Origin of the sequence: Microbacterium sp. B35-30 (genome assembly GCF_010634855.1) — a bacterium.
Taxonomy (GTDB): domain Bacteria; phylum Actinomycetota; class Actinomycetes; order Actinomycetales; family Microbacteriaceae; genus Microbacterium.
The window spans coordinates 1-57088 of the sequence record NZ_MWLQ01000018.1 but is presented as its reverse complement, the minus strand read 5'-3'; the positions used below and the strand labels follow the sequence as shown (position 1 = coordinate 57088).

The window sequence follows — 57088 nt, the reverse complement described above, 5'->3', positions numbered from 1 at the left end:
GGATTCGTCCTCGTCTCGGAGCCGCTGCCCCCGACCGTCCGTCACAAGGTCTACTCGGCGGAGTACGTCGAGAACGTGGCGAGCTCGGACGCCGGACTCCAGGTGTCGTCGGTCGTCGAGGGCACGCCGAGCGGCACGATCCTCATGGGCGCCAGCCGCGAGCGGGTGGGGTTCGACACCACGTTCTCGTCCGAGGCGGTCGGCCGCATCGCGCGCGCCGGGATCGAACTGTTCCCCGTGCTCGCCGGCGTCCAGATCATGCGCACCTATTCCGGGTTCCGCCCGTACTGCCCGGACCATCTCCCCGTCATCGGGGAGGACGGAAGGATGCCGGGGCTCTGGCACGCCGCCGGCCACGAGGGCGCGGGCATCGGCTTGTCGGTCGGCACCGCGAAGCTCCTCGTGCAATCCCTGCGGGGCGAGCCCACCGACCTCTCCCTGGAGCCGTTCCGGCCGCATCGGTTCGACGAAAGGCCTGCCGCATGAACGCTCCGAAGCCGGACCGCACCGGCGAGCTCACGTTCGACGGGCGGAGCATCGCCTTCCGCGAGGGTCAGACGATCGGCGCCGCGCTCGCGGCGGCGGGGGTCTCCGCGTGGCGCACGACCCGCGTGACCGGCGAGCCGCGCGGGCTGTTCTGCGGCATCGGCGTCTGCTATGACTGCATCCTCACCGTCGACGGCGCCCGGGCGCGGCGGGCCTGTGTCACACCCGCACGCGACGGGCAGGTCGTGCGCAGCGACGACCCGCACGAGGCGCTGCCGATGGCGGGAGGGCACGGTGGTTGAGGCATCCGTCTACGAGCTCGCAGTGATCGGTGCGGGGCCTGCGGGCCTGTCTGCCGCCGTCGCGGCGGCCGAACGCGGCCTGGCGGTCGCGCTCGTCGACGCCGGGCAGCAGAGCGGCGGCCAGTACTGGCGGCACCCCGACGAACAGCACCTCGACGCATTCGAACGCCACGAATCGACCGGGCACCACCACTGGTCTCAGTACCGCGATCTTCGCGCCCGGCTGCGGCGTGCGGTCGAGGGCGGGCGGCTCGTCCACGTCGCGGGGCGGCACGTGTGGCGCATCGACCGCGATGAGACGCTGCTGGTCCTGCGCACGACGTTCACATCCGACGAGGACGCGACGGATGCCGGCGAGCCGGCCGTCCGAGCCGAGCGGGTGGTGCTCGCCACGGGCGCGTACGACCGCCAGCTCCCCCTTCCCGGGTGGACGACCCCAGGAGTGATGGCCGCGGGCGGCGTGCAGGCGCTCCTCAAGGCGAACCAGGTGGCGGCGGGACGGCGCGCCGTCGTCGCCGGCACCGGGCCGTTCCTCCTCTCGGTCGCCGCGGGGCTGGCCGACGCCGGCGTCGAGGTGGTCGCCGTGTGCGATGCGAACGCGCTGTCGCGCTGGGCCGCCACGCCGCTGCGGGCGATCCAGGAGCCCGGCAAGCTGCTCGAGGGCATCGGCTATGCCGCCGCGTTCTTGAAGCACCGCATCGCGCTGCGCACCCGCACCATCGTCGCGGCGGTCTCGGGCGAGGGGCGCGTCTCACGCGTGACGCTGGCCGGCGTCGACGCCCGCGGCCGGATCCAGCCCGGCACCGAGCGCACCGTCGAGGCCGACCTGGTCGCGCTCGGCTGGGGCTTCACGCCGCAGCTCGAGCTCGCGATCGGCGTGGGCGCGAAGACGCGCGTCGACGTCGACGACTCTCTCGTCGCAGTCGCCGACGCCGACCAGCGCGCGAGCGTCCACGGGGTCTACCTCGCCGGCGAAGTGACCGGCATCGGCGGCGCGGTGCAGTCGTGTGCCGAAGGCGAGCTCGCCGCGCTCACCGCCGCGGTCGACGCCGGCCGCGCCGACGACCCGCGCCGGCGCGCGCGGCTGCGTCGCCGCATCGCCCGGGGCCGCCGGTTCGCGGTCGGCATGCACCAGGCCTCTCCCGTGCCCGCCGAATGGACGACATGGCTCGCGGCGGACACGACGGTCTGCCGATGCGAAGAGGTCGACGCGGGTGCGGTGGCCGTCACCGTTCACGGGCTCGGCGCCGACGACCCGCGCGACGTCCGGGTCACGGCGCGCCCGGGCATGGGCCTGTGCCAGGGCCGCGTCTGCGGGTTCGCGCTCTCGTGCCTGGTGTCGGCCCAGACCGGGCGGCCGGCCGGCCCCGCAGACCTCGAGCCGCTCGCAAAACGGCCACTGGCGACCCCGGTGAAGGTCGCCGACCTCGCAGCGCTCGCCGACGGAAAGGACTGACCGATGACCATCCCCGCATCCACGCCCGAGGACGTCTCCGCGATCGTGCGACGCGCGGCCGCGGCATCCGCGATCTGGCGGCGCAGCACGATCGGCGAACGCGTCCGTGCGCTCGGCGCCGTCGCGGACGCGCTCGACGCCCACGCCGACGAGCTCATCGCCGAAGCCCGGCGCGAGACGCATCTCGCCGAGGCGCGCCTGCGCGGCGAGGTGCGCCGCACCAGCTTCCAGCTGCGGCTGTTCGGCGACGTGCTCGAGGAGGGCACCTGGCTCGACGCCCGCATCGACCGGGCGGACGGCGAGTGGCCGATGGGCGCGCCCCGCCCCGACCTGCGCCGCCAGCTCGAGCCGATCGGACCCGTGCTCGTGTTCTCCGCGAGCAACTTTCCGTTCGCCTTCTCGGTGGCGGGCGGCGACTCCGCGAGCGCGCTGGCCGCGGGCAACGCGGTCGTCGTGAAGGCCCACCGCGGGCACCCGCAGCTCTCCGCGCTGACGACGCAGGTGGTGCGCGACGCGCTGGCCGCAGTCGGGGCACCACGCGGTCTGTTCGACACCGTGTACGGCACGCAGGCCGGGGTGCAGGCGCTCAAGGACCCGCTGATGCAGGCGGCCGCGTTCACCGGATCGATCGCCGGCGGCCGCGCGCTCTTCGACATCGCCTCGTCCCGGCCCCAGCCCATCCCCTTCTACGGCGAGCTCGGCAGCGTGAACCCGGCGTTCGTCACGCGGTCGGCCGCGGCCGAGCGGGGCGATGAGATCGTGCAGGGCTTCGTCGCCTCGGTCACCGGCAGCTCCGGCCAGCTGTGCACGAAGCCGGGCGTCCTGCTCGTCCCCGCCGACTCGGGCCTGGATGCGATGCTCGCGTTGGCGTCGCTGCCCGCACCGGCGCCGCTGCTCAACGACGGGATCGCCGAGGGCTTCCGCGGTGCGGTCGAGGCGACGGCATGCCACCACGCCGTCGAGGTGCTTTCGGGCTCACGGCATGCGGACGGCGATCCGGCGCCGGTTCTGTTGAAAACCACCGCAGCAGCCCTGCGCGCCGACCACGAGTCGCTCATCTCCGAGATGTTCGGCCCGGCGGCTCTCGTCGCCACCTACGAGGACGAGTCCGAGATAGTCGCCGTCGCGGAGGTCCTCGATGGCCAGCTGACCGCGACGGTCTTCGGGTCCGAGGGCGACGCGGTCGCCGCCGAGCTCGTGCCGGTGCTGTCGACCAAAGCGGGACGGGTGCTGTGGAACCAATGGCCCACCGGCGTCTCGGTGACCTGGGCGCAGCAGCACGGCGGACCCTACCCCGCGACGACGGCCGTAGGCACCACGTCAGTAGGCAGTGCGGCGATCACGCGATTCCTGCGCCCGGTGACCTATCAGAATATGCCCGATGCCCTACTGCCGCCGGCTCTGCAGGCATCCAACCCCCTCGGGATCCCCCGGCGGATCGACGGCGTGCTGATCGCAGCATGACAGCACGCGCATGACGATGCGGCCCCTGGGGGAACCCCGGGGGCCGCATTGTTTCCGGTCGCATGAATCCCTGGTGTCATTTCACATATCACCAGTACCATTGCACTACTACCGGGCGGAATCAGTCCGGACAGTACGAGATGCGACGACGCTCCACCCCGCGGTTCCGGCCGTGCCGGAGCATCGTCGCCCGGCTGAGATCAACGGAGTAGCAGATGAAACGCAGGAGAACACTCGTCGGCGGCCTGACCGTCGGCGGCCTCGTCGTCGCCTCGGCGGTGTCATGGACCGGCCCCGCCGCCGTCGCCGCCGACGGCGATGTGCCCGTGGCCGGCGATGGCACAGTGCAGCTCGACACGGGCTACGACGGGCCCCAGGTCACCGAGGTGCGGGTGGTCAACGAGGCGAAGTACCTCGAGATCTACTGGGACCGCTACGTCGACGAGAACGCGGCGGTGAGCCCGGACAACATCACGCTGCGCAACGGCGAGCGCACCATCGCCCTGAAGGCGAAGCCGGCGCAGGGCGGCACCGACACCATCTTCTTCGACAGGGACAACAAGCAGATCGCCGCGACGGCCGCCAACAGCATGGCGCGGCTGCCCGAGGACCTCCACCTGTCGAGCATCGCCTACACCGGCCCGATCGACCCGAACCTGCCCCTCACCCTCGAGATCGACGGCGCCGCCATCGCCGATTCCGCCGGCAAGCCGGCCAAGACGGCGACCTACACGGGTGTGCCGAAGCTCGACTACTACACGCAATCGCTGATGACAGGTGCAGGCATCGAGGTCAAGGCGGGGGGCCGCGTCGCGGCCGCCACCCTCACCAAGGCCGCCGCTCAGGTCGACGCCCAGCTCGCGCAAACCGGCACGGGCATCGCGGCCACCATGGCCGCGAACGGGTGTTCCCTGGCGGTCTACGGCTCGCGCGAGAACGCATACCTCGTTCCCGAGCACCGGGGCGGGTACAACCCGACCATGTACGACGTTGAGGGCTACGGCGGGAATATGTGGAACGACTGCGTGTCGTCGATCTCGGAGCGTAACGTGCTGCGCACGCGTGGCGACGCCAACGCGTTCCTGAACACGGCGTACCCGAACGAGAACATCCTCGTGCACGAATTCGGTCACGCGGTGCTCTCGGTCGGCATCGAGGAGCAGGCGGACCCGACCCTCTCCGACGCCTTCTTCGCCGCGTACGAGAACGCTTACACGACCGGTCGCTGGCCGAACACCTACGCGATGTCCAACCGCGACGAGTTCTTCGCGACGCTTTCGGCGATCTGGTTCGACAACATGGCCGAGAAGCCCGACTGGAACGATGGCGTGCGCAGTCCCATCAACACGCGCGGGGAGCTGAAGGAATACGACCCGATGTCGTACGCCTTCTTCGCGTCGATCTACCCGGACGACGTCACAATGCCCTCGCCATGGGACGTGGCGGGGCCCGACATCTACCACGGCGACTTCCGCCGAGAGCCCGCGCAGCCGGCCCGCGTGGAGGCGACGGACGTCGACTACGGCCAGGACATCTTCCGGATCGTCACCGCCAGCCTGGGTTCGGAGTATCAGATCGATCGCTACGCCGGCGATCCCGACCACCCGTCGCGCGACATGGTGATCTGGTTCCGGTGGGGCGGCGGCGTCTGGAAGCTCGCGTACGAGGGCGGCGGCTTCGTCATCAGCGCGTCGGACGGCAGCGGCGTGCTGGCCGCCGTCTCCGACACGGAGGTCGCGTATCGCGGCATCGAGCGCGACGCATCCGACCCGCGCCAGACGTGGACGTTCGCGGCCGACGTCACGACCGCTGCGAACGCCTACGACGGGCATCTCGTGAACCGGGCCAACGGCCGTTCGCTCGTCCTGGACGGGCGGCCCGGCTCGGGGGTGTCGATGACGCTGACGGATGCGGCGGCGGCAACGCGCTGGATGCTCGAGGACACGGACCGCACGGCGGCGCAGGGTACGTCGGCCTACATCCTGCCGGTGCGGGTGACGCTTGTCTCGGGTGATGAGTTGGCGACCATCGACGCCCCCGCGCAGGGCTTCGGCCTGCCCTCCGTCACGGACGTCGCCGGCGAAGACTGGTCGCGCAGCGGCGAGCGCTTCGCCGGATGGGCACTGGCAGGCTCGAGCGATCCGCTGCCTGCGGGATGGACGATTCCCGCGGGCGCGACATCCGTCGACCTCGTCGCGCTGTGGGCGCCCGACACCGCCGCTCCTGAAGCCGTCCTGGTCTCCCCGGCGGCCGCCGGACCTCTCGCCGCGCTGTCGATCCAGGTCGACGCGACCGACGACGTCGGACTCGCGAAGATCGTCGCCGATGTCTACAAGGGCGGCAAGCTCATCAAGAGCACCCGCACGGCGCTGGACGGAGACACCGCGGCATCCCACACCGCGACGGTCGGTGGCCTCGCCGACGGCGCGTACACCGTGAGGTACTACGCGAAGGACGAAGCGGGCAACGTCTCGGCCACGACCTCGTTCGCGCTGTCGATCGACGCCACCGCGCCGACCGTCAAGGTCAAGAGCGGCGCAGCCTTCACGAGCGGCGGCGACGGCACGTACACCGCGGTGAGCTTCAAGATCCGCGATAACGACCGCGTGGCATCGGTGACGCTCAACGGAGTGGTGCAGGAGACGTCCGGAACGAAGAGTGACATCGATCGCATCCAGCCCGGGCAGCCTGGCGCACAGCTCGGCGAGAACGTGCTCGTGGTCGCCGACGTCGCCGGCAACACCACCGAGGTGAGATTCACCCTCGAGGGGTAAGGGACGTGCCGGGGGATCGGCTCCTTCCGATCCCCTGCGCCCCTCGGCCGGGCGGGACGCCGATCGCGTCCTGTCCGGCCGCCGTCATTCAGGGGTTCGGGTTCGTCGCCTTGCCGTCGAGCCAGAGGGTGTTCGACGGGTCGGAGTGGGCGGTGCCGGTGCCGACGTGCTTGTCGCTGATCTGCGGGCCTTTGGTGATGACGTGGACGAGCGCCATCGCGTGCCCGCGGCCGAGGCCGTAGTCGGCGGCGAGCCATTCGACGATCGGGGTCGCTTTCGTGCTTTCGCCGAAGCCCTTCTCGTGCGCGATATCGAGGAACTGCCGCGGCGTGAGGCCGGTCTTGGCCTCGATGTTGTCGAGATATGCCTGGAATGTCATGAACCGGATCCAATCAGTCGCTGGTGGGGATGTCGAGCACGCCGGGTTCGTCCTGCCACTCCTGGATGATGCGGTCCGACGCGTGGATGCACAGCATGCGCAGGCGGCCGCTGCCCGAGTTCTTGAATTGGTGCCAGGCGCCCGCAGGGGCCGTGGCCGTGTCGCCGGCGACGGCGTCCAATGTCTCACCGTCGATCGTGATGCGGGCCTCGCCCTCGAGCAGCACCCAGGTCTCGGCGTAGGGGTGGCGATGGATGTCGGGACCCAGCCCGGGCTCGGTGTCGACGAAGAAGTACGACACGGCGGCGCCGTGCTCGGCGCCGATGAATCGGCGGAGGCGACCCGTGCCGACGACCAGGTCGGCGGCGGAGACGATCGCCGGGATGGTGGTATTCATGAGGTGCTCTGTCCTTTCTGCGGGGTGTGGCACCAGCCTCCTCGCCGCCCTGCGAGCGCCCTATAGTTTCGATGTGGATCGAAAGTTCGTCGACTTCCAGCTCGCACCGGGCGACCTGACCGCGATCCGGTTCGGCGTCTCGCCGGGTCACGAGCTGTGCCACGCCGTGCGCACGCTGCTCCGACCCGACGAGTACCCGCTGCAGTGGGGATGGATGCGGACGGCCCGCAGCACGATCCCGCGCGACGACTTCGAGGTGCTCGCGCTGCTGATCCGCGACGAGGGGTATTTCCCCGACTTCTTCACGACAACGCCGACGTGGGAGCTCACGCCGGAGGCCGAGGCCGAGCGGCTGCGCGACATCGACGACGAGCGCTTCCGCGTCGACATGACCAAGGTGCTGGTACGCACCGAGGGTGCCCGCCAGGCCGCCGTGCAGAGCATGCTGGATCACCCCGACCGCGCCCGCGCGATGATCGCCGAGGCATGGCTGTCGGTGTGGAACACGGGCATCGCTCCGGTCTGGACCCAGCTCGAGCGGCTGCTGCGGGCAGACATCGCCGTGCGCTCCCGCCGCATCGCCGAGAGCGGCATCGGCGCCATGATCCAGACGCTGCACGACCGCGTGGAATGGCACGACGGCGCGGTGCGCGTCGCGATGCGGATCTGGAGCGAGGTCGTCGACTGCCGGGGAAGCGGGCTGGTGCTCGTGCCGTCGGTCATGGGCGCGACCGGATGCTTCGTGCTCACCGAGCCGCCGGCGCAGCCGACGCTGTTCTACCCGGCGCAGGGGGTCACCGCGAGCTGGGCGCGCGACCCCGCCGACGTGACGTCGGCGCTCGGCGCGCTGCTGGGACCCGCGCGCGCCCGCATCCTGCTCGACGCCCACGAGCCGCGGACCACCTCCCAGGTGGCGCGGGACACCGCGCTCGCGATCTCGACCGCGTCGCACCACCTCACCGTGCTGCGCGACGCGGGCCTGCTCGCAAGCACGCGGGACGGCGCCCGCGTGCTGCACCGCCGCACCCCGCTCGGCGAGGCGATGGTCGGCGCCGTGCTCTGACACCGCAGCCAGGCCCCGTTCAGGTGGTCCCCGGTAGACTGACGGGGCCATCCTCGATGTGCATCTACCTGCCTGCGGCCTTCTCTCGCTGCGGACAAGGCGGCACGCAATGCCGCCGTTGCGGCCGGAAAGCCCCGAACCACGATGCACACGACCCTCACCCACGCGCGACCGCGCCCTGCTGACACCGCCCGACGCCCCAGCCTCATCCGCGAAGCCGGCTACGCGTACTTCCCCGTCGCACTGATCGCACGCCTGCCGTTCGCGATGATGGTGGTCGGCATCCTCACGCTCGTCGTGTCGGCGCGTGGATCGCTCGCTCTGGGCGGCGTGACCAGTGCGATGACCGGTCTCGGCACGGCCCTCGTCGGCCCGCTCCTGGGCGCTGCCGCCGACCGCTTCGGCCAGCGCCGGGTGCTGCTGATCGCCGGCGTGGTCAACAGCGTTCTGCTGGGCGCGTTCGCGTGGCTCGCTTTCGCACCGGTCGGAGATGTCGCCCTCCTGGCGGTCGCGTTCTTCATCGGCGCCTCGATGCCCCAGGTCGCGCCGCTCTCGCGGAGCCGCCTCGTCGGCCTCATCGCACGGGCGTACCCGGCGGAGCGCCGCACGTCGACGGTCAACGGCGCGATGGCGTACGAATCCGCGGCGGACGAGATCGTCTTCGTCTTCGGCCCGGTCATCGTCGGCCTGCTGGCGACCACGCTCAACCCCGCGGCACCCGTGATCGGCGCCGCCGTACTCGGCCTGGTCTTCGTGACCGCGTTCGCCTTGCACCCGACCGCCGCGAAGGCCGCGGCATCCGTCGACGGCGTCCGTCCCCAGCAGGCGCCGCTGCGCGAGCTCTTCCGCGCGCGTGTGCTCGCACCCGTCGTCGGCGCGCTGGGCATGGGGCTCTTCTTCGGCGCGATGCTGACCTCGCTCACCGCGTTCATGGCCGAGCGCGGCGTGCCGGAGCAGGCGGGACTCGTCTACGGCGCGATGGGCATCGGATCCGCCGCGCTCGCCCTCGGCGTCGCGCTGTTCCCGGCCGGCTTCACGCTGCGGGCTCGATGGCTGACGTTCGCCGGCATCCTCGTCGCGGGCGCGGTCTCGCTGCCCTTCGTCGGCACGGTCGGCGCGATGGCGATCTGCCTGCTCGTCATCGGCGTGGGCATCGGCCCGACGCTCGTGACCCAGTACAGCCTGGCGGCCGCCTTCAGCCCCCGTGGTCGCTCAGCGACCGTCATGACGATGCTCGGCTCGGCGGTCGTCGTCGGCCAGTCCGGGGCATCCGCCGTCACCGGCCTCGTCGCCGACGCCGCGGGGGCGGGGACCGCCCTCGGCGCACCGCTGCTCGCCGCCACCGTCGTACTCGGTGCGGGTGTGTGGAACGCGGTCGCCTCGCGTCACTGAGCGCGAGGCATCCCGGCGGACAGCAGTGTCCGCGGTCCGCCGTGTTGTGAACGCGCTCATCCGCTCGGGTGACCATGACGGCTTCGATGACGGACGGGCCACTGCTATGTGATCCCTCACTTTCGGCCGCGATTCGCGGATTCTCGCGGTTCGGCAACCCTGGCTTCTGCCCGCGTTACGCAAATGTTACCGCTCACATCTTGCGCGAACCCGGAATGTGAAGGCTAACATTCAGGCGGACGGGCGGCACGAGTGCGGCCCGCGGCACAGTGATACCGGCGTCGATGCCGGACCCGAACGAGGAGGTTTTGGGAATGAAGAACAGGATTCTCGCCGGTGCAGCGCTTCTGGGAGCGTTGGCACTGGTGGCCACAGGCTGCGCGAGCTCGGGCAACGGCGCAGGGGGCGACGGCGGCGACGAACTCGTGACGGTCGGCTTCGCGCAGACCGGTTCCGAGTCGGGCTGGCGGAGCGCCAACACCGAGTCGATGAAGGAGGCGTTCTCCGAGGACAACGGCTTCGAGCTCATCTTCAACGCCGCCGACAACGACCCGGCGGCGCAGATCGCGGCGGTCCGCGACTTCATCAGCCGGGGCGTCGACGCGATCGTCATCGCCCCGATCGTGGAGGACGGGTGGGACGACGTGCTCCAGGAGGCGTCGGATGCCGGCATCCCGGTCGTGCTGGAAGACCGCACGGTCACCTCATCCGACGATCTGTACGCGAGCTGGGTCGGGCTCGACTTCAAGAAGGAGGGCGTGACCGCCGGCGAGTGGGCGGCCGAGAACTTCGGCGATACCCCGACGAAGATGGTCGTGCTCGAGGGCACCACGGGCTCCGCGCCCGCGAACGACCGTGCCGAGGGCTTCGACGAGGGGATCGAGGGCACGGCGATCGAGACGATCGACTCGCAGACCGGCGACTTCACGCGCGACGGCGGCAAGACGGTCATGGAGGGCTTCCTCCAGAAGTACGGCGTGGACGGCATCGACCTGCTCTATGCGCACAACGACGACATGGCGCTCGGCGCGATCGAGGCGATCGAGGCAGCCGGCGGCGTTCCCGGAGAGGACATCAAGATCGTCTCGATCGACGCGGTGCATGACGGCATGCAGGCCCTCGTCGACGGCAAGATCAACTTCATCGTGGAGTGCAACCCGCTGCTCGGCGAGCTCGCCGCCGGCCTCGTGACCGACGTGCTCGACGGCAACGACGTCGAGAAGGAGAACTACCTCGAGGACCAGTCCTTCACGCAGGAGCAGGCCGCCGAGGTCATCGACTCCCGCGCGTACTGATCCCCGTCCCCGCGTTCGTCGGGGATCGACTGAAGCCGATCCCCGACGGACGTCGGACTCGACACGAAAGCACGGATCGCATGACCGTCAACGAAGACACCCCCGCCGTCGCGATGCGGGGCATCACCATCAGCTTCCCCGGCGTCCTCGCCCTCGACCACGTCGACTTCACGCTCCGCCGCGGTGAGGTCCACTCCCTCATGGGGGAGAACGGCGCCGGCAAGTCGACTCTCATCAAGGCGCTGACCGGCGTGTACAAGATCGACCGCGGCACCATCGAGGTCGACGGTGAGGAGCGGATCTTCGCCGCCACCGCCGACGCGCAGGCGGCCGGGATCTCCACCGTCTACCAGGAGGTCAACCTGTGCTCCAACCTCTCGGTCGGCGAGAACGTGATGCTCGGGCACGAGCCGCGCGGCCGGGCGGGCATCGACTGGAAGGCGGTCCACCGGCTCGCCGCCGAGCACCTTGCAGGCCTCGGCCTCTCCATCGACACGCGCTCTATCCTCTCCAGCCACTCGATCGCGATCCAGCAGCTCGTGGCCATCAGCCGTGCCATGGTGCTGGACGCGAAGGTGCTCATCCTCGACGAGCCGACCTCCAGCCTCGACCGCGGTGAGGTCGAACGCCTGTTCGCGGTGATCCGGGAGCTCCGCGACCAGGGCGTCGCGATCCTGTTCGTCAGCCATTTCCTCGAGCAGGTCTACGAGATCTCCGACCGCATCACCGTGCTGCGCAACGGCCGGCTCGTCGGCGAGCACCTCGCCGTCGATCTGCCGCGCGACAGCCTCGTGAGCCAGATGATCGGGCGCGAGCTCGACGAGCTCGCGGCCATCTCGCGCACGGCCGATCGCGTCATCGACCGGACCGCGGCGCCGGTGCTGCGCGCCACCGGCGTCGGACGGCGAGGGATGCTGGAGCCCGCCGACCTGGACATCTACGAGGGCGAGGTCGTCGGCCTCGCCGGACTCCTCGGCTCTGGCCGCACCGAACTGGTGCGACTGCTGTACGGCGCCGACAAGGCCGACTCGGGAACGGTCGAGATCGGCGGTCGGCCGGCACGGCTCACGTCGCCCCGACACGCGATCGACCACCGCATCGCGTTCTCCTCCGAGGACCGCCGCGCCGAGGGGATCATCGCCGACCTGACGGTCGCCGAGAACATCGTGCTCGGCATCCAGGCGAAGCGGGGATGGATGCGGCCCGTGCGCCGTGCGGAACGCGACCAGGTGGTCTCGGAGTACATCTCGGCACTCGGTGTGCGACCGGCTGACCCGGACATGCTGGTGCGCAATCTGTCGGGCGGCAACCAGCAGAAGGTGCTTCTCGCCCGCTGGCTGGCGACCGCGCCGCAGCTGATCATCCTCGACGAGCCCACCCGCGGCATCGACGTCGGGGCGAAGGCCGACATCCAGCGCAAGGTCGCCGAGCTCTCGGCGCAGGGCCTGTCTGTCGTATTCATCTCATCGGAGCTCGAAGAAGTGCTTCGATTGGCACAGCGAGTCGTCGTCATGCGCGATCGACGCCGCATCGGCGAGCTCGACTCCAGCACCGTCGACCTCGACCTGCTCATCGACTACATCGCCAATGAGGGCGAGGGGAGCGCAGCGTGAAGAAGCTCGTCACACACCGGCTGTTCTGGCCGGTCATGGCCCTGCTCGCACTGATCGTGGTCAACACGATCGCGCGACCGCAGTTCATCAGCATCACCGTGCGCGACGGCCAGCTGTACGGCGCGCTGATCGACATCCTCCGCAACAGCGCTCCGCTCATGCTGGTGGCCCTCGGGATGACGATCGTCATCGCCACCCGGGGCATCGACCTCTCGGTCGGAGCCATCATGGCCGTCTCGGGGGCAGTCGCACTGACGATCATCGATACCTCCGGCGATCCCGGCAGCGGCGCCACCGTGGCGGTCGCGCTCCTGGTCGGCATCCTCGTGGCCCTCGTCCTGGGCGTCTGGAACGGCTTCCTCATCGCCGTGCTGGGCATCCAGCCGATCATCGCGACCCTCGTGCTCATGCTCGCCGGCCGCGGCGTGGCGCTGCTCATCACCGACGGTTTCATCACCACGGTCACCAGCGCGCCCTACAAGTTCATCGCGACCGGGTACGTCATCGGGCTCCCGTTCGCGCTGTTCATCTCGGTGGCGGCGATCGTCGTGATCTCACTGCTGGAGCGGCGCACCGCGCTCGGCGTGCTGACGGAGTCCGTCGGCATCAACCCCGAGGCGAGCCGTCTGGCGGGCGTCCGCGCTCGCGGCATCGTCTTCGGCGCCTACGCCGCGAGCGGCGTGCTGGCCGGCATGGCGGGCGTCCTCTACAGCTCGAACATCATGGCGGCCGACGCCAATGCCGCGGGGCTGTACATCGAGCTCTATGCGATCCTCGCCGTCGTGCTCGGCGGCACGTCGTTGATGGGCGGCAAGTTCACGATCGCCGGAACGGTCGTCGGCGTCCTGACGATCCAGACGCTCGAATCCACCATCCTGTTCCTCGGCGTGCCTTCTGCGCAGGCACCCGTGTTCTTCGCGGCGGTCGTGGTCGTGGTCGTCCTCGTCCAGTCGCCGCGGCTTCACCGACTCGCCCGCGGGCTGTTCGCCTCACGCCGCCCGGACGGCGGCGGTCCGAGCACGCCCGCACCCACACCCCCGACAACGACGGAGCCGACGAAGGCGGAGGCGGTCCGATGACCACGACGACTCAGACCGAGGCGGGGCGTCCGACGCTCGCCGACCGCTACGCGACCTTCATGAGCCGCCATTCGTCGCTCATGCCGACGTTCGCGGCCATCGTGATCCTGATCGTGCTCCTGGTGGGCGCGCAGTTCGCCTTCGGCAACTTCATCACGCCGCGCAACATGTCGGCGCTGCTGCTGAACAACGCCTACCTGCTCATCCTCGCCGTCGGTCTCACGTTCGTCATCCTGACGGGCGGCATCGATCTTTCGGTCGGCTCGGTCATGGCGTTCACCGGCATCCTCTGCGCGAAGCTGCTGGCGGACGGCCTTCCGGCGATCGTGGCCATACCGCTCATGCTGCTCGGCGGCGCAGCCATCGGCCTGCTGATCGGCGTGCTCGTGCATTACTTCGATGTGCAGCCGTTCATCGCATCGCTGGCGGGCCTGTTCCTGGCACGCGGCCTCGCCTTCGTCGTCAGCCTCTCGTCCATCCGCGTCGAAGACCCCGCGGTGCTCTGGCTGCAGCGCACCCGGCTCACGGTGGGCGACTGGTACCTGACGCCCACCGGCATCCTGGCCCTCCTCATCGTGGCGATCGGCGTCTTCGTGACGCAGTGGACGCGATTCGGACGCACGATCTACGCCATCGGCGGCAACGAGCAGTCGGCGCGGCTGATGGGCCTGCCGGTCGCTCGGACGAAGATCCTCGTCTACGTCATCAGCGGCGTGTGCGGCGGTCTCGCCGGCCTCGTCCTCACGGCCTACTCCGGCGCAGGATATCCCCTCAACGGCGTCGGCACCGAGCTGGACGCGATCGCGGCGGTCGTGATCGGCGGCACGCTCCTGACGGGCGGGTCCGGCTACGTGATCGGCTCGATGATCGGCGTGCTCGTGTACGGCGTGATCAAGACCATCATCGCGTTCATGGGTGCGGAGCAGTCGTGGACCCGCATCATCATCGGCGGGCTGCTGCTGGTCTTCATCGTCGTGCAGCGCTTCATCGTCACCCGGTCGGACCGTCGCAGATGACCCGAGTGCCATGAGCGGACCCGTTCGCGTCTCGCGACATAATGGCGGGATGGACGAGCGGCGTCCGCTCATGGAACTCACCGGGGCGACGGTAAGGTTCGGCGCGGAGACCGCGCTCGACGACGTGCGCTTCCGCGTGTTCCCGGGCGAGGTGCACTCCCTCATGGGAGAGAACGGCGCCGGCAAGTCGACGCTCATCAAAGCCCTCACCGGGGCGCTGCACCTGGATGCCGGGCGCATCGAACTCGATGGGGATGCCGTCCGCTTCGCCACGCCGGCCGATGCGCTGCGGGCGGGGGTCAGCACGGTCTACCAGGAGATCGACCTGCTGCCGAATCTCACGGTGGCCGAGAACATCTGCCTCGGTCGCGAACCGCGCCGGTTCGGCACCATCCACTGGTCGGCGATGCGCGAGCGCGCCGCGGGGGTGCTGTCGGGGCTCGGGCTGACGATCGATCCGGCGTCGATGCTGGGAAGCCACTCGCTCGCCGTCCAGCAGCTCGTCGCCATCGCCCGCGCGATCTCGATCGACGTGCGGGTGCTGGTGCTCGACGAGCCCACGTCGAGCCTCGACATCGACGAGGTGGCCGAGCTCTTCCGTGTGATCCGCGACCTCAAGGAGCGCGGCGTCGCCATCATCTTCATCTCCCACTTCCTCGACCAGGTCTACGAGATCGCCGACCGCATCACCGTCCTCCGCGGCGGCAGGCTCGTCGGCGAGTACGTGCCCACGGAGCTGCTGCGGATCGATCTCGTCGAGAAGATGCTCGGGCGCAGCCTCTCCGACCTCGGCACACGCGACCGCGTCGACGCCGCGCCGGAGGAGGCATCCGCTCTCCTCACCGCGGAAGGGGTGACGGTCGCTCCCGGCATCGCCGAGGCCGACCTCGACCTGCACGAGGGCGAGGTGCTCGGGCTCGCGGGGCTCCTCGGCTCGGGACGCACGGAACTGGCCCGCGCCATCACCGGCGCCGACCGGCTGGACGCCGGGATCATCACGATCAGCGGCCGACGCGTGGACCCGCGCAGCCCTCGCGAGGCCATCGCGTTCGGCGTCGTCTATTCATCGGAGAACCGGCGCACCGAGGGCATCATCAGCGAGCTGAGCGTGCAGGACAACATCACGCTCGCGCTGCAGGCCGAGCGAGGCGTGTTCCGGCGCATCCGGGATCAGCGGCGCCGGGAGCTGGCGATGAGCTGGATCGAGGCGCTCGACATCCGGCCGGCCGATCCGGACCGTCCCGCGGGCACACTGTCGGGCGGCAATCAGCAGAAGGTGCTGCTGGCACGCCTGCTCGCACTGTCCCCGCGCGTGCTCGTCCTCGATGAGCCGACGCGGGGCATCGACGTCGGCGCCAAGGTCGAGATCCAGAACCTCGTGGGAGAGCTCGCCGACAACGGGCTGTCGGTGGTCTTCATCTCGGCGGAGCTCGAGGAGGTGCTGCGCGTGGCGAGCCGCGTCGCGATCCTCCGCGGGGGCCGCGTCGTCGACACCCTCCCCTCCGAGACGCTCACCGTCGAGTCGCTCATGGCGCTCGTGGCACAGGCCGACGACGCCGACGACGACGACGAGGCGGCGCGATGACCGACGACAAGCCGGCGCGGTCCGCGAACATCTTCGACGTGGCCCGGCTCGCGGGCGTCTCCCACCAGACGGTCTCGCGGGTGCTCAACGACCTGCCCAACGTCCGCCCCGCCACCCGCGCACGCGTGGAGCAGGCGATCGCGCAGCTGCGGTACAGCCCCTCCCCCGCCGCACGGGCTCTCGTCACGCGCCGCACCCGCACCATCGGGCTCGTCGCACCAGGTGTGTCGGACTACGGCCCGACCTCGGTCGCGACCGCCTTCAACTTCGCCGCACGGGCCGAGCGCTACAGCGTCGAGACGGTGAGCGCTCTCGACCCCGACCCGGCCGCCGTGCGATCGGTGATCGAGTCGCTGCTCCGGCAGCGGGTCGACGCGATCGTGCTGATCGTGGTGGATGTCGGTGTGCTCGAGGTCGTGCGAGGCCTGGACCTCAGCATCCCGGTGGTGGCCGCTGCCGCCACCGCCCGGCGCAGTCCGCTGATCGTCTCGATCGACCAGTACCGCGGTGCGCGCTCGGCGGTGCGGCACCTGGCCGAGCTCGGCCACACGCGGATCCTCCACCTTGCCGGGCCGCAGCGCGCCCCCGACGCCCTCGAACGCATCCGCGGGTGGCGCGACGAGCTGGCCTCCCACCGCCTCGAAGTCGTCGAGCCGCGACACGGCGACTGGTCGGCCGCGAGCGGCTACCGGCTCGGCGCCGACCTCGACATCTCGTCCGGCACCGCCGTGTTCGCCTCGAACGACCACATGTCGATCGGCCTGCTGTCGGCGCTGCGCGAGCGCGGGCTGCGGGTGCCGGAGGACATCAGCGTGGTCGGCTTCGACGACGTGCCCGAGGCCGGCTACCTCTACCCCGCACTCACCACCGTGCGCCAGGACTTCGCGAGCCTCGGCGAGCTGATGATGCAGAAGGTGCTCATCGCGGTCGAAGAGCCTGACAGCGTGACCGAGGACACGCCCCTGCCCACGCATCTGATCGTCCGCAGCTCGACCCGCCCGCAGGCGGCGGCATCTCCGCGAGCACCGGCAGCGGCCGACAGCGCCCCGCCCTCGGTGGGAACCGCGGCAGCGCCCTAGGGCCTGGCGTCCGCGAGCAGCCGCCTGATCTCGGCCATCGCCTGCTCGGACTGCACGAGCAGCGCCCGCAGCCGCTCGGCCGTCACCTCCCCGTCGATGGCAGCCCCGGATGCCGCGGGCTCAACGATCGCCGCCGGCTCGGGCACCGCCGCCGGCTCGGGAATCGCCGGAGTCTCAGAGACAGGCAGCGTCGACCCGCCGGCGTCGCCGTCGGCCGCGCTCCCCGCCCCGGCCGCCACACCGGCGCCGACGGCACCCGCCGCGGCCCCGGCGGCGACGCCGTGCGCCGCGTGCCGCGCGAGCGAGGGCTGGTCGGCGTCGGCATCGGTCGGAGCGGCCGGTTCGTCGGTCGCGGCGGCGGCATCGGCATCCGTCTCCGCCGCCTCCGCTCCGCCCCTGCCCGGACCGAGGAACAGGTTCGCCAGGTACCCGGTGAACGTTCCGAAGATGCCGACGCCGACGACGATGATGAGCGTGCCGATGAGCCGACCGGCATTGGTCACCGGGAATCGGTCGCCGTAGCCGACCGTCGAGATCGTGACGAGGGTGTACCAGAGCGCGTCGGAGGCGGAGGTGATGTTGGCGCCGTCGGCGTTCTCTTCGACAGCGAGGATCGTGATGCTGCCGAACTGCAGCACGAGGACGCCCATCAGGAGCAAGGTCATCAGCGCGCTGTTGGCGCGGTCATGGGTGAGCGTCGCCCAGACCGTCCGCGGGCCCAGCTCGCGCAGGAGCCGGAACACCCGCAGCAGCCGGAACAGGCGCAGGATCTTGAACTGCGGGAACGGCAGGCTGGCGAGGAGGTCGGCCCAGCCGAACCCGCGGAAGAAGTAGCGCCCCGGCGAGGGCGCGGTCGAGATCCGATAGATGAAGTCGCCGAGGAAGATGGCGCTGAACAGCGCGTTCATGACCGACAGCACGAGTTCGAGCGCCGAGTCGCCCGCGATGACGTAGACGAACACCAGGTTCACGATCGACAGGATCGACAGCGCGCCGATGAAGATCTCGTACGCGGTGTTCTTCAGCTCGGCGCGCGCCGCAGCTCGCGCACGTGCGCGCTCGCGGGATCGCTCGCGGATCTCGGAGAGGGAACGGGCCATGTCGGCTCCTCGGATCAGGCCACGCCGGACACACTCCGGCTGCGGCCCCCATTGTCCTCGCCCCGATGCCCGCGGCGCGACCGGCGCTTTCGCCCGGAACGCTGTCGGGCAGCCCGAACGCGGGCGGGCTCAGTCGACGACGGTCGCGCGCTCCCCCGCCTCGACGCGCACGGGGAGACGGTTGTTCGCCGGAGGCAGCGGGCACACGTAGTGGTCGCTGAAGGCGCACGGCGGCAGGTAGGCGTTGTTGAAGTCGACCGTGACCGACCCGTCGGCGGCCGGCGCGTCGATCTCGAGGAAGCGGAAGCGGTACGCGTCGACGTTGCTCGTCGCGTCCGCGATCACGGCGCTCAGCCCCTCGGCAGGATCGCCGGTGACCGTGAGCTCGACCGGCGCACCGTCCACCTCGAGCGCGATCGTGCCGACCGCGGGCTCTTCCCGCTCGTACCCGTCGACACTCCGGATGACGTTGATCTGGCCCTCGGCCGCCGGGCGGAACACACCCGTGATCGCCCACGCGTCGTCGTGAGGGAACGACAGGATGCCGCGCAGCCGCGTGCGTCCGGGTGTCTCAGGGTCGAAGACCCGCAGCGCGGGCGCACCCTCGCGGCTGATGGCCTTCAGGCGCAGGCGTCCGACGTCGAAGTGCTCCCCCGGCGCGAGCACGATCTCGTCGGCTGCCGCATCCGGTGCGTCCGCGCGCAGCCCACTGCCGACCACCCGTCCGTCCACCGCGCGCCAGAGTCCCGGGGCGACGTCGTACGCGCGCGCCTCGCCGTCGAGCCAATGCGTGTGCCGGAGCGCGGCGACGCCGTGGTCGGACGATACGGCGCGCCAGCGCGCGTCGGTGACGGTCTCGGGGGTGCTCGCGGGGAGGGTCATGCAGGTCCTTCGTCCGGGGAGGCGGTGGGTTCGCCCTTCCATCAGAACACGGCGCGGGCACACGCATTCCCCGTGGCGATCGGGCGCCGTCATCCGATGTCATCTGCGTACCTTGCAGTTCTAGGTAACTTGTACTTCTATGTACATAGGACTTCTACGCATGGAGGACGATGTGAAGATCGGCAAAGACCTCGTCGCCGCCGCGGCGACGCCGATGGTGCTCGGCATCCTCGCCGACGGCGAGTCGTACGGCTACGCGATCCTGCAGCGCGTCGGCGAGCTCTCGGGCGGCGAGCTGGAATGGAGCGACGGCATGCTCTATCCGCTGCTGCACCGGCTCGAGCGCCTCGGGCACGTGGAGTCCTCGTGGGGCGCATCCCCCAGCGGTCGCCCGCGCAAGCACTATCGCCTCAGCAGCAGCGGCCGCGCGGCGTTCGCCGAGCAGCGGCAGCAATGGGCCGTGGTCAGCCGTGCGCTGCAGCGCGTGTGGTCGGAGCGCGACGGCGGCACGGACTTCGCCGGCACCCCGGCGTTCGGAGGTGCGTGAGATGGCGGATCACCTCGAACCCCGCATCGAAGACCAGATCTCGGCGTGGCGGGCGTACGTCTCGCGCCCCGAGGCGATCGACGGGCGCGACGTCGACGAGCTCGAAGACCATCTGCGCGGGCAGATCGACCGGCTCGCGGCATCCGGTCTCGACGCCGATGAGTCCTTCCTCGTCGCCGTGAAGCGGCTCGGCGGCCTCGACGACCTGTCGCGCGAGTTCGCCCGCGAGCACTCCGACCGGCTGTGGAAGCAGCTCATGATCCCCGGCGAGTCCCGCGCGCCGCGCACCGGCGGGCTCGTACTCGCCGTCGGGCTGGCGGTCGCCGCGGCCCTGGCGATCAAGATCCCGGCCCTGTTCGGCATCCGTTTCGGTGAAGACGGCGACTTCTACGCGCGCTTCGCCGCGCTGCTCGTGCTGCCGTTCCTCGCGACGTACTTCCTGGTGCGTCGCAGGGCGTCGGTGCCCACGATCGCGATGGTCGGCGTGCCGTTCGCGATCGCCGCCGTCGTGATGGCGGTCTATCCCTTCGCTCCGGACGGCGCGACGCTCGTGCTGGCGGCCACCCACGTCGCCGTTGCGCTCTGGATCGTGACCGGCATCGCCTACGTCGACGGCCGGGTGCGATCGAGTCGTTCGCGCATGGACTTCATCAGGTTCACTGGCGAATGGCTGGTGTACCTCGCCCTCATCGCCCTCGGCGGCGGCGTGCTCGTCGCTCTCACGATGGGCGTGTTCTCGGCGATCAGCCTCGACGCGGAGTGGTTCGTCGAGGAGTTCATGGTGCCGTGCGGCGTCGCGGGCGCGGTCGTGATCTCCGCATGGCTGGTCGAGGCGAAGCAGAGCGTGATCGAGAACATCGCGCCGGTGCTGACGAAACTGTTCACACCGCTGTTCACCCTGCTGCTGCTCGCCTTCATCGTCGCCGGGTTCCTGCAGGGAAGCCTCGTCGACGGCGGCGAGACCGAGGCGTTCGGTCAGCGCGACCTGCTGATCCTCTTCGACATCGTGCTCGTGGTCGTCGTGGGACTGCTGCTGTACGCGTTGTCGGCCCGCGAGCCGCTCGCCCCGCCGTCGTTGTTCGACCGGCTGCAGCTGGTCATGGTCGTGGCGGCGCTCGTCGTCGACATCATGGTGCTCGTGGCGATGATCGGCCGCATCGCGGAATGGGGGGCGAGTCCCAACAAGCTCGCCTCGCTCGGACTCAATGTGATCCTGTTCGCGAACCTCGCCGGCGCGGCCTGGCTGCAGCTGCGCTTCACGATGCGCCGCGCTCCGTTCGAGCGGCTGGAGCGGTGGCAGACCGGCTTCCTCCCGGTCTACCTGGCGTGGGCGTCGATCGTCGTCGTGGCGTTCCCGCCGCTGTTCGCGTTCGCGTAGACCACGCCGGGGCCTGGCCGGGCCGCGATGGCCTCGAGCAGCACCTCGTCCCAGCGGGCGAGGAACGCCGGCAGGCCGTAGTGCGCCAGGGCGTGCTCACGCGCCCGCGCGCCCACCTCCGCAGCCCACTCCGGCTCCTCCAGGAAGGCGCGAGCAGCTCGGCGCAGGTCGTCGATGTCCGTCGAGACGACCCCTGTGCCCGCTGCCACGGCCCGCACGGCCTCGGTCGTCGCGAGCGCGACCACCGGCATCCCGAGATGCATCGCCTCGATCAGCGACAGCCCGAGCGAGGTCCACCGGAACGGATGCAGATACACGCGGCGCCGGGCGAGCTCGGCGTGCAGTCGCTGCGGCGCCAGGCTCTCCACCCCGACGATCGCAGGATCGTCGTCGAACGCGTCCGCGAGCCGGCCGGCGTCGATGCCGAACACGTCGAGCGGCGCCTCGCGGGTGAACGCGGGCAGCAGGTCGGTTCCGGTGGCACGCCACCGCCGCACCGGCTCGTTCACGACGACGCCGATCCGGGCCAGCTCTCCGGAGTAGAGCGGACCCGGATCGGGCACGCCGTGCTCGACCACCGTCGTCGGCGCCACGCCGTTGTCCCAGAACAGCCGGTTGAAGTGCGTGACATGGACGATCGGGATGTCGCGCTGGTCGGCGAGCGGATGCCGCGTGGTGAACGCCGCCGGACCGGGCGTGTTGTGCTCGAGATAGACCGCCGGCAGATCACGGCCGGGTACCCGGCCCGTCAGCGTCTCGACCAGCTCGATCTCTTCCGGGCGCTGCAGGACCACGGCGTCGATGTGTTCGGCGCGCAGGGCGTCGAAGGCGACGGCGCGGGCTCGTTGCCATCCCCAGCCGCTGACGCCGTCGTCCTCGCCGGGACGGACGTCGCGCACCGGCAGGAGGTACTCGTGCTCACCGCGGACGAAGGCGTCGGTGTAGCCGCCGTGGATCGGCCACAGGAGGATGCGCACGTCGGCTGCCTAGTAGTCCTCGGGCGCGAGGTCGCCCTGCCCTGCGTCCCCGAGCTCCGCGATTTCCGGGCTGAAGCCCTGGGTATCGGGCTGCAGCGCCGCCGACGGCAGATCCTCACGCGGCACATCGTCGCCGTCGGAGGGCAGATGCGCCGGGTCGTCACCGGTCGCCGTCTCGACGTCCGGGTCCTCGCCGGCGTCGAGCGCGGTCGTGCGATCCCACTCGGCCTGCGCGGGGTCGCGGGTGGGGTCGGGTTCGATCGACGTGTCGCGGTCGCGGAGCGGCTGCACGCCGACCTGCTCCCCGACCTGGCCGTCGGGTGCCGGCGGAATGTCGGCGGGAAGGCTGTCGGACATCGGGTTCTCCTCTCCTCGAGCGGGATTCAGACGCGCGGCGGGTCAGACCTCGCGGGTGGACCCGCCGTGGATCTCGCCGCGCCAGCCGCCCGTCTCACGGCCGCGCTCCTCGATGAACTCCTTGAAGCGCTCGAGGTCCTTCTTCGCGGCCCGCTCGTCGATGCCGAGCGCGGCGCCGGCCTTCTCCGTGAAGGACTCGGGCACCCAGGTCATCTCGAGGGAGACCCGAGTGCCGTCGCCCGCCGGCACGAAGCTGACACGGCCGGTGTGGAGCTTCTCACCGTGGCTCGCCCACGAGATGTGGTCGTCGGGCACCTGATCGGTGATGGTGGCGTCGAACTCGCGCTCCACTCCCCCGATGTTCACGATCCAGTGGGTGCGCTGGTCGTCGAGCTGGTCGATGCGCTCCACCGCGGACATGAAGCGCGGGAACTCCTCGAACTGGGTCCACTGGTCGTAGACGGCCCGGATCGGGGCATCCACGTCGATCTCTGCTGTCACAATGCTGGTCGCCATGACGGCTCCTTTCACTGGAACAGCCACCGTACGAAACCGAGCGGTGCCGGGGCACGGGGTTGACTCCGCGAAAGGCCGCGGGTAATGCCCGCCTCGAGCATCGGTGAGCGTCAGCGCACGCGGAACACCCGGATGCAGACGTGCCCGGGCTCGGGCCGCGCGTAGCCGACGAACTGCGCCTCGGTGAGCCAGCGGTGCGCCTCGGCACCGGTCTGGAACACGAAGGCGGTGCGGTAGTACAGCTCGTCCTCACCGACGTCCTCGCCGGCGTAGAGGCGCCGCTCGACGTCTTCGCCGGCGTGCCAGTAGCCGCGGTTGACGACGTCGACGGCCGCGCCGTCGTCTGCCTCGATCAGGTAGCGCGCGTCGAGCTGCGTGGTCGCGCCCCGCGTCACCCACCAGTCGGCGCCGACCCCCAGCACGCGTCCGTTCAGCCGCGGCCCTACGACGGTGCCGCCGACGATGGGCGTCACGTTGAGATCCTCGGATGCCGTGCGCCCGACGCGGATCGGCTCGGACACCGCGACCCTCAGCTCGAACACGAACTCGAGCCCGGGCTCGAGGGCGCTCATGCGACGGCTCCGGCGACACGTGCCTCGACGGGGGTCAGCCCGCCCAGTGCCGCCTCGACATCGCGTGCCGCCGCGAGGGAGATGTGGTCGGCGTTCCGTGGCCCGATGAGCTGCACGCCCGTCGGCAGACCGTCCTCATCCAGCCCGGTAGGGACGGCGACCGAGGGCAGCCCGAGGAAGTTGACCGTCACCAGCAGCCGGTGGTCGCGCCAGAGCTCCGTGGTCGCCGCCGGGCCCGACAGGTCGTAGCCGATCTCTGGCATGCGCCGCGCCGAGACCGGGCCGAGCACGATCGGGTACTCGGCCTGGAACCTCTCCCACGCGGCCGCGATGACCGCGCGCTGCGCCCAGGCGCCGCCATAGGCCTCGCCCGACACGAGCACCTCCGTCTCCTCGGCGTTGTCGAGGAAGTACCGCGTGGAGCCGTGCGACAGCGGCACAGGGAGCGCGCCGGGGAGGAAGGCGCCGACCATCTCGGTGGTCGAGATCCGACGCCACAGCGTCGCCGCCTCCTCGATCAGGGGCGGTTCGACGTCGTCGACGGTCCATCCGGCCTCGGCGAGCGCGGCGGCGGCGCGGTCGACCGCGGCGGCGACCTGCGGGTCCACGCCCCAGCCGAGCGGGTCGCGCACGACGGCGACCCGCCGGCGGCCGTCGTACGAAGCCGGATGCGGCAGCGTGAGGGCCGCCGGATCGCTGCCGTCGGCGCCGTGCATGATCGTGAAGGCCGCGTCGAGGTCGTCGACGCGCCGGGCGATCGGCCCGTTCACGGCGAAGAACTGCAGTGACAGCGACACCGGCTCGGTGATGTCGGCCATCGGCGCCGGGATGCGGCCGGCCGACGGGCGCAGCGCGCAGACGCCCGCGGCGTACGCGGGCAGCCGGAGCGAGCCGCCGTAGTCGTTGCCGAGGCCGAGTGGCGTCATGCCGGTCGCCACCGCGACCGCGTCGCCGCCGCTCGAGCCGCCGGGCACGCGGAAGGGGTCCCACGGGTTGAGCGTGCGGCCGAACAGGTCGTTGTCGGTGTCCCAGCGCAGGCCCCAGTCGGGCATGTTGCCGCGGCCGATGGGGATCGCGCCCGCCTCGAGCAGGCGGCGGACCATCGTGGCGTCCTTGGCGGGGACCGCCTCCGCCATGAAGGGCCAGCCGCTGGTGCTCGCCGACCACGTCAGGTCGATGTTCTCCTTGACGGTGAACGGCACGCCCGCGAGGGGTCCGACGGTCTCGCCGGCGTCGAGCGCCGTGTCGATCGCGTCGGCGAGGGAGCGCGCCCGCTCGTGGAACACGACGGTGAGCGCGTTCACGATGGGATTCATCGCGTCGATGCGATCCAGGTGGGCGTCGATCACCGCGCGCGCGGTCGTCGAACGCGAGCGCACGGCATCCGCGATCTCGCGCATGCTGAGCTGCCACAGGTCTCGGTCGGTCATCTCTCTCCTCGGGACGTAGGGATGTGGGTGGTCGCGGTCGCGACCGTCGGCAGGGCGGACGTGCGCGCCGGAAGCCGGCGCCGAGGCACCCACCCCGCCCGCGGTATCGAATCGAGCAGGGTGCGCGTGTACTCGGCGTGCGGGCGGTCGAGGACGTCGGCGATCGGCCCCTGCTCGACGACCGCGCCGGACTTCATGACCACGACGTGGTCGCAGAGGCGCCGGACGGTCGTCAGATCGTGCGAGATCATCAGCAGCGCCACGCCGGTGGTGCGACGGATGCCGTCGAGCAGCGTCAGGATCTCGACCTGAGTCGTGACGTCCAGGGCCGAGACCGCCTCGTCGAGCACCAGGATCTCGGGCTCGGCCGCGAGCGCCCGTGCGATCGCGACGCGCTGCCGCTGGCCGCCGGACAGCGAACGCGGTCGCTGCGCCGCGAGCGCGGGTGCGAGCATCACGGCGGCCATGAGCTCGTCGACGCGGGCATCGAGCTCGGCGCGTCCGATGCCGCGCCGATGCACCGCGACCGCCTCCGACAGGCACTGCCCTACGGTCTGGCGGGGGTCGAGCGATTGGTAGGGATCCTGGAACACCATCTGCGCGATCCGCGCCCGGGCCCGCCGATCGGCCGCATGCCGGGCCGGCCGGGTCCAGTCGGCGCCCTTGACGGTGACCGACCCGGCATCCGCCGTCTCGAGACCGCAGATGATCCGAGCGGTCGTCGACTTGCCCGACCCCGACTCGCCGACGATGCCGAGCGAACCGCCGCGAGCGAGCGTGAAGCCGATGTCGTCGACCGCCACGAACTCCTCGCGGCCGCCGCGCGGCGAGCGCACCTGGAAGGTCTTGCGCAGCCCGTCGACCGAGAGCACCGGCTCGTCGGCCTCGACGCGGTCCGCGATCAGGTCGCCGGGCAGGGTCGCCGACAGCAGGCGCTGCGTGTACGAATCCGCGGCATCCTTCCGCATCGTCGCCGCACGAAGGGTCTCGACGGTGCGCCCGTGCTGCATCACCGCGACGCGGTCGCAGACCGCACCGGCCAGCGCCAGGTCGTGCGTGATGAACAGCAGGGCGAGGTCGCGGTGGCGGCGGAGGTCGGCGATCACCGCCATCACCTCCTCCTGCGTGGTGACGTCGAGTGCCGTCGTGATCTCGTCGGCGAGGAGGAGCGGCGGGTCCATGGCCAGGGTCGCCGCGATCATCACGCGCTGCAGCAGGCCGCCCGACAGGTCGCCGGGCCGCTGCCGCATCCGGCGGGCGGGGTCCGGGATGCCGACCTCGGCGAGCAGGTCCTGCGCGCGCCGGTCGGCGGCATCCGGCTTCTCCCCCGCGACGGAGACGAGCGCCTCTGTCATGAAGTCGCCGATCGTCCGCAGCGGGTTGAGGTGCGCCCGCGGGGTCTGGAACACCATGCCCAGGCGTCGCGCCCGGATGTCGCGCAGGCGCCGGGCGGGGAGCGTCGAGATGTCCTCGCCGTCGATGCGGATCGTGCCGCCCACGGTGAAGCCCTCCGGAAGGAGCCCGGCCACGGCACGCACCGACAGCGTCTTGCCCGACCCCGACTCGCCGACGAGACCCAGCGCCTCGCCGGCGCGCACCTGCAGCGTGCAGTCGTGCACGAGCGTGCGCGGTTGCTGAGCCTGGCGACGCACGTCGGGCGCCGGCGCGGCGATCGACACCTGATCCAGTTCGAGGACGAGAGCGGTCATCGGTCGGCTCCTTCGGCCCAGGTGGTGACGCGCGCCCCGAGGATGTTCACCGCGAGCACCGTGACGACCACGAGCGCGGCGGGGAACATCGACTGCTCGGGGGCGCCGACGAGCAGCGACGGCTGCCCCGCGGCGATCATCACACCCCAATCGGATGCCGGCGGCTGGGCGCCGAGCCCGAGGAACGAGATCGCGGCCAGGTCGAGCATCGCGTACCCGAAGCCCACCGTCGACTGCGCGAGCACGGCCGGCAGGAGCGCGGGGACGAGGTGGCGGAAGCAGATCGCGAACGATCCGACGCCCTGGATGCGCAGCGCCGCGATATACGGCTTCGAGAGCTCCTGCCGTGCCGAGGCGCGGACCAGCCGCGAAACGATCGGCAGGTACGCGATCGACAGCGCCACGACGGGGGCGATGAGCCCCTTGCCGAACATCGACACCGCGAGCACGGCCAGCACGAGGCCCGGGATGGCGAAGATGACCTCGATGAGCCGAGAGCTCACGCCGTCCACCCATCCGCCGAACCACGCCGACACGATGGCGAGCAGCGTGCCCAGCAGCGAGGAGGCCAGCACGACGAGGATCGGTCCGAAGACGCTCGGGCGGGCGCCGACGAGGACGCGGGACAGGATGTCGCGGCCGAGGTCGTCCGTGCCCATCCAGTGCGCGGGGGACGGCGGACCCGCCACCGGTCCGGCATAGAGCTGGTTCGGGTCGTACGGGGCGAGCAGCGGACCGAACAGCGCCATCGCCAGGATGCCGATCATCACGATGCCGGCAGCGATCAGCAGCGGATCGCGCACGGCCAGGCGACGGGCGAAGGTCGGGACGCGGCCGCCGGCGAGCTGAGCGACGCTCATGCGTTCCTCCTCGGCTTGACGGAATCGGGGTCGATCACGGCGATCGCGATATCGGCCGCCGCGTTGAAGACGACGAACAGGATCACGAGCAGCAGCGAGATCACCTGCACGACCGGCAGGTCCTTGCGGGCGGCGGCCTCCGTCAGCAGCGAGCCGAGCCCGCCGAGACCGAACGCCTGCTCGGCGATCGCGGATGCGGCGAAGAGCCCTGCGACGGTGGCGCCGGAGATCGCGAGGATCTGCGGCGAGGCGTTGAGGAACACGTGATGGCGGAAGATCCTGGCGCGTGGGATGCCGCGCACGCGGGCCGTGTCGACGTGCTCGGAGTGCAGCTGCCCCACCACGGCACCGCGCGTGATCCTACTCAGGTACGCGATGTACAGCACCGAGAGCGAGATCGCGGGCAGGGTCAGGTGGTAGAGGTTGTCGAGGAATCCTTCGCCGGCGCCGTACACCGGGAACCAGCCCAGCACGCGGCCGAACACCCAGATCAGCAGGATCGCGACGACGAACGTGGGCAGTGCGACGCCGAACGAGGTGGCGACCAGCACGGCGCGGTCGGTTCTCCGGCCGCGCGTGGCCGCCAGGATGCCGGAGCCGATGCCGAAGACGGCGATCAGCACGAGCGTGTACAGCACGAGCAGCAGCGTGATCCCGAAGCGCGGCGCGATGAGCTCGGCCACCGGTGTCTTGTACACGAAGGATGTGCCGAGGTCGCCGCTGAGCACGCCGGTGATCCAGTAGAAGTACTGCACCCACACCGGCTGGTCGAGGTGGTACTCCGCCTTGATGGCCGCGATCATCTCCGGCGTCGGCCGCACACCCCCGGCGAGCGCGACGACCGGGTCGCCGGGGGTGAGCAGGACGGCGGAGAAGATGACGATGCTCGACAGGAACAGGGTGAGCAGCAGCCCTCCGAGCTTGCCCAGCAGCTGCCGGGCCACGCTGGCGTTCATCGTCGTCCCTCTCCGGTGCGCGGTGCCGCGTCGATCACTGGCCGCCGAGGTGCAGCGCCCACGGGCTGGAGTACGCCGCCACCGACGTGACGACGCCGCTCAGCTCATCGGTCAGGAAGGTCGTGTGGTACGAGCCCGCGAGCGTCACCTGGAGCAGGTCGGGCGCGAAGATCTCCTGCGCGCCGACGTAGGCCTGGGCCGCGCCGGTGGCATCCGGCGTGGTGCGCGCGGCCTCGAGCCCCGCGGTGACCTCGGGGTTCGCGTAGCCGGTCCAGTTGAAGATGCCGCCCTGCTCGGCCGGAAGGAGGAACAGCTGCGGGTAGGCGAGCACTCCCGGGGTCTCGGTGTACCCGGTGGTCGCGACGAAGTCGATGTTCTCGCGGGGTCCGGGATCGGGCAGGAAGATCGCGGCGAAGTCCGCCGCCTGACGCTCGTCGATCTCGATCGTCAGGCCGATCTGCCCGGCGGCGCTCTGGATGATCGCCGCCGTCTGCGACAGCTCCTTGTTGCCGGCGGGGATCGCGATGCGCAGGGGCACCGAGGTGTCCTCGCCCGATTCCTCGACGAGCTTCTTCGCAGCCTCGAGGTCGACCTCCGGTGCCGCGAGGGCGTCGTAGCCCGCCTGGTACACGTCGGCCGCGGCCGAGCCCGACCACGAGAACGGTGCGACGAACGTGCTCTGGGGCTGACCCAAGCCCTTCAGCACCGTCGAGATGTACTGCTCGCGGTCGATGGCGAGGCTCAGCGCCTGACGGATCATGGGATTCGCACCGGCGCCGGTGTCACGCGTGGGGCCGAACGAGAACGACGCCGTCGACGGGCCGATGACGAGCCGGCCCGCGTCGGACGACTCGAAGGCGCTGCGGCTGGCCGGCGCGACGTTGAAGGCTCCATCGACCTCGCCCTCCAAGAGGGCGTTGGTGAGGGTCGTGCCGTCGGGGATGAACCGGTAGGTGAGCTTCTTCACCAGCGGTGCGCCGTCCCAGTAGTCCTCGTTGGCGACCGTGACGATCTCGGTTCCGGGGGTCCAGCTCTCGAGCTCGTAGGGTCCCGCGCACATCAGCTCGCCACCGGAGGTGCCGAGCGCCGGCCCCTGGGCCTCGCTCACGGCCTTGCCCAGCACCGCTCCCGCGCCGCCCGCGATGGCCTCGCGGAACGTCGAGTCCGGCGCGACGAAGTGCACGGTCACCTGGTTGTCGCCGGTGATCTCGATGCCGGCTTCCGGCGCGACGAGCACGAAGGCGCCGTAGAAGGCCGAGGTGACGTCCGAGTGATGACGCTCGAGGCTGTACACGACGTCCTCCGGCGTGACCGACGTGCCGTCCCAGAACGTCACGCCCGGGCGGATGTCGATGACGAACGTCACAGGGTCGACCCAGTCCGCCGACTCGGCGATGCCCGCCTCGACGGTGAAGCCGGGCTGCACGCGCAGCAGGCTGTCGCAGAGGTTGGGCTGGACGAAGTTGTAGTCGGCGCCCGGCACCAGCGAGCGGGGCTCGCCTTCGACGAGCGCCCAGGTGACCTCGTCGACCTCGGTCTCGCCCGCGGGCAGCGCGTCGACGAGTTCGATGGGTGCGGACGTCTCATCGCCGGTCGGCGACGTCTCGACGTCGCGGGGAGTGCATCCTGCGAGCAGCACCAGGGCTGCAGCGGCTGCGACGACCGTGGCGGCCTTGCCTCGGATTCTCATCTCGTTTCCTTTCGGGTCGGTCGAGGGAGATCACTGATCGCGGCGCCATCGCCGCGATAGCCCTCAGGGTAGTACAACACTGTTGTACATCAATGTTGCATTTGTGTTACAGGCCTGAATATGGTGGGTGTCATGCCCCGGGAGGTAGACGCCGATCAGCGGCTCGCAGACATCGCCGCCGCGACGATCCGCGTCGCGCGATCCGCCGGCTCGCACGCCGTCACGATCCGGTCGGTCGCCCGGGAGCTCGGCGGCTCGACGACGCTCGTCACGAACTACCTGCCCTCGCGCGCCGGCCTGATCATCAACGCGCTCGATCACGGGCGCGACCGCTGGCAGGCGGCGCTGGACGAGACGCTGGCCGCCGCCGCGCCCGAGGACCGCTTCACGGCCGTCATCGAGTGGTCGCTGACGACCGGCCCGGACGAGCCCGTGCTCCGCGCCCTCATCCTCGAGATCGTCGCCAACGCCGACCGCGAGCCCGATCTCCGCACGGCGCTTCACCGCGAGACCGGCGAGTTCCAGCGGCTGCTGCTCGAAGAGGCGCGCACCGCCGGCTTCGCCGACCCCGAGCACGTCGCCGGGCTCGCGTACCTTCTGGTGCGCGGGTCGTACGTCGCGAGCTCGGAGGACCCGGCGCGGTGGGACGAGCCGCAGCTGCGCCAGGTCATCCACGCGACCCTCTCGGCGCAGCCGCGGTCGGCAGCTTCCGAGCACGCGTCGGGGTCGCATCAACGCACCACGTAGACCCGGACGCACACCTGGCCGTCCTCGTCGCGCGCGAGTCCGATGAACTGGTGCTCGGCGAGCCAGCGGTGGGGCGCGGCATCCGTCTGGAACACCGGCGCGGTCCGGAAGTAGTACTCCGTCTCGGTGACGTTCTCCCCCGCCTCGACGCGCGCCATCACCTCCGCGGACGCCCGGTAGTAGCCGCGGTTGAGGATGTCGATGACCGCGCCGTCGTCGGCGCGGAGCAGATACCGCGCCTCGAGCTGGGCCGTGCCCGAGCGCTCGACCGCCCAGTCCCCGCCGCCCGGCAGCACTTCGCCGTTGAGCAGCGGGCCGGCGACGGTGCCGCCGGCGATCGGCGTGAAGCTCAGCTCCTCGTCGGCGCTGCGGCCGATGCGGAGGTAGGGGTCGATGTCGACGCGGATCTCGAACGCGAATTCCAGCACGGGTTCGTTCATGGACGGGCCTCCTCGGCTCGGGTGTCGGGCAGAACTGTCAGGTGGACCCGCAGCGGGTCCTCGCCCCCGAGCGTGACGCGCTGCCGGTTGACTGCGGTCACCACGGCGCCCCATGGCTCTTCGCCGGTGCCCGGTTGCGGCAGGAACTCGGGGAAGTCGCTCGAGTGCACGTGCAGGCGGAGGCGATGCCCCGCACGCACGCGGTAGCCCAGCTGCCCGAGGTCGATGTCGACGGGCGTCGGGCGCCCGGCATCGGTCACGTGCACCTGGCCGCGCGCGATGCGCAGCGCCGTGCCGTCGGGTGCCAGGTCGAGCAGGCGCGCGAACACGTCCATCGCCGGACCGTCGGACGACACGGATGCCGCCACCCGCACCGGCCCCGCCAGGTCGACGTCGCGGGCGAACGCGTCGGTGGTGAACGACAGCACATCGGCCCGAGCGCCCAGCGCAGCCTCGTCGGGCTGGAAGAGCAGGAAGGCGAACGCGTTCGGCACGCTGGAAGGCACGAGGTCGTCGGGATCGTGCAGCCACTCGAGCTCGGTCGAGGCATCCGGAGCATCGGGAGACAGCCCGCCGCCCGAGTGGGCGTACAGAGTGCGGGCGGCGGCCTCCCGCGGAGGCCACACGTCGGCCGCGCACATGCCGGGGGTGCCCGCCAGGTTCCAGCTGACCCGCGGGATGTCGGCGGCGCGGCCCCGGCCCCGCAGGAACACCTCGAAGAAGTCCACGGCGGGCTGCAGCATCCGTGGCAGCTCTGCACGGATCTGCTCCTCGCTGCGCTCCTCGACGCGCGCCGTCAGCGGGTCGTCGAGGTAGTACGACTCGTGGTCCATGGACTCGATGCGGAGGAAGTGGTTGAGCGCCCAGGCCGGCCGCTTCTCGATCTCGGCGACGTCGGCCCATGACAGCGGCGCGCAGTTGTCCCACCAGCCGATGGTGTGGAGTGTCGGAACCGGACGCGCGTCGAACGGACTCGCGAACGGGAACCGGGGCAGGTGGACGGCGCGCGGGTACCACTGGTCGTACGAGAGCGAGCGCGAGCCGAGCTCGGCGACCACCTCCTCCGCCTGGGCGCTGAAGGGGCGCCGTGCGGGGTCGAGCTCCCAGAAGTAGGCGTCCTGCGAGTGGAAATAGGTCAGCGGGTAGAGGTAGGTGATCGCCCACTCGACCGGCCGGCTGCGCTCCCCCGGCACCGCGCGCACGGGTTCTCCGAGCATCGTCCCCGTCACCCGCGGCGCGATCGCCTTCAGCGCCGGGTGCTGCGATGCCACCGCGGCCCACTGCGTGTAGCCGTAATAGCTGTCGCCCCACATCGCGACGCGGCCATTCGACCAGCTCTGCGACACGATCCATTCGATCGTGTCGAACCCGTCGTCCACCTCGTTCACGAACAGGAGCGCGTCACCCTCGGAGCGGAACTTGCCGCGGACATCCTGCGCGACCACGCGGTAGCCGCGGCCGGTGAAGTACTCCGCGATCAGCGGGATGAACGTGTACTCGCCGCTCTTGTCGTACGGCAGCCGGATCAGGACCGTGTCGCCGGGCGTCGCGTCGGGATCGGCCGGGGCACCCGGGAGGTACACGTCCGTCGCGAGGCGCGCGCCGTCGCGCATGCGCACCCGCTCTTCGCGGGCGGCAGGGCTGACGGGCGCGGGTCCGACGTGAACGATCTGCGGCACGGATGACTCCTCTTCGAGCGGGGTGAGAGCAACGGTAGGGATTCTGTTGTTGTTAGTCAAGTCTGACTAGACAATAAACTGTCAATCAGAGCGCACTATGGTGCGAGAGGGAGGTATCGATGGCTCGCCCGTCTGTGGCCGAGGAACGCATCCAGCAGATCGTCGACGCGACGATCCGCACGATCGCCGCGCACGGCATCACCGGAGCCAGCCTCGAGCGCATCGCCGAAGAGGCCGGAATGTCGCGGGGGCATGTGCGGCACTTCGTCGGCAATCGCGAGGAGCTGCTGCGCGAGAGCGCGCGCCGGTTCTACTACGAAGACGCCGAGGGTGACTCGATGCTCCCCCGCGGCACCGGCGATGTCAGCAGCGCCCTGGACTTCCTCTTCGGCGACGAGTTCGCCGCGCCCGGCAACGAGAACGCCGTCGTGCTCGGGTTCGTCGAGGCCGCCCGCACCGATCCGGTGCTCGCCGGTCTGCTCGTGTCGGCGTATCAGGGCACGCACCAGGCGCTGGGCGAACTGCTCGCCGCCGAGCATCCTGCCGCCGATGCCGGCGCGTGCGCATCCGTGGCGTACGGCGTCGTCGGCATCGCGCTGCACAACGTCTTCCTGAGCGACATCGCGTCGGCGGCGACCGGCACGGCGACCGCCCGCGCCGCGGCCGAGCGGCTCATCGCAACGCTCGGCTGACCCGCCCGCGAGAGTCCTCGCGCCGTTCCTGGCACACCACCCCTCCGCCAACAGGTCAACCAGGCTTCCACAGGTGGTTGAAACGACTCAACCTCCTGTGGAAGCGCGGTTGACCTGTTGAGCGACCGGTTCAACAGGCAACAGGCAGCCGTGCAGCCCAGGGTCGGAGCCGTCGCGGCCACGGGGCTGTGGACCCTCCGGATCCCGCGCCCGCCCGTGCGGCGTGTCGGCTGCGCGGCATAGTCTCGTCTCATGCGCCGGTCGCGGGAGGCGGAGTCATGAATGCGGATGCCGCGGAGCCGGGGGCATGAGCGGAGCCGGGGGCATGAGCGGAGCGGGGTCGTGAACGGCGCGGGGTCGTGAACGGCGCCGTGCCGTCGCCTGCTGCGGCCGGGCCGTGGGTGCTGCACGTGGATCTCGACCAGTTCATCGCGGCGGTCGAGGTGCTGCGTCGGCCGGAGCTCGCCGGCAAGCCCGTCATCGTCGGCGGCCGCGGCGACCCGACCGAGCGCGCGGTCGTCTCGACCGCGTCATACGAGGCGCGCGAGTTCGGGGTGGGCTCGGGCATGCCGCTGCGGATCGCGGCGAGGAAGGTGCCTGATGCCGTCATCCTGCCGGTCGACGCGCCGCTGTACCTGGCGGCATCCGAAGAGGTCATGGCGACCCTGCGCGACCAGCCCGGCGCCGTCGTGCAGGTGCTGGGGTGGGACGAGGCGTTCGTGGGCGTCGAGTCCGACGACCCCGAGACCTACGCCCGGCGCCTGCAGCAGGACGTGCTCGACCGGACTCGCTTGCACTGCTCCGTGGGCATCGGCGACACGCTCGTGCGGGCGAAGGTCGCGACGGGCTTCGGCAAGCCGCGCGGCACCTTCCGGCTGACCGCCGAGAACTGGCTCGAGGTGATGGGTGAGCGTCCGACGATCGAGCTGTGGGGCGTCGGGTCCAAGGTGTCGAAGCGGCTCGCGCTCCTCGGCATCCGCACCGTCGCCGAGCTCGCCGTCGCGGACGAGACGGCGCTGACCGGCGAGTTCGGGCCGCGGATGGGCCTCTGGTACCGGCAGCTCGGGCGCGGCGACGGCTCTGCTGTCGTCGACGACGCTCCCTGGGTCGCCCGCGGGCACAGCAAGGAGACGACGTTCCAGAGCGACATCGTCGACCCCGCCGAGATCGAGGCGGCCGCCGGCAGCCTGCTCGACCAGGTGCTGGACGAGGTGGCCGCCGACGACCGGCCCGTCGTCGGCCTCGGGCTCAAGGTGCGCTACGCGCCGTTTCTCACCAAGACCTTCACCAAGAAGATCCCCTCGACCGCCGACCGTGCCGTCGTTCGCGCCCGGACGATGGAGCTCGTCGCCAAGATCGAGCCCGGCCGCCCCATCCGCCTGCTGGGCGTGCGCGCCGAGATGGCGATGCCCGACGACGCGCGGGAAGGGCACACGCCGACCCGCGGCGGATGGTGACGCCGGGCGGCTCGGGGTCTCAGAGGCGCGGGTCGATCGCGACGCGCACATCCGCGCCCGCGGCCGCGCGGTCGAGCGCATGGTCGAGCTCCGCCAGCGGGTGCGGCCGGCCGACGAGCTGCGCGAACGGGTAGCGGTGCGCGTGCTCCTCGAGGAACGCGACGGCGCCCGCCAGATCCGCCGGATCGTAGTTGTGGACCCCGCGGACGGTCGTCAGGTTCCGGACCGTGCGCTCCGGGTCCAGCGCGTACGCGGGGCCCGGCGAGACGCTCCCGACGAGGACGACGACGCCTCCGACGCCGATCTCGTCGAGCGCCGACGAGACCGCCGCCGCCGCGCCCGACGCCTCGATCGCGATGTCGAGCTCGCGCGCACGCAGGCGTCGCAGCGCCCGGCCCAGGGCTCCTGGCTCTGCGGGGTCTATCATCGCCGCGGCGCCGAACGACCGCGCGAGCGTGCGCCGCGCCGGGTCGGGGTCGGCGACGATCACGCGAGCGCCGGCGCGCGTCGCGATCGCCGTCGCGGTGAGCCCGATGAGCCCCGCCCCGGTCACCAGCATGGTCGCGCCGTCCACGTCCACGATGTCGCCGGCGCGGTCGACCGCGGCCCACGCGGTCGCGGTCGCGCATGCGGCGGGGGCGAGCACAGCCGCGGGGATCGACTCGCCGACGCGCACGATCGTCGTGCCGGCGCGCAGGTGCACGTGCGTGGCGAAGCCGCCCGAGAGCTCCCAGCGCGCGACGAGCCGCTCGTGACCGTACTTGCGCAGCTCGCGGCACTTCTGCGGCAGGTCCCGTCGGCAGCGGTCGCAGCGCCCGCACGACGCCATGATCGACCACACCACCCGGTCACCGACGCCGATCGCCACGCCGTCGGCGCCGCGAACCTCGTCGAGCACCGCGACCACGCGGCCGACGTACTCGTGGCCGAGCACCAAGGGTGTCGGCGCCTTACGATGCCCCGACACGGTGTGCACGTCCGAGCCGCAGACGGTCGCCAGTTCGAGCTCGACGAGCACGTCGCCGTCGCCCAGCCGCACACCGGGGACCGCGATCGCCTCGTGCGGACGACCGGGCCCGAGCCACACCATGGCGGTGGCGGGCGGCGTGAGGCGCACGTCGCGCGAGGCGACCACCGGCGCCACGGCCGCCGACGCCACGTCAGGCGTCGATTCCGAGCAGGGCCGGCAGCGCCGACACGTCGTCGATCACGGCATCCGCGCCCGCGGCGGTCAGCGCGGCCCGGTCATGCGCGCCGGTGAGCACGCCGACGACGAGACCCGCACCGGCGGCACGGCCGGAGGCGACGTCGCTGGTCGTGTCGCCGACGACGACGACGGATGCCACCGACGACGCCTGCGACCGGATGACCGCCGTCAGCACGAGGTCGGGCGCGGGGCGGCCACGGCCCGCGTCGACGGGCGACAGGGCCGCGTCCACCAGCGCCCGCCAGCCCAGGCTGTCCAGGATCGCGTCACGGGTGGTCGGGGCGAAGCCGGTGGTGAGCACCACCGAAAGGCCTGTCGCCCGCAGCTGCTCGAGCGTCCGCTGCGCTCCGGCGATCGGCTCGACGCCCTCTTCGGCGATGAGGTCGGCGTAGGCGCGCTCGAAGGCCGTCGTCGCGTCGACGGCGCGAGCCGTATCGCCGCCGGCGAGGTGCGTGAAGACGTCGATCTTGGACTGGCCCATCGTGCGTCGCACGTAGTCGAGGGCCTCGGCCCACGGCATCCGTTCGGCGACGCCCGTCTCGTTCGCGGCGCGCTCGAACGCGCGCTCGACCACACCGTCGTCGCGCACCGTCGTTCCCGCCATGTCGAGCACGACGAGCTCGACGGGAACGGTGGGCAGGGAGAGCGTGATGGTCTCGGTGGCGGGGGTGGTCATGGGCGGATTCCTTCCGGGATGAGGCTGCCGGCGTCGACGCCGAGGCGGGGGGCGAGTGCGGTCTCGGCGAGGCCGAGTCCGGTGGTCATGCCGATGCCGGTGGTCGCGGCGAGCGCGAGCACGCCGGGCTCCGGTTCGGCGACGAGGAAGTCGTCGGGGCCGCTGGCGTACACGCCCTGCCACCGCTCGAGCACTGACGGCTGGGCCCCGAACAGGGCCTCGAACTCCTCGAGCAGCAGTTCGGCGGCAGCTTCGGGCTGGAAGGGCGCGATGCCCACGCCCTTGTAGTGGGTGTCACCGACGATCATCGACCCGTCGGGAAGCTGCGTGTACATCTGGTTGAGGTCGAGCGCCGCGAGGTCGGGACGCTCCGCGTGCAGGCGCTCCCGCACGACGGTCGCTTCGGGCAGCGCCCCGAATCTGCCGTACCGCACCAGCGACCAGCCGGTCAGCAGCGGAGCCGAGACGGATGCCGCTCCCCCGCGCACGCGCAGCATGTCGAGGCCGCACCGCACGACGCCCACGGCCTCGGCGAGGTCCGGAAGGAGCTGGTCGATGTCGTGGTTCACGGCGACGACGACGAGTCCGGCGTCGATGGGACCGCGGGTCGTGTGGACGCGCCCCGTCTCGACGGCACCGACGGAGGTGCGCGAGCGGAACTCGACGCCCAGCGTCTCGAGATGCGCGCGGATGGCGGCCGCCGCCGTGCGCGGGTCGGTCTGCAGATCGGGCATGACCCATGCGCCACCCACCGCCACGCCCGGGCGCACCGACGCCCGGGTCTCGAGTTCGCGGGCGTCGAGGAGCTCGATCCCGCCGGCGCCGGACGCCACTTCGAGCAGCGCGAGCTCGTCCGCGTGGCGGGCGACGACGAGGGTGCCCGACTCGCGCAGCCAGAACCCCGCGTCGCGGGCGAGGCGCAGCCACAGGGGGCGCGACGCGTCGGCGTATTCGCGGGCGAGGCCGGTCTGCGCGCCGATGCAGAGGTGCCCGAAGTTGCGCACCGTCGCACCGAGCGCCTCGGGGGCGCGCTCGATGACGACCACGCTTTGCCCGCGGCGCACCGCGGCGTACGCCGCGCCCAGCCCGACGATTCCCGCGCCGACGACGGCGACGTCGAATCCACGATTCATCGGAAGACCTTCCTCATCCACATCGCGATCCCCTCGATCACCAGTACTGTCACCAGGATCATCAGCACGATCGCGGTGACCATGCCGTAGTTCGCGCCCTGGCTCGCGTTGAGCAGGTAGTAGCCCACCCCGCCGCCGCCGACGATGCCGAGGATGGTCGCCGCACGGATGTTGGTGTCGAGCAGGTAGAAGGTGTGGCCGACGAGCGCCTGGGCGCCCTGCGGCACCGTGGCGCCGCCGTACACCTGGAGCCGCGTCGCACCGGTGGCGAATAGGGCGCGCTCGGGCCCGCGGTCGACCTCCTCGAACGAGTCGGCGATGAGCTTGCCCAGCAGGCCCACGCCGCCGACCGCGAGCGCGATCGTGCCGGCCTGCATGCCCAGGCCGGTGATCACGATGAGCACGATCGCGAGGATGATCTCGGGGATGCCGCGGATGCCGACGAGGGCGAAGCGCGCGGCGCCGCGGATGCCGCCGTTCGGCGCGACGTTGCGTGCGGCGAACGAGCCGAGCAGCAGCGAGGCACCGAGGGCGAGCAGCGTGGCGGCGAGCGCGATGGCGATCGTCTCGCGCAGGGCCTCGAACATCACCTCGGCGCCGTACACGCCGAAGGTCGGCGGCCAGAACTGGACCGCCACCGCGGGGATCTTCGCCCAGAACGTCAGGAAGTCGCCCCAGTTGATCTGGCACACCCACACGCCGGCGACCACGACGGCCGCCGCGAGCCAGCCGGCGGCGACGTTGCGCACACGCTCCGACGTCCACGGCCGGCGCAATGCCGTCTGAGGCGAGCGTGCCCACCCAGCGGCCGGTCGCGGGGCGGGACGCCGGGCCGCGGCATCCTGATCCCGCACGAGGCGCCTGCCTACGAGTCTGTCCGCCCACGAGCCGCGGTCGCCGACCCGCCCGAGCATGGCCGCGCGTACGGCGCTCGAGACGATCTCCATCACGACGCACAGCACGAAGATGACGAGCGCGATGCCGAGGCCGAGGCCGTAGTTCAGCGACTTGAACGCGTACGACATCTCGAGGCCGAGGCCGGCCACGCCCACGTAGCCGAGCACCACCGACCCGCGCAGGTTGATGTCGTTGCGGTGCAGCACCGTGGCGACCCACGACGGGAGCACCTGCGGCAGGATGCCGCCGAAGAACTCCTGCATGCGGGTGCCGCCCGCGGCGCGGATGGCGAGGCGCGGGCCCTCGTCGATCTGCTCGATCGCGTCGGCGAACATCTTGGAGATCATGCCGATCGAGTGGATGCCGATCGCGAGAATGCCGGGAAGCGCGCCGAGCGAGAACATCAGCACGAACACCATGGCGAGCACGACGTCGGGGACCGCCCGCGCGAGCACGCCGGCGAAGCGGGCCGCGGCGCGCCAGCCGTTGCCGGGCGTGGTGTTGGATGCGGCGAGGTAGGCGATCGGCACCGACAGCGCTGCGGCCAGCAGGGTACCGGTGAGCACGAGCCCCAGGGTGAGGGCGATGAGCCAGGCCAGTTCGGCGGGCTCGGGGAACGACAGCGAGCCGACGCGGGCGAAGAAGCGCTCGGCGTTGCCCCAGCTGGCGATCATGTCGGGGATCGAGATCTGCACCTCGCCCAGGGCCGCGACGGAGAGCGCGAGGAGGGCGAGCAGCGTCAGCCCGGCGGCGATGCGCTCCGGCGAGACGCGGCGCTTCGGCGCCCGGTCGAGGAGAGAGGGCGAAGGCTGCGCGAGGCGCGGCCGGTCGACGGTGGTGGTCATCACGCCGGCTCCGTGGCAGCTTCGAGGAGCAGCTCATCCTGCACCGCGCGCAGTTCCGCCGTGCTGGTCGCGACCCGCCCGTAGATCTCCATGACCTGTGTCTTGGACAGGTCGCGGGTCGGCAGGTCGAGGACGACCTGGCCGTGGCGGAGGCCGACGATCCGGTCGGCCCACGAGATCGCGAGGTCGACCTGATGCAGGCTGCACACCACCGTGAGCCCCTCGTCGGCGGCGATCTCGCGGATCAGCGCCATCACCTGGTCGCTCGACTCGGGGTCGAGCGAGGCGACGGGCTCGTCGGCCAGCAGGACGCTCGGGTTCTGCATGAGGGCGCGGGCGATCGCCACGCGCTGCTGCTGGCCACCCGACAGGGTGTCGGCGCGCTGGTAGGCCCGATCGAGCAGCCCGACGCGGTCGAGGTGCCCGAGGGCGGCCAGCCGGCGGGCCTTCGAGTACGACCACAGCCCCAGTCGCGGGCCGCGGACGCCGGCCAGCGACCCGGTCAGCACGTTCTCGAGCACCGTCAGCGACGGCACGAGCTCGAACTGCTGGAAGATGAAGCCGACGCTCGAGCGCAGGGCGCGCAGGCGCCGGCCGGAGAGGCGCGGCACGTCCTCGCCGAGCACCTCGACGGAACCGGAGGTCGGAACCTCCAGCCCGTCGAGGTGCCGCAGCAGGGTGGACTTGCCGGAGCCCGAGAGACCGAGCAGCACGACGATCTCGCCGCGGTCCACGGTGAGCGAGACGCCGTCGAGGGCGGTGGTAGCGCCGAAGCCCTTGACGACACCGTCCAGTCGGACGACCGTCTCGGATGCGGTGGTGTTCATGTCTGCTCGGTCCTCGTCAGCGTGAATCAGCGGGTGGAGGTCAGCCCTGACACTGGGTGGCGTCGGTCTTCTCGCAGATGTCGCGGATCAGGTCGTAGTACGCGTCGTCGACCGGCTTGGTCTCGAAGAAGACGCTCCGGAACCCGTCCGAGTCGGCGCTGTCGACGCCGCTGGCGATGATGTCGTCGATCGTGACCTCGGCGAGGATGCCGACCAGCTGGTCCTTCACGTCGTCCGGCAGCGTGTTGGAGTACACCAGCGGCGCACCGGGCACCATGGTCTCCTCGATGACGCGCACCTTGTCGGACTTCTCGACCTCGCTGTCCTCCGCGAAGCCGGCCTCGCACTCGACACCTTCACCGGTCTTCTGCACGCTCACGTCGTGCTTGCCCGCGAACACCGGCGTGACGTCGGTCTCGGGGTCGATGCCCTCCTCGAGGAGGTTGTACGACGGGAACAGGTAGCCCGAGGTCGACGACGGGTCGACGAAGCAGACCTTCTTGCCGGCGAAGTCGGCGAGGGACTGGATGTCGCTGGCCGTCGGCACGATCGCCTGCGAGAAGTACCCGGGCTCCTGGCCCTCTTCGGTGACGATGGACGAGATCGGGGTGAGCTCGGCGCCGTTGTTGGTCGCCGTCACGTAGGTGAAGCCCGAGAACGAGGCGACGTCGATCTTGCCGGCGATGGCCGCTTCGATGAGCGCGGCGTAATCGGTGGACTCGTGGTATTCCACGGTCTTGCCGGTCTCCTGCGCGATGTAGTCCATGAGCGGCTGGTAGTTGGTCTCGGTGTCGGCCGAGTCGGGCACGACCCCGAAGACGAGGGTCTCGGCGTCGACCGCGTAGCCGGCGGTCGTGGCGCTGTCTTCTTCAGTGGTGGCACCGGCGGTGCCGGAGCACGCGGACAGACCGAGAGCGAGGAGTGCGGCGCCGGCGAGTGCGATCGACGCGTTCTTTGCACGGAGGTTCATGACAGCCTTTCGGGTGAGGGGAGGGATGAAGAACCTCCAGAACTCTCGCACCCCGGCATTCGAGAAATGTACCTACGTAGGCAATGTTCAAAGGTTGTTCACCTAACTCGACGCGAGGAGAACACTTGGTGCCACGCCCTCTTGGGAACCGCGACCCTGAGTAGTATTCCCATGTGGCAGACACGGTATACAAGCTGATCGCAGACGACCTGCGCGGACTCATCGTCAGCGGGCGGCTCGCTCCCGGCGACGATGTGCCGACCGAGGCCGAGCTGGCACAGCGCTGGAACACCTCGCGCGGGCCGATCCGCAACGCTCTCGCCACCCTGCGCCATGAGGGGCTCATCGAGACCACCCGAGGGCGACCGGCTCGCGTCACCGCACGCAAGGCGCACCAGGCCGTCGACGTCTCCATCCCCTTCACACGGTGGGCGCGCGACATCGGGGCGGTTCCCGGTGCGCGCACGCAGGAGGTGAGCCTTCGGCGAGCGGATGCCGAGAAGGCGGCGCTCCTCGGGATCACCGAGGGTGACCTCGTCGTCGACGTGCTGCGCCTGCGATTGCTCGACGGCCGCCTGACCATGCTCGAGCGCCTCACCTACATCGAGCCCGTCGGGCGGGTGCTGTTCGGCGTCGACCTCGACACCGTGTCGATCACCGAGTACCTCGAGGAGCACGGCACGGGCTCGGCCGATGTGGACCACGAGATCGATGCGATCGCGGCGGACGAGACCGACAGCCGCCTGCTCGAGGTGCCGCTCGGTTCCCCCGTCCTGCGCCTTCGGCGCGTCACGCGGGATGCCGCCGGACGCACGTTCGAGGCATCCGACGACCGCTACTTGAGCGATGTGGTGCGGTTCACGGTGTCGGCCTCCGGGCGCTCGCGCCAGGGCGACGCATACGTGCGCCCGCTCGGCAGCGCCTGATCGGTCTCACACAGCGAGCAGCGCGATCCCGGCCACGACCACGGCCGACGCGACCAAGCGCGCACCCGGGCGCGCCTCGCGCAGCACGAACGCGCCGAACAGGCTGACCAGCACCACGCTCACCTCGCGCATCGGGGCGACGATGGACACCGGCGCGATCGTGACGGCCGCGAGCACCAGGATGTACGACAGCGGAGACAGGATGCCGAACACCAGCAGTCGCCGCCAGTCCCGTCGCAGCGTCCGCAGGCCTTCGGGAAGACGTCGGCCGAGCAGCGCGGTGAACAGCGGGACCTCGAGGGCGGTGCAGCCGACCATGAAGGCGACCGGCGAGATGCTCCAGGTGCGCAGCGCCTGGGCATCCCACAGCGTGTAGGCGGCGATCGCCGCGCCGGTGAGGAGCCCGAACATGAGGGCGGGATCGAACCGTCCGGCGTGCGTCGAGCTGCCGCGATCGATGAAGCCGATGCCGATCACGCCCACGATGATCGCGGCGACGCCGACGAGCGCGATCGGCGACGGGCGTTCGCCCAGCACCGCGACCGCGATCACCACGGTGATCAGCGGACCGCTCCCCCGTGCGGTCGCGTAGACGGTGGAGAGGTTGCCGACGGCGTAGCCCCGCTGCAGCACGAGCATGTACGCCACGTGCAGTGCGGCCGACACGGCCACGCCGATCGCGAACCCCTGCAGGTCGCCGGCGCCGATCCCTCCGGTCAGCGGCACCACCGGCAGCCACAGCAGGGTGCTCGCGACCGACCCGGCCCACAGGAACGGCAGGCCGGAGCGGCTGGCTCCGTGCGCGATCACGTTCCACGACGCGTGGGCGACGGCGGCGGCGAGGACGAGCAGGATGGCGAGAGTGGACACGCGGGACCCTTCCGCTCGCCGCGGGCGCGACGAACAGGGTCCTCCGGGCTTTTGTCCTGTCAGATGACGACCCGCCGCACGGGCGGCGGATCGTGGCGCCGCTCGGACCAGGCGAGCCGAGACTCCGGAACCCTAGGCGCTATCACGATCACCGTAGCAGGCTCCCGGCGGGTGTCCGCAGCGGCGGCGGCGGGCTGCGAGACACCTCGAGGCACGTGAGGGCCCGGCCTTCCGGCCGGGCCCCGCGTCGCGGCTCAGGCGGCCGCGTTGATCGCCTCGTACAGGTTCTTGAACGAGGTGAGCGCGCTCTGCGACGGGTTCGCCGCCGTGCGCTCGGCCTCACCGGCCTGGATCACGGCGCCGACCGTGGAGTCGGCCGTGCCGTTCCCGTCGGTGTCGACCGGATCGCTCAGCGCGATCGAGCCGTCGGCGACGTTGAGCCACAGCGACAGCAGATGCGCGTCGAACTGGTTCTCCGCGTTCTTCGTCTGCTTCGGCCACAGCGCCGACACCGCCTCCGGGATGGTCGTCAGCGGCACCTTCTCGTCGAACACGGCGCTCAGCACCCGCACGACCGAGAGCAGGCACAGCTTCTCGTCCACCGTGTGCAGCGCGCTGCGCTTGTCGCGATAGTCGGTCTGCCACACGCCCAGCGTTCCGGCATCGGTGCTGGTGCCGAGGATCACGACCTGGACATCGTCGGATGCCGAGCCCCCGTCGTCGTCCGACACCTCGACGCCGGTCGTCGCAGCGCACGCGATCGCGTACGTGTGCGGTGCGGCATCCGACACGTCCCGAGGCTGGATGCTCGGGCTCGGGTCTGCGTCGACGGCCGGCGGGTTCACCAGGCTCGTGTGACTGGCCGTCGCGCCGTCACCGTAGTCCCACGCGAACACGAGGTCGTCGCTGCCCGGGTCGGTGCCCCGCGCCTCGAAGGCCACCGGGTCGCCGGCGGTGCCGAACACGATGTCCTGCCCGTTCCACGACGTCGTCGGCGGTCCGGTGATCTCGGCCGTCGGGGCGACGTTGGACACCGTCGCGGTGCCCGCGTCGGAGCCCGCGCCGCCGTCGTTGTCGGTCACGGTGAGCGTGACCGGGAACGAGCCGTCGTCGCCGTAGACATGCGTCGCCTCGACCGATGTGCCGGTCACGGTGGCGGCCGTCACGGTGCCGTCGCCCCAATCGACGCTGGCCGTGTGCGTGTCGTTCACACCCGGGTCGGCGAAGTGCGCGGCGAGCGTCACGACGTCGTTCTCGTCCGCTGCGGTGACCGTGTCGACCACGACCGCCGGAGCGACGTTGTCGACGTGCAGCGAGAACGAGGTCTCTCCCGTTTCACCCTTGTCGTCCGTCGCGGTGATGGTCACCGTCGCGTCGACGGGTCCGTCCGGGGGCGTGTACGACCACGACCACGTCGAACCGGAGGGCGTCACCGTGCCGATGCTCGCGGTGAGTTCGGTGATGATGCCGTCGGCATCCGTCGCCGTTCCGGAGTTCGTCGCCTGCGACCCCTCGTCGACCATGACCGCCGCGGCATCCGCGGTGACCACGGGGGCCGCGTTCGCCGACTGCAGCGCACCGAACAGGTCGAGGCGCGGCGTCGTGTTCGTCGTCGTCCCGGCAGCGTTCGTGGTGTACGTGATCGGCACACCGGTCGACGTGATGTCGGCCAGCAGGTTCCCGATCGGTCGCGACGGGTAAGCCGACCGCAGCACCGCCAGCGCACCGGCGACGAACGGCGTCGACATGGATGTGCCGCTCTTGCTGCCGTACACGTCGTCGTCGATCGAGGAGTCGATCGACGAGCCCGGAGCCATGACATCGAGGAGCGGACCGCGGTTGCCCGAGTTCGTCGTCGTGTCATCGTCGTTCGTGCGGCCGACGGTGAACGCCGTCGAGATGCAGCCGGGCGCGCCCACCGCGTTGAGGAACGAGTTGTTCCCGGAGGCGATGACGGTCGCGATGCCGGCAGCCAGGTTGCTGTCGATCGCTGCCTTGCGGGTGTCGCCGTCGCAGGCGGACGAGTTGTTGCCGCCGCCGAGGCTCATGTTGCTCGCCACGACGTTCCACGCCGGGTTGGCGGCCGCCTGGCCGCGCACCCAGTCGAGTCCCTGGATCTGGTCCGAGACGAAGGACAGCACGCAGGGTGCCGGGTTGGGTGCGCAGTCGCTCGCGACGTTGACCCGCGTGAACACCTGCACGGCGATGATCTGCGCGTCCGGTGCGACGCCGTTGCCCGGAGGCGAGCCCCCGGCGTCGTCGGCCGAGCTGCCCGCCGCGATGCCCGCGACGTGCGTGCCGTGGTCGCAGATGTTGCCGCCGCCGTTCACACAGGTCGCGTTGTTGTCGCTGTCGATGTCGGCGGAAGTGTCCTCGGTCGTGCCGTCGGGGCAGAGGCTCGCCTCGTCGCCGTCTCCGTCGTCGTCGTCGGGGTCCGAGAAGCAGTGTTGGGCGACGATGCGCGACCCGAAGAACGGATGATCGGCGTCGATGCCGGTGTCGAGGATCGCGACGGTGGCACCGGCGCCCGTGAAGCCGAGCGCCTGCACGTCATCGCCGTTCACGACTGCCAGCGTGTTGGCCAGTGCCGGCGGATCCGCGAAGTCCTCCACCACGCCGACGACGTGCGGGTTGTGCCGCAGTCCTTTCAGCGCCGGCTCCGGCACCTCCATGATCACGTACGGCATCGTCGCCGTCTTCTTCACATCGGTCGCTCCCCCGGCGACTCCTCGCACGACCTGGTCCGCCGACGCCTTGTGGTCGAGCTGGACGATGACGCGCACCCGATCCGGCGGGGCGGCGTTCGCGGGTGGCGCGAGCGCCAGCACACCGAGCGTCACCGCACAGGCAGCGAGTATCGAGACGATCCTGGACCTCATGATGGTTCCCCCCATCAGTCGGCGCACGCGGTTCCGGGCGCACGCCCGGTGGTACCTCCACCACCGCAGAGGAGGGCAGGGCGACCCCGGTGATACCCGGCCGGACCGGAGGAGGGCACGCGTCGGCGACGCCGGCGCGACCGACCTGGCTCGGCTCAGCGGAAGTCGGCGAGCGCGCGGTGCACCGACGCGACGGCGCTGGAGCCCTCGCCGACCGCCGCGGCGACGCGCTTCATCGAGCCGCGGCGCACGTCGCCCGCCGCGAAGATCCGAGGCACGGACGTCTCGAACGGCAGCGGCTCCCTCCCGAGGCCCTGCCAGCGCTGGAGCGCCTGGACCGACACGTCTGTGCCGGTGCGCAGGAACCCGTCGGGGTCGCGGTCGAGCTCGGCGAGCCATGACGTGGCGGGTTCGGCGCCGATGAAGCAGAAGAGCCCGCGCGCCGCGACATCCCCGACGGAGTCGATGCTCACGCGCTCGAGCGCGGATTCCCCGCCGAGACCCACGACGCGCGAGCCGGTGTGGACGTCGATCCGCGGGTCTTCGAGCAGGCGGTCCACGAGGTACGACGACATCCGACTGCCGAGGTCGGAGCCGCGCACCACCAGGTGCACGGGGCATCCGTTCGCCGCCAGATACAGCGACGCCTGGCCGGCGGAATTGGCGCCGCCCACGACGACGACCGGCGACTCCAGCACCTGGCGGAGCTCCAGCGGCGTCGCGGCGTAGAAGATGCCGGCGCCCTCGAACTCGTTCCACCGCTCCAGATCGAGGGTGCGATACGCGGCGCCGGAGGTGACGATCACGGTGCGCGTGCGGATGAGGCGCCCATCGGTGAGGGCGATGTCGATGTCGTCCCCGACGGGGCGCAGGTCGACCGCCTCGCAGGGCGCATAGACGCGCACCCCGAACTTCAGCGCCTGCAGCGAGGCCTGGCCGATCAGGTCGCCGCCGCTGACCCCGAACGGGAACCCCAGGAAGTTCTCGATCCTCGACGTCGCCGCGGCCTGCCCGCCCGGGGCGACGGCATCCAGCAGCACCGTGTCGAGACCCTCGGACGCGCCGTAGATCGCCGCGGCCAGCCCGGCCGGCCCGCCACCCACCACGACGAGATCCACGACCTCGTCGGCGCGCGCCTGATAGCTCAGCCCCAGGCGCTCGGCGACCGTGCCCGGCGTCGCGCGGGGCATGGGCTCACCCTGGATGAACGCGACGGGAAGGTCGTCGAGGGTGATCCCGTGCTCGCCGAGAACGCCGAGGTCGCCCGGGACGAGCTCGACCGCCGTGTGGACGAGGTCGAGCCGCTCCGCGAATCTGCGCAGGGCGAGGAAGTCGCGCGACGACCGCGGGCCGACGAGCTTGAGCGTGAGCGCGGCCGGTCCGCGACGGAGCATCTCGCGCCGGGCCCACAGCGCGTGCAGGACGATGTCGCAGAGCTCGTCGTCCTCGGCCATCAGCAGGCGCAGGCGCGCCCGGCTGACGCGCAGCATCCGGCCGGCGCGAGAGGCGCGGGCCGAAAGGAACGCCCCCTGCCCGTTGAGCAGCCCCAGCTCGCCGACGAAGCTGCGCGGACCCATCGTGCCGACCGGCGTCTCGTCGACCCAGCCGAAAGCGACACGCACGATCTCGACCTCGCCGGTGTCGACCAGGATCAGGTCGTAGTCGAGATCACCGGCCCGGAAGAGGTACTCGCCCTCCGCGACATCATGCGGCTCGCCGAACGTCAGCAGCCGCTGCCACTGCGCCTCCGACAGCACCGGCTTCGTCATCCGTTCGATCTCTCGCTGCTTCGCCGGCGAGATCTCGTGCGCGCTCATCGGTGGATCAACTCCCGCCAGTCGGCCGGCAGCCTGCCCGCCGGACCCGGCGACGGCTGCGAGTCCGGTCGGGCCACGGGCGGCGCGAGCTCCGGACCGTCCACGTAGTCCGCGTCGACATAGTCCCAGAACCAGCTCTCGCCCGGCTCGAAGCTGCGCACGTAGCGGTGGCCGCTGGTGTGGAAGTGCGCCGTCGCATGCTGCGCCGGCGATGTGTCGCAGCATCCGACCTGTCCGCACACGGCGCACCGCCGCAGGTGCACCCACCAGCCGCCGACCGCGTCGCAGTCGGCGCAGCCCTCGCCCGAAGGCGGCACGATGGGGTCGATCTCATCCAGGCTCATCCGCCTGCCTCTCGTCCGGCGCGTTCCAACGGTGCGATGCTAACGCCCCCGCGAGGTGCGCGGCGGAGATCCGCGATGCCGCCGGTGCCCCGAAGCTCCGGAGTCAGTCGAACGCGGCCGCCGTGTCGCGCGGGTAGGCGCCACCGGCGAGCTTCACGAGCCGCGCGTGGGCGTACTCGCAGACCAGCGCGTGGCGGTAGACCATGCGCGGCACGTCGACGTTCGAGTCCATCCAGAGGCTCATACCGGCGAGCTTCCAATGCCGGAACGTCTCGTCGTCGCACACCAGCGCGAGGATCTCCAGGAACGAGTCGTCGAACCGGATGGAGTGCACCGCGCGGCGGTACTCCTCGACGGTGAGCGCCATCGAGAACGGGATGTTCATGAAGCACAGCGCGGTCTGGATGTCGAGGTTGAGCAGGCGGCGGCGCCGCCGTTCGGCGTCCAGGGGCGGGACGTCGAGCCGCGCGAAGTCGAGGTGCTCGGGCCGGGTCAGCGGGATGCCGTCCAAGGCGATGAGCACGTCGTAGACGTTGACGTCATGCTCCACCACCGCCGAGTCGCCCAGTCCCGCGAGCGTCTCGGGCCGCAGCGTCACCGGCTCCATCTCGGCCGAGGTGTTCCGGATGATGAAGTTGACCAGATTCGTCTCGATCACGAAGTGCCGGATGAGCAGCTCCACCGCATCCGGCGACACGAACCTGCGGAGGAACCAGACGCACAGGGTGTCCATGGTCCGCAGCGGCATCCAGCGGAAGGGCAGCACGCGTTTGACGATCGAGACGAGTGCGACGAGCACGCGGGAGAGCACGCGCGCGACCGGATAGAGCCAGCGTCGTGACAGCCGCCGCTGGTCGTCGATGATCTGCCGCACCAGCGCGCGGTCGAGCGGCACCGACGGATCGGCGTAGATCGCCTCCCACATGCTGGGGTCGGATCGCACGAACTCCGGCACGTCAGCGATCCAGTTCCTCGAGCTGCAGCGCGTAGAGCCGGGCGACCACCTGCGCGCAGCGGACGATCTCATCGGCCGCCCGGTCGTCGATCGCACCCGAGGTCAGGATGGCCTCGAGATTCCCGGTGTGCTCGGCGTCGGCATCGTGGTGGTAGCGCATGAAATGCACCTGATTGTCGGCGAGCCCGAGCACCTCCTGGAAGCGGGCCGCCCACCCGGCGGCGCGCTTCGCACCGAGCCCTTCGATGATGAACATCGCCCCCAGCAGCCCGACGGGATTCGGCCGGGCGGCGTAGTGGAACATGTACCCAGAGAGCGCCTCCGAGCCGACGTTCTTCCGTCCGGCGCGCAACTCGTCGAGTGAGCCGCCGATGGCGACGTAGTCGCGCTCGATCATGAGGTAGTCGCGGTGCTCCTCCTCGGCATGGCGGATCGCGGCGGAGCGCAGCTCGAAGTGGTCGATGTCGAAGCTGGCGGCGGCGCGAGAGATCCACGGCGACCCGTCGACCACCTGCTGGCGCAGATTGAAGAGCAGCCGCCGGTAGTCGTCGACCGTCACCGCCCCTTCGGCGAGCCGCGCGAGGAGCGGCACGGCATCGAGACGCTCCTCGAGCTCTACCCAGACGTCGGCGAGCCGTTCGAACAGCGTTGCGGCGCCCGCAGGCGTCGCCTCGGTGGCCGCAGTCGTAGTGGTGCTCATGTCGATGCTCCTTGCTGATCCGGTGGGGCGACCACCGTGAGGTGGGCGAAGGCGAACGAGAATCGTCCCGACTCGGGCACCGCGAGCAGCACCGTCTCGCCGGGCGCGAACCGACCGGAGTGCCACGCCTCTTCGAGGGCGATGAAGATGCTCGCCGATCCGGTGTTGCCGCGGGTCTCGAGGTTCGAGAACCAGCGGTCGGTGTCGAGCGTGGGGATGCGGCGGCGCAGCGCCTCGAACGCGACGTCGCGGAACATGTTGGTGCTGTAGTGGCAGATGACGTGGTCGAGGTGCCGCACGTCGACGAGCCCGATGTCGACGAGCTGCTCGAACTGCCGGATGCCGGCATCCGCCAGGTCATCGAGCATCCCCACGTCCTGACGAAGCAGGAACATCCCGGCGGCCTCGGCGTCGGCGATGCCGACGTCCTGCCAGGTGCCGCCCACGACCGGCTCGGGGCCGACCATCCCGGCGCGCATGCACACGTCGTACTCGTGGGCCAGGGAGACGTGCCGCACCCAGTCGACCCGCAGCGAGGGCTTGTCGGGGTGCGGCTGGAACTCCACGATGACGGCGCCGGCGCCGTCCGACAGCATCCATCGGAGGAAGTGGGAGTCCATGCCGGCGCGGATGCCGTCGTAGCGCCGCTGCCGGAGGCTCCGGCTCGGCAGCTCCGAGCCGACGACGGCGGCCCGCGGATGGTCACCGAGCCGGATCTTGCTGACGGCCGCATCGAGCGCGGCGAGGCTCGACGCGCACACGCCCGACGCCGACAGCAGCTGCATCGGCCCGCCGCCGAGGCGACCGTGCACCATCGAGGCGAACCCGGGCACGAGGACGTCGCCCATCGTCGTCGCGCACGCCAGCATGCGGAGGTCGCTCGCATCGATCCCGCGATCGTCGAGCGCCGCAAGGAGGGCCTTCACGGCGAGCTCCTCGTTCAGCTCGGTCGGGTCGCCGTGCTCGTCGAGCGCGTAGTGCCGCTGACGGATGCCGTTCGATTCCAGGATGCGGCGCCGGATGCGCGCCGTGACGGGATCGTCGCCGCCGAGCCGGGCCGCGATGCCGTCGTTGTCGACGGGCGGACCAGGCAGATACCGGCCGAAGCCGGTGAGGTAGGCAGTCGCCGTTGCGCCCATGGTGATGACACTAGGGCCAGCGACCCTCCTGCCTCGTTCGCCTTCGCACCCACAATTACCGAGTACGCTCATTATTGAGTATAGTTGGTGATATCGAGGTCGACCGCATCGCCTCGCTGACGAAGAGGAGCACGACAGAGATATGAAGGCGTTCGCCGTTTCTGCATACAAGGGTCCGCTCGAGCAGATCGAGGCGCCGGAACCGCACGTCGGGCGCTCCGACGTGCTCGTCCGCGTGCGCGCCGCCGGGGTCAACGTCCTCGATGAGAAGATCCGGCTCGGGGAGTTCCGGCAGATCCTGCCGCACGCGTTTCCGCTCATCCTTGGCCACGATGTCGCGGGAACGGTGATCAGGGTCGGCGCCGACGTGCGGGGCCTCAAGCCCGGCGACGCGGTCTACGGCCGCGCGGACGACGATCACATCGGCACGTTCGCCGAGCGCATCGCGGTGAACGAAGCCGACCTCGCGATCACCCCGGTCTCCGTGGACATCGAGGCGGCGGCCTCACTGCCGCTCGTGGCGCTGACGGCGTGGCAGGCTCTGGTGGAGCGCGGTCGGCTGCAACCCGGACAGAAGGTGCTCGTGCACGGCGGCGCCGGCGGGGTCGGGTCCATCGCGATCCAGCTCGCCAAGCACCTGGGCGCGACCGTCGCCACCACCGTCGGCGCCGCGAATGCACAATTCGTGCGCGATCTCGGCGCCGACATCGTCATCGACTACCGGTCCGAGGACTTCGTGCCGCAGCTCAGCGGCTTCGACCTCGTGCTCGACGGGGTCGGGGGCGAGAACCTGGAGAGGTCGCTGCGCATCCTGAAGCCCGGCGGACGAGCCATCGGCATCGCGGGGCCTCCCGACCCGCAGTTCGCGCGGGATGCCGGACTCAACCCTCTCGTGCGGCTGGCGATCCGCGGGCTCAGCCGGAAGGTGCGCAGGCAAGCGCGAAAGCTCGGCGTCGGCTACGAGTTCCTGTTCATGCACGCCAGCGGCGAGCAGCTGCGCGACATCACCCGACTGGTCGACGAGGGCGTGCTGCGGCCGGTGGTGGGGCGAGTTCTTCCCTTCGACCAGACGGCCGAGGCGCTCCGCCTCGTCGCGGCGGGCGGCTCACGCGGGAAGACGGTGGTGAGCATGCCGTAGCTGCCCTGGTCGGCGCTTGCTGCGGCATCCGTCAGCCCGCCCGTCGTGGCCACAGCAGCGACACCAGGCCGGCCAGGAGCGCCACGGCCGCCATGAACCAATAGCCCGAAGCGAAGGCGGCGAACCCGGGAGCCACGAGGGCCGCCGCCGCCACGCTCGACACGGCGGAAACCCCCGCGGCAGCACCGAACTCGTGGAAGGTGCTCAGCGCGCCCGACGCGACACCGGCTTCGGCCGGCTCGACAGCGGAGAACATGCTGCCCGACGCCGCGACGAACACCGCGCCCACACCGAAGCCCGCCACGCTGGTGCCGACGATCAGCACCGTCATGGAGAAGAACCCCGCCGCTGCCGCGAGTCCTGCGGCGGTGATGAGCAGCCCCGTCACCGAGACCGTCCGCACGCCCCACCGTGGGATGATGCGGCCGCCGAGCGTGGCACCGAGGATGGTGCCTGCGGCGACAGGCAGGAACGACAGCCCGGTCTCCAGCGCGCTGAATCCATGGAGGTGCTGGAGCGAGAACGAGCCGAGGAAGAAGACCGAGATCATCAGGGCGGCCGCGACGAAGATCAGCCCCAGCCCGCGCAGCACCGGTCCTCGCCTGAGCATCGCCGGTTCGATGAGCGGGGCTGCGACGGTGCGGATCCGCCATGCGAAGGTCGCGTATCCCACCAGCGCGGCGCCGGTCGCGATCAGGGTGGAGGCGCTCAACCAGCCCTCGTCGCCGGCCGTGGCGAGGCCGTACACCGCGGCGCCCGTCGCGGCCGTCACCAGCGCCGCGCCGACCACGTCGAGGCGGCCGCCCGATCCCGGCAGCGGTCGGACCGACCTCACCAGACCGATGAACAGCAGGATGCCGACGGGCACATTGACGAAGAACACCCACGGCCAGCCCGGCCCGGCGGTCAGCAGGCCACCGAGCAGCACGCCGATCGCGGCGCCCGCGCCGCCGAGGGCAGACCACACGCCCAGGGCGCGGGTCAGCTCCGCACCTGCGAACGTCCGCACGATCACCGACAGTGCCGCGGGCGACATCGCCGCCGCTCCCACGCCCTGGAGCGCGCGGGCGAGCAGCAGCATCTCACCACTGCCCGCCAGTCCGGCGAGCAGCGAGGCGGCGACGAACACCGCCAGGCCTGCCAGCACCACGCGGCGCGGACCGAGGATGTCGGCGGCCTTGCCACCGAGCAGCATCAAGCCACCGAAGACGAGGGCGTAGATGCTCGCGACCCATGCGACGGTAGTCCGGTCCAGCCCGAGATCGGCCTGCATGTCGGGCAGCGCGATCGCGACGACCGTGACGTCGACGATCAGCATCAGCTGCGCCACGCCCAGCAGGGCGAGGATGCGCCAGCGGGACGGATCGGCGGCGGGGAGGGCCTTCGCGGCCGCGGAATCTGAGGTGTGCACGACGACAACCCTTCATAAATCGAACAGCATTGTATGAGTACGGTAAACCGTACACACGTGTTCGACAAGAGGCGCTGTGCGCTGCCTCAAGCAGGGCAGGCACCTCGCGCTCGGCGCGCCGAGCATGGCAGACCGCGGCGACCCCATTCGGGGCCGCCGGGCGCGAGCCGATGGATCGGATCAGACGGCGAGCGCGGCCAGGCTCGTGTCGCGCACCAGAGCGGGCGCCTCCTCGGCGGTGATCTCGCCGCGATGAACGGCTGCCGACGCCCCGTGCAGGATCGCCTGAATGACACTGATCTGCCAGTCGATGGGCATGTCGGGGCGGAACTCGCCGGCGTCGCGTCCGCGCTCGAGCAGTGCCCGCACGCGGACCGCGGGCTCGTCGTGGGCACGGCGGATCTGCTCGGGGGGCAGTGCTTGAGACGCCGCGACGACGACGGCACCGAACCGATGGGTCAGATGCCAGGTGGCCTCGAGCAGGCGACCGAGAGCTTCGCGAGGGTCGCCGTCGAGGTCGAGACCCGCCAGCGCCTCCTCGGTCTGCGCGATCGCGCGGTCCACGACCTCGCGGATGAGGGTGGACCGAGAGTCGAAGTGACCGTAGAGCGTCACCCGTCCGACGTTCGCAGCCTTGGCGATGTCGTTGATGCTCGCGTCGGGGTCGACGGCGAGGAGCCTCGTGGCGGCGGCGATGATCGCCTCGATGTTGCGCACGGCGTCCGCCCGCTTCGTCCGATCCGGGGAGGACGCACCCGCAGGTTCAGCGACCTTCGCTCCCGCTGCGGCCACGATCCCCTCCTAAATCAGACAGTCACGTGCACTTTAGCCTGCTGGCGCGTCGCCATAGGGTCGTTCACCGGGGTGGCTGGGAAAGGCTTCCAATAACTCGAACACTGGCGTACAGTTTAATAACTCGTATACTGGTGTTCAAGAAAAAGAGGATTCGAGATGGATGCCGTCCTCACGCATGAATCGCCCGACCGTGCACAGCCACCCCGACGTGCAGGTGGTGGGTGGTGGCAGGTGGCATGGCCCATCGCACTCGCGGTGCTGGTGGCCGCCGCCACCGCATACGGGCTGACTGATGGCCGCGATGTCGCCCCGGTGGTCGCGGCATCCGGTCTCGTCTATCTCGCTGCAGCCGCCACGCAACGGCGGTGGGCGGCGTGGGTGGCCTTCGGCATCGCGTTCGCTCTCATCTCGCTGGACAAGTTCGCAGATCTGGATGCCATGCCGTGGCTGCTGGTGCTGGCCGGAGTGCTGGTCGTCGGAGGACCCGCCTCCCGCCGCGCCCATCCCTGGTGGGCACTGCCGTTGCAGACAGCGGCGATGCTCGTGCTCGGCGCGACCGCCGTGCTGGCCCTGCGGCTCGAGCCGACCGTCGGCGGCCTGCTGGTCGCGGCCGCACTGCTCGGCCACGCAGCGTGGGACGTTCACCACCATCGCACCGGACGCGTCGTCGACCATGCGCTCGCGCGCTTCTGCGCGGTGCTCGACGTCGTGGTCGCGGTCCTCGTCGGCATCGTCACCCTCACCGCATGACGACCGCCGAGGCAGCGCGCCGGAGGGTGCTGCGGATCACCACCCACGCCGGAGTGCTGCTGCGCCGGCCGCGCGAAGCCGACGCCGCGGGCGTTTTCGCCGCCCACGGCGACCCTGCCGTCTACCGCTACGACCCGCAGGAGACCCACGCCGACGTCGAGCAGTCCGCGCGGTTCCTGGTGCCGATACTCGACCACTGGGCGGAGCACGGGTTCGGCTACTGGGCGGTACTCCTCCCAGCTGCGGACTGGCCGGATGGCGTGCGCGGCGCCGACATCGCCGACGGCGCCCGGGTATTCGCCGGTCTCGGCGGCATCCGGCATCACACCCTGGATGGCCTGCCGGTGCTCAATGTCTACTATCGCTTCGCGCCGGCGGCACAGGGGCGAGGACTGGCGCGCATCGTCGTGGAGCAGTCGTTGGCGCTGGCGCCCCTCCTCGCGCCGGGCACCGACGTCGTGGTGCGCACCCGCCCGGCGAACGCCGTCGCACGCCATGTCGCCGAACGCGCCGGCTTCATCGACGAGGGTCTGGAGCCCGGCACCACCGACATGCAGCTGCTGCGCCACCGCTTCTGACGGCCGCGTCACCGGGACGGACGCCGAGCGGGATCGCGAAGCGGGTCCGCGGGTGCGATCAGCGGTGGGAGGATCGGTAGTCGCTGACAAGAAGGAGCAATCATGAGTGCACCCACCGTCGTCCTCGTCCACGGAGCGTTCGCCGAATCGGCCAGCTGGAGCGGCGTCATCGCCACCCTGCAGAGCCGCGGCGTCAACGCGATCGCGACCCCGAACCCGCTGCGCAGCGTCACGACCGACGCCGCGAACGTGCGCAGCGCCGTCGAGTCGATCGGCGGCCCTGTGCTGCTCGTCGGCCACTCGTACGGTGGCGCCGTCATCACGGAAGCCGCCGTCGGCAGCGACGCGGCCGCGGGTCTCGTCTACGTCGCCGCGTTCGCCCCGGACCACGGCGAGACCGCCCTCGGTCTGACCGGCCAGTTCCCGGGCAGCACGCTGGGCGAGACCGTCCGCGCGTACCCGCTGGGCGACGGCACGAACGACCTGATCGTCGACCGCGAGCTGTTCCCGAACCAGTTCGCGGGCGATGTTCCGCTCGAGGACGCCAAGATCGCCGCGGCGACCCAGCGCGCCATCCGCGACTTCGCCCTCGGCGAGCCGCAGCCCGCCGAGACGCCGGCGTGGAAGACCCTCCCGTCGTGGTTCGTCTTCGGCACTGGCGACAAGAACATCCCCGCCGAAGGACTTCGCTTCATGGCCGACCGCGCCGGTTCGCTCAAGACCGTGGAGATCGAGGGAGCGTCCCACTCGGTGATGGTCTCGAACCCCGACGCCGTCGCCGACCTGATCCAGGACGCGCTCGCCCACCTGTCCTGAGCCGCACGTGACGGCGGGATCCGCCCCGGCGGATCCCGCCGTCAGC

Annotated in this window: 53 protein-coding genes (1 of these 53 cut by a window edge); 23 read left to right on the top strand and 30 right to left on the bottom strand. The window is 70.9% G+C overall.

Annotated elements, in window-relative coordinates:
* The 5 genes from B2K11_RS10265 to B2K11_RS10245 form a co-directional block, all read left to right on the top strand.
* Window positions 1-486, top strand: the end of a protein-coding gene (locus B2K11_RS10265; RefSeq protein ID WP_163618186.1) for an FAD-dependent oxidoreductase. The gene continues 684 nt to the left of window position 1, outside the view; the window shows 486 of its 1170 coding nt (coding positions 685-1170); the start codon falls outside the window, past its left edge; the stop codon is at window positions 484-486.
* Window positions 483-788, top strand: a complete 306-nt coding sequence (locus B2K11_RS10260) for a (2Fe-2S)-binding protein (RefSeq protein WP_163618185.1) — start codon at window positions 483-485, stop codon at window positions 786-788. Before B2K11_RS10265 ends, B2K11_RS10260 begins: the two co-directional genes overlap by 4 nt.
* Entirely contained in the window at window positions 781-2244 is a 1464-nt protein-coding gene (locus B2K11_RS10255) for an FAD-dependent oxidoreductase (RefSeq protein ID WP_163618184.1), read from the top strand. The genes B2K11_RS10260 and B2K11_RS10255 overlap by 8 nt, the downstream gene beginning before the upstream one ends.
* Window positions 2245-2247: 3 nt before the next feature.
* Entirely contained in the window at window positions 2248-3708 is a 1461-nt protein-coding gene (locus B2K11_RS10250) for an aldehyde dehydrogenase (NADP(+)) (RefSeq protein WP_163618183.1), read from the top strand.
* Window positions 3709-3923: 215 nt separating this feature from the next.
* Entirely contained in the window at window positions 3924-6482 is a 2559-nt protein-coding gene (locus tag B2K11_RS10245) for a hypothetical protein (protein ID WP_163618182.1), read from the top strand.
* A gap of 88 nt (window positions 6483-6570) precedes the next feature.
* On the opposite strand, the gene B2K11_RS10240 is transcribed toward B2K11_RS10245, so the two are convergent.
* Window positions 6571-6861 (bottom strand): DUF4287 domain-containing protein, encoded by a 291-nt coding sequence (locus B2K11_RS10240; protein ID WP_163618181.1) that lies wholly within the window; start codon window positions 6859-6861, stop codon window positions 6571-6573.
* Window positions 6862-6874: 13 nt separating this feature from the next.
* The gene (locus B2K11_RS10235; RefSeq protein WP_163618180.1) at window positions 6875-7258 is read right to left on the bottom strand and encodes a cupin domain-containing protein; all 384 of its coding nucleotides are present in this window, start codon (window positions 7256-7258) and stop codon (window positions 6875-6877) included.
* 73 nt (window positions 7259-7331) lie between these two features.
* Between B2K11_RS10235 and B2K11_RS10230 the strand changes: the two genes are divergently transcribed.
* The 8 genes from B2K11_RS10230 to B2K11_RS10195 all read left to right on the top strand — a co-directional run bounded on the left by B2K11_RS10230 (window position 7332) and on the right by B2K11_RS10195 (window position 17380).
* The gene (locus tag B2K11_RS10230) at window positions 7332-8321 is read left to right on the top strand and encodes a DUF5937 family protein (RefSeq protein ID WP_163618179.1); all 990 of its coding nucleotides are present in this window, start codon (window positions 7332-7334) and stop codon (window positions 8319-8321) included.
* Window positions 8322-8465: 144 nt separating this feature from the next.
* Complete coding sequence (locus B2K11_RS10225; RefSeq protein ID WP_163618178.1) at window positions 8466-9713, top strand: MFS transporter; 1248 nt, start codon at window positions 8466-8468, stop codon at window positions 9711-9713.
* 314 nt (window positions 9714-10027) lie between these two features.
* Complete coding sequence (locus tag B2K11_RS10220; protein WP_163618177.1) at window positions 10028-11008, top strand: ABC transporter substrate-binding protein; 981 nt, start codon at window positions 10028-10030, stop codon at window positions 11006-11008.
* Between the two features lie 80 nt (window positions 11009-11088).
* Window positions 11089-12621 carry a sugar ABC transporter ATP-binding protein gene (locus B2K11_RS10215; protein ID WP_163618176.1) on the top strand — a complete coding sequence of 511 codons (1533 nt, stop codon included), beginning with the start codon at window positions 11089-11091 and terminating at the stop codon, window positions 12619-12621.
* Window positions 12618-13700 carry an ABC transporter permease gene (locus B2K11_RS10210; protein WP_163618175.1) on the top strand — a complete coding sequence of 361 codons (1083 nt, stop codon included), beginning with the start codon at window positions 12618-12620 and terminating at the stop codon, window positions 13698-13700. Before B2K11_RS10215 ends, B2K11_RS10210 begins: the two co-directional genes overlap by 4 nt.
* Window positions 13697-14716, top strand: coding sequence for a sugar ABC transporter permease YjfF (locus tag B2K11_RS10205; RefSeq protein WP_163618174.1), 1020 nt, complete (start codon window positions 13697-13699; stop codon window positions 14714-14716). The genes B2K11_RS10210 and B2K11_RS10205 overlap by 4 nt, the downstream gene beginning before the upstream one ends.
* Window positions 14717-14765: 49 nt before the next feature.
* A complete protein-coding gene (locus tag B2K11_RS10200; protein ID WP_163618173.1) occupies window positions 14766-16301 on the top strand; it encodes a sugar ABC transporter ATP-binding protein in 1536 nt (511 codons plus the stop codon).
* Window positions 16298-17380 carry a LacI family DNA-binding transcriptional regulator gene (locus B2K11_RS10195; protein ID WP_163618172.1) on the top strand — a complete coding sequence of 361 codons (1083 nt, stop codon included), beginning with the start codon at window positions 16298-16300 and terminating at the stop codon, window positions 17378-17380. The genes B2K11_RS10200 and B2K11_RS10195 overlap by 4 nt, the downstream gene beginning before the upstream one ends.
* On the opposite strand, the gene B2K11_RS20455 is transcribed toward B2K11_RS10195, so the two are convergent.
* Together B2K11_RS20455 and B2K11_RS10185 are read right to left on the bottom strand one after the other, a co-directional pair.
* A complete protein-coding gene (locus tag B2K11_RS20455; RefSeq protein ID WP_204260078.1) occupies window positions 17377-18480 on the bottom strand; it encodes a potassium channel family protein in 1104 nt (367 codons plus the stop codon). The two genes, B2K11_RS10195 and B2K11_RS20455, sit on opposite strands and share 4 nt — an antisense overlap.
* A 129-nt stretch (window positions 18481-18609) precedes the next feature.
* Window positions 18610-19362 (bottom strand): DUF1684 domain-containing protein, encoded by a 753-nt coding sequence (locus tag B2K11_RS10185; RefSeq protein ID WP_163618171.1) that lies wholly within the window; start codon window positions 19360-19362, stop codon window positions 18610-18612.
* A 172-nt stretch (window positions 19363-19534) separates the two neighbouring features.
* On the opposite strand from B2K11_RS10185, the gene B2K11_RS10180 reads away from it, so the two are divergent.
* Together B2K11_RS10180 and B2K11_RS10175 are read left to right on the top strand one after the other, a co-directional pair.
* Complete coding sequence (locus B2K11_RS10180; RefSeq protein WP_163618380.1) at window positions 19535-19909, top strand: helix-turn-helix transcriptional regulator; 375 nt, start codon at window positions 19535-19537, stop codon at window positions 19907-19909.
* A 1-nt stretch (window position 19910) separates the two neighbouring features.
* Complete coding sequence (locus B2K11_RS10175) at window positions 19911-21287, top strand: permease prefix domain 1-containing protein (RefSeq protein ID WP_163618170.1); 1377 nt, start codon at window positions 19911-19913, stop codon at window positions 21285-21287.
* Here B2K11_RS10175 and B2K11_RS10170 read toward each other — a convergent pair.
* The 9 genes from B2K11_RS10170 to B2K11_RS10130 form a co-directional block, all read right to left on the bottom strand.
* Window positions 21227-22264 (bottom strand): glycosyltransferase, encoded by a 1038-nt coding sequence (locus B2K11_RS10170; protein WP_163618169.1) that lies wholly within the window; start codon window positions 22262-22264, stop codon window positions 21227-21229. The genes B2K11_RS10175 and B2K11_RS10170 overlap by 61 nt on opposite strands.
* Window positions 22265-22273: 9 nt before the next feature.
* Entirely contained in the window at window positions 22274-22621 is a 348-nt protein-coding gene (locus B2K11_RS10165; RefSeq protein ID WP_163618168.1) for a sugar ABC transporter ATPase, read from the bottom strand.
* Between the two features lie 42 nt (window positions 22622-22663).
* Window positions 22664-23137 (bottom strand): SRPBCC family protein, encoded by a 474-nt coding sequence (locus tag B2K11_RS10160; RefSeq protein ID WP_163618167.1) that lies wholly within the window; start codon window positions 23135-23137, stop codon window positions 22664-22666.
* 110 nt (window positions 23138-23247) lie between these two features.
* A complete protein-coding gene (locus B2K11_RS10155) occupies window positions 23248-23709 on the bottom strand; it encodes a DUF3237 domain-containing protein (protein WP_163618166.1) in 462 nt (153 codons plus the stop codon).
* Complete coding sequence (locus B2K11_RS10150; protein ID WP_163618165.1) at window positions 23706-25139, bottom strand: amidase; 1434 nt, start codon at window positions 25137-25139, stop codon at window positions 23706-23708. The genes B2K11_RS10155 and B2K11_RS10150 overlap by 4 nt, the downstream gene beginning before the upstream one ends.
* Complete coding sequence (locus B2K11_RS10145) at window positions 25136-26848, bottom strand: ABC transporter ATP-binding protein (RefSeq protein ID WP_163618164.1); 1713 nt, start codon at window positions 26846-26848, stop codon at window positions 25136-25138. The genes B2K11_RS10150 and B2K11_RS10145 overlap by 4 nt, the downstream gene beginning before the upstream one ends.
* On the bottom strand, window positions 26845-27708 hold the full coding sequence (locus B2K11_RS10140; protein WP_163618163.1) for an ABC transporter permease: 864 nt from the start codon (window positions 27706-27708) through the stop codon (window positions 26845-26847). Before B2K11_RS10140 ends, B2K11_RS10145 begins: the two co-directional genes overlap by 4 nt.
* Complete coding sequence (locus B2K11_RS10135) at window positions 27705-28664, bottom strand: ABC transporter permease (protein WP_163618162.1); 960 nt, start codon at window positions 28662-28664, stop codon at window positions 27705-27707. Before B2K11_RS10135 ends, B2K11_RS10140 begins: the two co-directional genes overlap by 4 nt.
* 34 nt (window positions 28665-28698) lie before the next feature.
* Complete coding sequence (locus B2K11_RS10130; RefSeq protein WP_163618161.1) at window positions 28699-30354, bottom strand: ABC transporter substrate-binding protein; 1656 nt, start codon at window positions 30352-30354, stop codon at window positions 28699-28701.
* Between the two features lie 132 nt (window positions 30355-30486).
* Between B2K11_RS10130 and B2K11_RS10125 the strand changes: the two genes are divergently transcribed.
* On the top strand, window positions 30487-31101 hold the full coding sequence (locus tag B2K11_RS10125; protein ID WP_163618160.1) for a TetR family transcriptional regulator C-terminal domain-containing protein: 615 nt from the start codon (window positions 30487-30489) through the stop codon (window positions 31099-31101).
* Here the strand turns inward: B2K11_RS10125 and B2K11_RS10120 are convergent.
* Both B2K11_RS10120 and B2K11_RS10115 read right to left on the bottom strand, forming a co-directional pair.
* Window positions 31086-31541, bottom strand: a complete 456-nt coding sequence (locus tag B2K11_RS10120; RefSeq protein ID WP_163618159.1) for a DUF3237 domain-containing protein — start codon at window positions 31539-31541, stop codon at window positions 31086-31088. The two genes, B2K11_RS10125 and B2K11_RS10120, sit on opposite strands and share 16 nt — an antisense overlap.
* Entirely contained in the window at window positions 31538-33220 is a 1683-nt protein-coding gene (locus tag B2K11_RS10115) for a CocE/NonD family hydrolase (RefSeq protein WP_239525938.1), read from the bottom strand. Before B2K11_RS10115 ends, B2K11_RS10120 begins: the two co-directional genes overlap by 4 nt.
* A 119-nt stretch (window positions 33221-33339) precedes the next feature.
* Here B2K11_RS10115 and B2K11_RS10110 point away from each other — a divergent pair, with 119 nt between their 5' ends.
* Together B2K11_RS10110 and B2K11_RS10105 are read left to right on the top strand one after the other, a co-directional pair.
* On the top strand, window positions 33340-33912 hold the full coding sequence (locus tag B2K11_RS10110; protein WP_163618158.1) for a TetR/AcrR family transcriptional regulator: 573 nt from the start codon (window positions 33340-33342) through the stop codon (window positions 33910-33912).
* 401 nt (window positions 33913-34313) lie between these two features.
* Window positions 34314-35369, top strand: a complete 1056-nt coding sequence (locus tag B2K11_RS10105; RefSeq protein WP_163618378.1) for a DNA polymerase IV — start codon at window positions 34314-34316, stop codon at window positions 35367-35369.
* A gap of 19 nt (window positions 35370-35388) precedes the next feature.
* On the opposite strand, the gene B2K11_RS10100 is transcribed toward B2K11_RS10105, so the two are convergent.
* Genes B2K11_RS10100 through B2K11_RS10075 form a run of 6 tightly spaced genes read right to left on the bottom strand, consistent with a single transcriptional unit; the run spans window position 35389 to window position 41924 of the window.
* On the bottom strand, window positions 35389-36528 hold the full coding sequence (locus tag B2K11_RS10100; RefSeq protein WP_239525936.1) for an alcohol dehydrogenase catalytic domain-containing protein: 1140 nt from the start codon (window positions 36526-36528) through the stop codon (window positions 35389-35391).
* Window position 36529: 1 nt separating this feature from the next.
* Entirely contained in the window at window positions 36530-37252 is a 723-nt protein-coding gene (locus B2K11_RS10095; protein ID WP_163618157.1) for a phosphonatase-like hydrolase, read from the bottom strand.
* The gene (locus tag B2K11_RS10090) at window positions 37249-38385 is read right to left on the bottom strand and encodes a TIGR03364 family FAD-dependent oxidoreductase (RefSeq protein ID WP_163618156.1); all 1137 of its coding nucleotides are present in this window, start codon (window positions 38383-38385) and stop codon (window positions 37249-37251) included. Before B2K11_RS10090 ends, B2K11_RS10095 begins: the two co-directional genes overlap by 4 nt.
* Window positions 38382-40127 (bottom strand): ABC transporter permease subunit, encoded by a 1746-nt coding sequence (locus B2K11_RS10085; RefSeq protein ID WP_163618155.1) that lies wholly within the window; start codon window positions 40125-40127, stop codon window positions 38382-38384. The genes B2K11_RS10090 and B2K11_RS10085 overlap by 4 nt, the downstream gene beginning before the upstream one ends.
* Window positions 40127-40954: a phosphonate ABC transporter ATP-binding protein gene (gene phnC / locus B2K11_RS10080; protein WP_163618154.1), complete on the bottom strand. Its 828-nt coding sequence runs from the start codon at window positions 40952-40954 to the stop codon at window positions 40127-40129. The genes B2K11_RS10085 and phnC overlap by 1 nt, the downstream gene beginning before the upstream one ends.
* 40 nt (window positions 40955-40994) lie before the next feature.
* Window positions 40995-41924, bottom strand: a complete 930-nt coding sequence (locus tag B2K11_RS10075; protein WP_163618153.1) for a phosphate/phosphite/phosphonate ABC transporter substrate-binding protein — start codon at window positions 41922-41924, stop codon at window positions 40995-40997.
* Between the two features lie 173 nt (window positions 41925-42097).
* Here B2K11_RS10075 and B2K11_RS10070 point away from each other — a divergent pair, with 173 nt between their 5' ends.
* Window positions 42098-42850, top strand: a complete 753-nt coding sequence (locus B2K11_RS10070; protein WP_163618152.1) for a GntR family transcriptional regulator — start codon at window positions 42098-42100, stop codon at window positions 42848-42850.
* Between the two features lie 6 nt (window positions 42851-42856).
* Here the strand turns inward: B2K11_RS10070 and B2K11_RS10065 are convergent, their stop codons facing one another.
* From B2K11_RS10065 to B2K11_RS10035, 7 genes are all read right to left on the bottom strand, one after another.
* The gene (locus tag B2K11_RS10065) at window positions 42857-43720 is read right to left on the bottom strand and encodes an EamA family transporter (RefSeq protein ID WP_163618151.1); all 864 of its coding nucleotides are present in this window, start codon (window positions 43718-43720) and stop codon (window positions 42857-42859) included.
* Window positions 43721-43974: 254 nt separating this feature from the next.
* The gene (locus tag B2K11_RS10060; RefSeq protein WP_163618150.1) at window positions 43975-46599 is read right to left on the bottom strand and encodes a S8 family serine peptidase; all 2625 of its coding nucleotides are present in this window, start codon (window positions 46597-46599) and stop codon (window positions 43975-43977) included.
* A gap of 155 nt (window positions 46600-46754) precedes the next feature.
* Window positions 46755-48416, bottom strand: coding sequence for a cyclic nucleotide-binding domain-containing thioredoxin-disulfide reductase (locus tag B2K11_RS10055; protein ID WP_163618149.1), 1662 nt, complete (start codon window positions 48414-48416; stop codon window positions 46755-46757).
* Entirely contained in the window at window positions 48413-48760 is a 348-nt protein-coding gene (locus tag B2K11_RS10050; protein ID WP_163618148.1) for a UBP-type zinc finger domain-containing protein, read from the bottom strand. Before B2K11_RS10050 ends, B2K11_RS10055 begins: the two co-directional genes overlap by 4 nt.
* Before the next feature lie 103 nt (window positions 48761-48863).
* Window positions 48864-49715, bottom strand: a complete 852-nt coding sequence (locus B2K11_RS10045; protein ID WP_163618147.1) for a hypothetical protein — start codon at window positions 49713-49715, stop codon at window positions 48864-48866.
* Window position 49716: 1 nt separating this feature from the next.
* Window positions 49717-50415 (bottom strand): iron-containing redox enzyme family protein, encoded by a 699-nt coding sequence (locus tag B2K11_RS10040; RefSeq protein WP_163618146.1) that lies wholly within the window; start codon window positions 50413-50415, stop codon window positions 49717-49719.
* Complete coding sequence (locus B2K11_RS10035; RefSeq protein WP_163618145.1) at window positions 50412-51554, bottom strand: 3-oxoacyl-[acyl-carrier-protein] synthase III C-terminal domain-containing protein; 1143 nt, start codon at window positions 51552-51554, stop codon at window positions 50412-50414. The genes B2K11_RS10040 and B2K11_RS10035 overlap by 4 nt, the downstream gene beginning before the upstream one ends.
* Before the next feature lie 142 nt (window positions 51555-51696).
* On the opposite strand from B2K11_RS10035, the gene B2K11_RS10030 reads away from it, so the two are divergent.
* Entirely contained in the window at window positions 51697-52692 is a 996-nt protein-coding gene (locus B2K11_RS10030; protein ID WP_163618144.1) for an NADP-dependent oxidoreductase, read from the top strand.
* Between the two features lie 31 nt (window positions 52693-52723).
* Here the strand turns inward: B2K11_RS10030 and B2K11_RS10025 are convergent, their stop codons facing one another.
* Both B2K11_RS10025 and B2K11_RS10020 read right to left on the bottom strand, forming a co-directional pair.
* A complete protein-coding gene (locus B2K11_RS10025; protein WP_163618143.1) occupies window positions 52724-54103 on the bottom strand; it encodes an MFS transporter in 1380 nt (459 codons plus the stop codon).
* 180 nt (window positions 54104-54283) lie between these two features.
* Window positions 54284-54895, bottom strand: coding sequence for a TetR/AcrR family transcriptional regulator (locus B2K11_RS10020; RefSeq protein ID WP_163618142.1), 612 nt, complete (start codon window positions 54893-54895; stop codon window positions 54284-54286).
* 234 nt (window positions 54896-55129) lie between these two features.
* On the opposite strand from B2K11_RS10020, the gene B2K11_RS10015 reads away from it, so the two are divergent.
* The 3 genes from B2K11_RS10015 to B2K11_RS10005 all read left to right on the top strand — a co-directional run bounded on the left by B2K11_RS10015 (window position 55130) and on the right by B2K11_RS10005 (window position 57042).
* On the top strand, window positions 55130-55648 hold the full coding sequence (locus tag B2K11_RS10015) for a hypothetical protein (RefSeq protein ID WP_163618141.1): 519 nt from the start codon (window positions 55130-55132) through the stop codon (window positions 55646-55648).
* The gene (locus B2K11_RS10010) at window positions 55645-56226 is read left to right on the top strand and encodes a GNAT family N-acetyltransferase (protein WP_163618140.1); all 582 of its coding nucleotides are present in this window, start codon (window positions 55645-55647) and stop codon (window positions 56224-56226) included. The genes B2K11_RS10015 and B2K11_RS10010 overlap by 4 nt, the downstream gene beginning before the upstream one ends.
* Window positions 56227-56328: 102 nt before the next feature.
* On the top strand, window positions 56329-57042 hold the full coding sequence (locus B2K11_RS10005) for an alpha/beta hydrolase (RefSeq protein ID WP_163618139.1): 714 nt from the start codon (window positions 56329-56331) through the stop codon (window positions 57040-57042).
* The last annotated feature ends 46 nt before the right edge of the window (window positions 57043-57088 follow it).

Bases quoted from the DNA above. Each gene is read 5' to 3' on its own strand.
- B2K11_RS10175 (WP_163618170.1), top strand. From the start codon at position 19,911: ATGGCGGATCACCTCGAACCCCGCATCGAAGACCAGATCTCGGCGTGG.
- B2K11_RS10075 (WP_163618153.1), bottom strand. From the start codon at position 41,924: ATGAACCTCCGTGCAAAGAACGCGTCGATCGCACTCGCCGGCGCCGCA.
- B2K11_RS10240 (WP_163618181.1), bottom strand. From the start codon at position 6,861: ATGACATTCCAGGCATATCTCGACAACATCGAGGCCAAGACCGGCCTC.
- B2K11_RS10160 (WP_163618167.1), bottom strand. From the start codon at position 23,137: ATGGCGACCAGCATTGTGACAGCAGAGATCGACGTGGATGCCCCGATC.
- B2K11_RS10120 (WP_163618159.1), bottom strand. From the start codon at position 31,541: ATGAACGAACCCGTGCTGGAATTCGCGTTCGAGATCCGCGTCGACATC.
- B2K11_RS10245 (WP_163618182.1), top strand. From the start codon at position 3,924: ATGAAACGCAGGAGAACACTCGTCGGCGGCCTGACCGTCGGCGGCCTC.
- B2K11_RS10225 (WP_163618178.1), top strand. From the start codon at position 8,466: ATGCACACGACCCTCACCCACGCGCGACCGCGCCCTGCTGACACCGCC.
- B2K11_RS10030 (WP_163618144.1), top strand. From the start codon at position 51,697: ATGAAGGCGTTCGCCGTTTCTGCATACAAGGGTCCGCTCGAGCAGATC.
- B2K11_RS10085 (WP_163618155.1), bottom strand. From the start codon at position 40,127: ATGACCACCACCGTCGACCGGCCGCGCCTCGCGCAGCCTTCGCCCTCT.
- B2K11_RS10220 (WP_163618177.1), top strand. From the start codon at position 10,028: ATGAAGAACAGGATTCTCGCCGGTGCAGCGCTTCTGGGAGCGTTGGCA.
- B2K11_RS10155 (WP_163618166.1), bottom strand. From the start codon at position 23,709: ATGAGCGCCCTCGAGCCCGGGCTCGAGTTCGTGTTCGAGCTGAGGGTC.
- B2K11_RS10250 (WP_163618183.1), top strand. From the start codon at position 2,248: ATGACCATCCCCGCATCCACGCCCGAGGACGTCTCCGCGATCGTGCGA.
- B2K11_RS10035 (WP_163618145.1), bottom strand. From the start codon at position 51,554: ATGGGCGCAACGGCGACTGCCTACCTCACCGGCTTCGGCCGGTATCTG.
- B2K11_RS10215 (WP_163618176.1), top strand. From the start codon at position 11,089: ATGACCGTCAACGAAGACACCCCCGCCGTCGCGATGCGGGGCATCACC.
- B2K11_RS10195 (WP_163618172.1), top strand. From the start codon at position 16,298: ATGACCGACGACAAGCCGGCGCGGTCCGCGAACATCTTCGACGTGGCC.
- B2K11_RS10040 (WP_163618146.1), bottom strand. From the start codon at position 50,415: ATGAGCACCACTACGACTGCGGCCACCGAGGCGACGCCTGCGGGCGCC.
- B2K11_RS10010 (WP_163618140.1), top strand. From the start codon at position 55,645: ATGACGACCGCCGAGGCAGCGCGCCGGAGGGTGCTGCGGATCACCACC.
- B2K11_RS10095 (WP_163618157.1), bottom strand. From the start codon at position 37,252: ATGACCACCCCCGCCACCGAGACCATCACGCTCTCCCTGCCCACCGTT.
- phnC (WP_163618154.1), bottom strand. From the start codon at position 40,954: ATGAACACCACCGCATCCGAGACGGTCGTCCGACTGGACGGTGTCGTC.
- B2K11_RS10200 (WP_163618173.1), top strand. From the start codon at position 14,766: ATGGACGAGCGGCGTCCGCTCATGGAACTCACCGGGGCGACGGTAAGG.
- B2K11_RS10055 (WP_163618149.1), bottom strand. From the start codon at position 48,416: ATGAGCGCGCACGAGATCTCGCCGGCGAAGCAGCGAGAGATCGAACGG.
- B2K11_RS10130 (WP_163618161.1), bottom strand. From the start codon at position 30,354: ATGAGAATCCGAGGCAAGGCCGCCACGGTCGTCGCAGCCGCTGCAGCC.
- B2K11_RS10185 (WP_163618171.1), bottom strand. From the start codon at position 19,362: ATGACCCTCCCCGCGAGCACCCCCGAGACCGTCACCGACGCGCGCTGG.
- B2K11_RS10125 (WP_163618160.1), top strand. From the start codon at position 30,487: ATGCCCCGGGAGGTAGACGCCGATCAGCGGCTCGCAGACATCGCCGCC.
- B2K11_RS10145 (WP_163618164.1), bottom strand. From the start codon at position 26,848: ATGACCGCTCTCGTCCTCGAACTGGATCAGGTGTCGATCGCCGCGCCG.
- B2K11_RS10135 (WP_163618162.1), bottom strand. From the start codon at position 28,664: ATGAACGCCAGCGTGGCCCGGCAGCTGCTGGGCAAGCTCGGAGGGCTG.
- B2K11_RS10205 (WP_163618174.1), top strand. From the start codon at position 13,697: ATGACCACGACGACTCAGACCGAGGCGGGGCGTCCGACGCTCGCCGAC.
- B2K11_RS10005 (WP_163618139.1), top strand. From the start codon at position 56,329: ATGAGTGCACCCACCGTCGTCCTCGTCCACGGAGCGTTCGCCGAATCG.
- B2K11_RS10150 (WP_163618165.1), bottom strand. From the start codon at position 25,139: ATGACCGACCGAGACCTGTGGCAGCTCAGCATGCGCGAGATCGCGGAT.
- B2K11_RS10140 (WP_163618163.1), bottom strand. From the start codon at position 27,708: ATGAGCGTCGCTCAGCTCGCCGGCGGCCGCGTCCCGACCTTCGCCCGT.
- B2K11_RS10260 (WP_163618185.1), top strand. From the start codon at position 483: ATGAACGCTCCGAAGCCGGACCGCACCGGCGAGCTCACGTTCGACGGG.
- B2K11_RS10235 (WP_163618180.1), bottom strand. From the start codon at position 7,258: ATGAATACCACCATCCCGGCGATCGTCTCCGCCGCCGACCTGGTCGTC.
- B2K11_RS10110 (WP_163618158.1), top strand. From the start codon at position 33,340: ATGGCTCGCCCGTCTGTGGCCGAGGAACGCATCCAGCAGATCGTCGAC.
- B2K11_RS10165 (WP_163618168.1), bottom strand. From the start codon at position 22,621: ATGTCCGACAGCCTTCCCGCCGACATTCCGCCGGCACCCGACGGCCAG.
- B2K11_RS10050 (WP_163618148.1), bottom strand. From the start codon at position 48,760: ATGAGCCTGGATGAGATCGACCCCATCGTGCCGCCTTCGGGCGAGGGC.
- B2K11_RS20455 (WP_204260078.1), bottom strand. From the start codon at position 18,480: ATGGCCCGTTCCCTCTCCGAGATCCGCGAGCGATCCCGCGAGCGCGCA.
- B2K11_RS10060 (WP_163618150.1), bottom strand. From the start codon at position 46,599: ATGAGGTCCAGGATCGTCTCGATACTCGCTGCCTGTGCGGTGACGCTC.
- B2K11_RS10090 (WP_163618156.1), bottom strand. From the start codon at position 38,385: ATGAATCGTGGATTCGACGTCGCCGTCGTCGGCGCGGGAATCGTCGGG.